At 55.3% G+C, this 55672-nt stretch carries 62 protein-coding genes and 1 tRNA gene (2 of these 63 running past the window's edge); 32 read left to right on the plus strand and 31 right to left on the minus strand.

Annotation, left to right across the window (positions count from 1 at the left end; genetic code table 11):
- The 14 genes from OCA8868_RS09025 to OCA8868_RS09090 all read left to right on the plus strand — a co-directional run.
- Positions 1 to 456: the end of a hypothetical protein gene (locus tag OCA8868_RS09025; RefSeq protein ID WP_093996267.1), read on the plus strand. 603 nt of this gene lie to the left of the window's left edge; 456 of the gene's 1059 nt are visible here — the last part of the coding sequence; its start codon lies beyond the left edge, outside the window; its stop codon occupies positions 454 to 456.
- 67 nt (positions 457 to 523) lie between these two features.
- Positions 524 to 979: a universal stress protein gene (locus OCA8868_RS09030; RefSeq protein ID WP_093996268.1), complete on the plus strand. Its 456-nt coding sequence runs from the start codon at positions 524 to 526 to the stop codon at positions 977 to 979.
- Positions 980 to 1457: 478 nt separating this feature from the next.
- A complete protein-coding gene (locus tag OCA8868_RS09035) occupies positions 1458 to 1799 on the plus strand; it encodes a hypothetical protein (protein WP_093996269.1) in 342 nt (113 codons plus the stop codon).
- Positions 1800 to 1942: 143 nt separating this feature from the next.
- Entirely contained in the window at positions 1943 to 2503 is a 561-nt protein-coding gene (locus OCA8868_RS09040; protein WP_093996270.1) for a NifU family protein, read from the plus strand.
- Positions 2504 to 2509: 6 nt separating this feature from the next.
- The gene (tsaB, locus tag OCA8868_RS09045; protein ID WP_093996271.1) at positions 2510 to 3091 is read left to right on the plus strand and encodes a tRNA (adenosine(37)-N6)-threonylcarbamoyltransferase complex dimerization subunit type 1 TsaB; all 582 of its coding nucleotides are present in this window, start codon (positions 2510 to 2512) and stop codon (positions 3089 to 3091) included.
- Complete coding sequence (locus tag OCA8868_RS09050) at positions 3088 to 3513, plus strand: GNAT family N-acetyltransferase (RefSeq protein WP_093996272.1); 426 nt, start codon at positions 3088 to 3090, stop codon at positions 3511 to 3513. The genes tsaB and OCA8868_RS09050 overlap by 4 nt, the downstream gene beginning before the upstream one ends.
- Before the next feature lie 151 nt (positions 3514 to 3664).
- On the plus strand, positions 3665 to 4663 hold the full coding sequence (locus OCA8868_RS09055; RefSeq protein ID WP_093996273.1) for a BMP family lipoprotein: 999 nt from the start codon (positions 3665 to 3667) through the stop codon (positions 4661 to 4663).
- 88 nt (positions 4664 to 4751) lie between these two features.
- Complete coding sequence (locus tag OCA8868_RS09060; RefSeq protein ID WP_093996274.1) at positions 4752 to 5126, plus strand: nuclear transport factor 2 family protein; 375 nt, start codon at positions 4752 to 4754, stop codon at positions 5124 to 5126.
- Positions 5119 to 6660, plus strand: coding sequence for an ABC transporter ATP-binding protein (locus tag OCA8868_RS09065; protein WP_093996275.1), 1542 nt, complete (start codon positions 5119 to 5121; stop codon positions 6658 to 6660). The genes OCA8868_RS09060 and OCA8868_RS09065 overlap by 8 nt, the downstream gene beginning before the upstream one ends.
- On the plus strand, positions 6660 to 7766 hold the full coding sequence (locus tag OCA8868_RS09070) for an ABC transporter permease (RefSeq protein WP_093996276.1): 1107 nt from the start codon (positions 6660 to 6662) through the stop codon (positions 7764 to 7766). The genes OCA8868_RS09065 and OCA8868_RS09070 overlap by 1 nt, the downstream gene beginning before the upstream one ends.
- A gap of 3 nt (positions 7767 to 7769) precedes the next feature.
- Positions 7770 to 8933, plus strand: coding sequence for an ABC transporter permease (locus OCA8868_RS09075; protein ID WP_093996277.1), 1164 nt, complete (start codon positions 7770 to 7772; stop codon positions 8931 to 8933).
- On the plus strand, positions 8917 to 9720 hold the full coding sequence (locus OCA8868_RS09080) for a purine-nucleoside phosphorylase (protein WP_093996278.1): 804 nt from the start codon (positions 8917 to 8919) through the stop codon (positions 9718 to 9720). The genes OCA8868_RS09075 and OCA8868_RS09080 overlap by 17 nt, the downstream gene beginning before the upstream one ends.
- A gap of 94 nt (positions 9721 to 9814) precedes the next feature.
- The gene (locus OCA8868_RS09085; protein WP_093996279.1) at positions 9815 to 10732 is read left to right on the plus strand and encodes a sulfite exporter TauE/SafE family protein; all 918 of its coding nucleotides are present in this window, start codon (positions 9815 to 9817) and stop codon (positions 10730 to 10732) included.
- Positions 10732 to 11487, plus strand: coding sequence for a TIGR02186 family protein (locus OCA8868_RS09090; RefSeq protein ID WP_093996280.1), 756 nt, complete (start codon positions 10732 to 10734; stop codon positions 11485 to 11487). The genes OCA8868_RS09085 and OCA8868_RS09090 overlap by 1 nt, the downstream gene beginning before the upstream one ends.
- A 46-nt stretch (positions 11488 to 11533) precedes the next feature.
- On the opposite strand, the gene OCA8868_RS09095 is transcribed toward OCA8868_RS09090, so the two are convergent.
- From OCA8868_RS09095 to OCA8868_RS09120, 6 genes are all read right to left on the minus strand, one after another.
- Positions 11534 to 12244: an SDR family oxidoreductase gene (locus OCA8868_RS09095; RefSeq protein ID WP_093996281.1), complete on the minus strand. Its 711-nt coding sequence runs from the start codon at positions 12242 to 12244 to the stop codon at positions 11534 to 11536.
- Positions 12241 to 13785 carry an ATP-dependent DNA helicase gene (locus OCA8868_RS09100; RefSeq protein ID WP_093996282.1) on the minus strand — a complete coding sequence of 515 codons (1545 nt, stop codon included), beginning with the start codon at positions 13783 to 13785 and terminating at the stop codon, positions 12241 to 12243. The genes OCA8868_RS09095 and OCA8868_RS09100 overlap by 4 nt, the downstream gene beginning before the upstream one ends.
- Before the next feature lie 74 nt (positions 13786 to 13859).
- Positions 13860 to 14060: a hypothetical protein gene (locus tag OCA8868_RS09105; RefSeq protein WP_093996283.1), complete on the minus strand. Its 201-nt coding sequence runs from the start codon at positions 14058 to 14060 to the stop codon at positions 13860 to 13862.
- Positions 14061 to 14254: 194 nt separating this feature from the next.
- The gene (ccrA, locus tag OCA8868_RS09110) at positions 14255 to 15538 is read right to left on the minus strand and encodes a crotonyl-CoA carboxylase/reductase (RefSeq protein ID WP_093996760.1); all 1284 of its coding nucleotides are present in this window, start codon (positions 15536 to 15538) and stop codon (positions 14255 to 14257) included.
- 158 nt (positions 15539 to 15696) lie between these two features.
- A complete protein-coding gene (locus tag OCA8868_RS09115) occupies positions 15697 to 16032 on the minus strand; it encodes a hypothetical protein (RefSeq protein WP_093996284.1) in 336 nt (111 codons plus the stop codon).
- A 63-nt stretch (positions 16033 to 16095) separates the two neighbouring features.
- The gene (locus OCA8868_RS09120; protein ID WP_093996285.1) at positions 16096 to 17475 is read right to left on the minus strand and encodes a 1-acyl-sn-glycerol-3-phosphate acyltransferase; all 1380 of its coding nucleotides are present in this window, start codon (positions 17473 to 17475) and stop codon (positions 16096 to 16098) included.
- A gap of 150 nt (positions 17476 to 17625) precedes the next feature.
- Between OCA8868_RS09120 and OCA8868_RS09125 the strand changes: the two genes are divergently transcribed.
- Positions 17626 to 19593: an ethylmalonyl-CoA mutase gene (locus OCA8868_RS09125; protein ID WP_093996286.1), complete on the plus strand. Its 1968-nt coding sequence runs from the start codon at positions 17626 to 17628 to the stop codon at positions 19591 to 19593.
- 15 nt (positions 19594 to 19608) lie between these two features.
- Here OCA8868_RS09125 and OCA8868_RS09130 read toward each other — a convergent pair whose 3' ends face one another.
- Complete coding sequence (locus OCA8868_RS09130) at positions 19609 to 20139, minus strand: DUF4329 domain-containing protein (RefSeq protein WP_093996287.1); 531 nt, start codon at positions 20137 to 20139, stop codon at positions 19609 to 19611.
- Between the two features lie 78 nt (positions 20140 to 20217).
- Positions 20218 to 20574 (minus strand): hypothetical protein, encoded by a 357-nt coding sequence (locus OCA8868_RS09135; protein ID WP_093996288.1) that lies wholly within the window; start codon positions 20572 to 20574, stop codon positions 20218 to 20220.
- Between the two features lie 149 nt (positions 20575 to 20723).
- Between OCA8868_RS09135 and deoD the strand changes: the two genes are divergently transcribed.
- On the plus strand, positions 20724 to 21428 hold the full coding sequence (deoD, locus tag OCA8868_RS09140) for a purine-nucleoside phosphorylase (protein ID WP_093996289.1): 705 nt from the start codon (positions 20724 to 20726) through the stop codon (positions 21426 to 21428).
- On the opposite strand, the gene OCA8868_RS09145 is transcribed toward deoD, so the two are convergent.
- From OCA8868_RS09145 to OCA8868_RS09200, 12 genes are all read right to left on the minus strand, one after another.
- Positions 21425 to 22267, minus strand: a complete 843-nt coding sequence (locus OCA8868_RS09145; RefSeq protein ID WP_093996290.1) for an urea carboxylase-associated family protein — start codon at positions 22265 to 22267, stop codon at positions 21425 to 21427. The two genes, deoD and OCA8868_RS09145, sit on opposite strands and share 4 nt — an antisense overlap.
- Before the next feature lie 137 nt (positions 22268 to 22404).
- Positions 22405 to 23184 carry a succinate dehydrogenase iron-sulfur subunit gene (locus OCA8868_RS09150; RefSeq protein ID WP_093996291.1) on the minus strand — a complete coding sequence of 260 codons (780 nt, stop codon included), beginning with the start codon at positions 23182 to 23184 and terminating at the stop codon, positions 22405 to 22407.
- Between the two features lie 18 nt (positions 23185 to 23202).
- Complete coding sequence (locus OCA8868_RS09155) at positions 23203 to 23502, minus strand: hypothetical protein (RefSeq protein WP_093996292.1); 300 nt, start codon at positions 23500 to 23502, stop codon at positions 23203 to 23205.
- A 19-nt stretch (positions 23503 to 23521) separates the two neighbouring features.
- On the minus strand, positions 23522 to 23800 hold the full coding sequence (locus OCA8868_RS09160) for a hypothetical protein (protein ID WP_093996293.1): 279 nt from the start codon (positions 23798 to 23800) through the stop codon (positions 23522 to 23524).
- Positions 23800 to 25605 (minus strand): succinate dehydrogenase flavoprotein subunit, encoded by a 1806-nt coding sequence (gene sdhA / locus OCA8868_RS09165; RefSeq protein ID WP_093996294.1) that lies wholly within the window; start codon positions 25603 to 25605, stop codon positions 23800 to 23802. Before sdhA ends, OCA8868_RS09160 begins: the two co-directional genes overlap by 1 nt.
- 17 nt (positions 25606 to 25622) lie before the next feature.
- Positions 25623 to 25994, minus strand: coding sequence for a succinate dehydrogenase, hydrophobic membrane anchor protein (gene sdhD, locus OCA8868_RS09170; protein WP_093996295.1), 372 nt, complete (start codon positions 25992 to 25994; stop codon positions 25623 to 25625).
- Positions 25995 to 26006: 12 nt separating this feature from the next.
- Entirely contained in the window at positions 26007 to 26390 is a 384-nt protein-coding gene (sdhC, locus tag OCA8868_RS09175) for a succinate dehydrogenase, cytochrome b556 subunit (RefSeq protein ID WP_093996296.1), read from the minus strand.
- Positions 26391 to 26570: 180 nt separating this feature from the next.
- Positions 26571 to 27206, minus strand: a complete 636-nt coding sequence (locus tag OCA8868_RS09180) for a DUF1194 domain-containing protein (protein WP_245848155.1) — start codon at positions 27204 to 27206, stop codon at positions 26571 to 26573.
- A gap of 62 nt (positions 27207 to 27268) precedes the next feature.
- A complete protein-coding gene (locus OCA8868_RS09185; protein ID WP_093996298.1) occupies positions 27269 to 28300 on the minus strand; it encodes a MaoC family dehydratase in 1032 nt (343 codons plus the stop codon).
- A complete protein-coding gene (locus OCA8868_RS09190) occupies positions 28297 to 28503 on the minus strand; it encodes a DUF1737 domain-containing protein (RefSeq protein ID WP_093996299.1) in 207 nt (68 codons plus the stop codon). Before OCA8868_RS09190 ends, OCA8868_RS09185 begins: the two co-directional genes overlap by 4 nt.
- A 3-nt stretch (positions 28504 to 28506) precedes the next feature.
- Positions 28507 to 29052: an NnrU family protein gene (locus tag OCA8868_RS09195; RefSeq protein WP_093996300.1), complete on the minus strand. Its 546-nt coding sequence runs from the start codon at positions 29050 to 29052 to the stop codon at positions 28507 to 28509.
- Positions 29049 to 29885, minus strand: coding sequence for an HpcH/HpaI aldolase/citrate lyase family protein (locus OCA8868_RS09200; protein WP_093996301.1), 837 nt, complete (start codon positions 29883 to 29885; stop codon positions 29049 to 29051). The genes OCA8868_RS09195 and OCA8868_RS09200 overlap by 4 nt, the downstream gene beginning before the upstream one ends.
- A 206-nt stretch (positions 29886 to 30091) precedes the next feature.
- On the opposite strand from OCA8868_RS09200, the gene OCA8868_RS09205 reads away from it, so the two are divergent.
- Positions 30092 to 30388: a hypothetical protein gene (locus OCA8868_RS09205; RefSeq protein WP_093996302.1), complete on the plus strand. Its 297-nt coding sequence runs from the start codon at positions 30092 to 30094 to the stop codon at positions 30386 to 30388.
- Here OCA8868_RS09205 and OCA8868_RS09210 read toward each other — a convergent pair.
- Positions 30385 to 31128, minus strand: a complete 744-nt coding sequence (locus OCA8868_RS09210; protein WP_093996761.1) for a sulfite exporter TauE/SafE family protein — start codon at positions 31126 to 31128, stop codon at positions 30385 to 30387. The genes OCA8868_RS09205 and OCA8868_RS09210 overlap by 4 nt on opposite strands.
- A 210-nt stretch (positions 31129 to 31338) precedes the next feature.
- Between OCA8868_RS09210 and mdh the strand changes: the two genes are divergently transcribed.
- From mdh to OCA8868_RS09280, 13 genes are all read left to right on the plus strand, one after another.
- The gene (mdh, locus tag OCA8868_RS09215) at positions 31339 to 32301 is read left to right on the plus strand and encodes a malate dehydrogenase (RefSeq protein WP_093996303.1); all 963 of its coding nucleotides are present in this window, start codon (positions 31339 to 31341) and stop codon (positions 32299 to 32301) included.
- Complete coding sequence (locus OCA8868_RS09220) at positions 32302 to 32928, plus strand: hypothetical protein (protein ID WP_143849595.1); 627 nt, start codon at positions 32302 to 32304, stop codon at positions 32926 to 32928.
- Between the two features lie 70 nt (positions 32929 to 32998).
- A complete protein-coding gene (locus tag OCA8868_RS09225; RefSeq protein ID WP_093996305.1) occupies positions 32999 to 34198 on the plus strand; it encodes a hypothetical protein in 1200 nt (399 codons plus the stop codon).
- A 266-nt stretch (positions 34199 to 34464) separates the two neighbouring features.
- On the plus strand, positions 34465 to 35658 hold the full coding sequence (gene sucC / locus OCA8868_RS09230; RefSeq protein ID WP_093996306.1) for an ADP-forming succinate--CoA ligase subunit beta: 1194 nt from the start codon (positions 34465 to 34467) through the stop codon (positions 35656 to 35658).
- A 527-nt stretch (positions 35659 to 36185) separates the two neighbouring features.
- Positions 36186 to 37067 (plus strand): succinate--CoA ligase subunit alpha, encoded by an 882-nt coding sequence (gene sucD, locus OCA8868_RS09240; RefSeq protein ID WP_093996308.1) that lies wholly within the window; start codon positions 36186 to 36188, stop codon positions 37065 to 37067.
- A gap of 47 nt (positions 37068 to 37114) precedes the next feature.
- The gene (locus tag OCA8868_RS09245; RefSeq protein ID WP_093996309.1) at positions 37115 to 37603 is read left to right on the plus strand and encodes a DUF805 domain-containing protein; all 489 of its coding nucleotides are present in this window, start codon (positions 37115 to 37117) and stop codon (positions 37601 to 37603) included.
- Positions 37600 to 40557, plus strand: a complete 2958-nt coding sequence (locus OCA8868_RS09250; RefSeq protein WP_093996310.1) for a 2-oxoglutarate dehydrogenase E1 component — start codon at positions 37600 to 37602, stop codon at positions 40555 to 40557. Before OCA8868_RS09245 ends, OCA8868_RS09250 begins: the two co-directional genes overlap by 4 nt.
- The gene (gene odhB, locus OCA8868_RS09255; RefSeq protein ID WP_093996311.1) at positions 40554 to 42041 is read left to right on the plus strand and encodes a 2-oxoglutarate dehydrogenase complex dihydrolipoyllysine-residue succinyltransferase; all 1488 of its coding nucleotides are present in this window, start codon (positions 40554 to 40556) and stop codon (positions 42039 to 42041) included. The genes OCA8868_RS09250 and odhB overlap by 4 nt, the downstream gene beginning before the upstream one ends.
- 46 nt (positions 42042 to 42087) lie before the next feature.
- Complete coding sequence (locus OCA8868_RS09260; RefSeq protein WP_093996312.1) at positions 42088 to 42639, plus strand: L,D-transpeptidase family protein; 552 nt, start codon at positions 42088 to 42090, stop codon at positions 42637 to 42639.
- Complete coding sequence (locus OCA8868_RS09265; protein WP_093996313.1) at positions 42636 to 43025, plus strand: MAPEG family protein; 390 nt, start codon at positions 42636 to 42638, stop codon at positions 43023 to 43025. Before OCA8868_RS09260 ends, OCA8868_RS09265 begins: the two co-directional genes overlap by 4 nt.
- Positions 43022 to 43999: a glycosyltransferase family 2 protein gene (locus OCA8868_RS09270; protein WP_093996314.1), complete on the plus strand. Its 978-nt coding sequence runs from the start codon at positions 43022 to 43024 to the stop codon at positions 43997 to 43999. Before OCA8868_RS09265 ends, OCA8868_RS09270 begins: the two co-directional genes overlap by 4 nt.
- A gap of 10 nt (positions 44000 to 44009) precedes the next feature.
- Entirely contained in the window at positions 44010 to 45398 is a 1389-nt protein-coding gene (gene lpdA / locus OCA8868_RS09275; protein WP_093996315.1) for a dihydrolipoyl dehydrogenase, read from the plus strand.
- Between the two features lie 133 nt (positions 45399 to 45531).
- Positions 45532 to 46359 carry a tellurite resistance TerB family protein gene (locus OCA8868_RS09280; RefSeq protein WP_093996762.1) on the plus strand — a complete coding sequence of 276 codons (828 nt, stop codon included), beginning with the start codon at positions 45532 to 45534 and terminating at the stop codon, positions 46357 to 46359.
- Here OCA8868_RS09280 and OCA8868_RS09285 read toward each other — a convergent pair.
- Together OCA8868_RS09285 and OCA8868_RS09290 are read right to left on the minus strand one after the other, a co-directional pair.
- The gene (locus tag OCA8868_RS09285; RefSeq protein ID WP_093996316.1) at positions 46356 to 47006 is read right to left on the minus strand and encodes a GntR family transcriptional regulator; all 651 of its coding nucleotides are present in this window, start codon (positions 47004 to 47006) and stop codon (positions 46356 to 46358) included. The two genes, OCA8868_RS09280 and OCA8868_RS09285, sit on opposite strands and share 4 nt — an antisense overlap.
- A gap of 31 nt (positions 47007 to 47037) precedes the next feature.
- On the minus strand, positions 47038 to 47727 hold the full coding sequence (locus tag OCA8868_RS09290) for a M48 family metallopeptidase (protein WP_093996317.1): 690 nt from the start codon (positions 47725 to 47727) through the stop codon (positions 47038 to 47040).
- Positions 47728 to 47834: 107 nt separating this feature from the next.
- Here OCA8868_RS09290 and OCA8868_RS09295 point away from each other — a divergent pair, with 107 nt between their 5' ends.
- Positions 47835 to 48158 (plus strand): TIGR02300 family protein, encoded by a 324-nt coding sequence (locus OCA8868_RS09295; RefSeq protein WP_093996763.1) that lies wholly within the window; start codon positions 47835 to 47837, stop codon positions 48156 to 48158.
- 103 nt (positions 48159 to 48261) lie between these two features.
- Positions 48262 to 48337 (plus strand) — tRNA-Ala (locus OCA8868_RS09300).
- Between the two features lie 102 nt (positions 48338 to 48439).
- Here the strand turns inward: OCA8868_RS09300 and yghU are convergent.
- From yghU to OCA8868_RS09340, 8 genes are all read right to left on the minus strand, one after another.
- Positions 48440 to 49276: a glutathione-dependent disulfide-bond oxidoreductase gene (yghU, locus tag OCA8868_RS09305; RefSeq protein ID WP_093996318.1), complete on the minus strand. Its 837-nt coding sequence runs from the start codon at positions 49274 to 49276 to the stop codon at positions 48440 to 48442.
- A 70-nt stretch (positions 49277 to 49346) separates the two neighbouring features.
- Positions 49347 to 49733, minus strand: coding sequence for a Na+/H+ antiporter subunit G (locus OCA8868_RS09310; RefSeq protein ID WP_093996319.1), 387 nt, complete (start codon positions 49731 to 49733; stop codon positions 49347 to 49349).
- A complete protein-coding gene (locus OCA8868_RS09315) occupies positions 49730 to 50017 on the minus strand; it encodes a K+/H+ antiporter subunit F (RefSeq protein WP_093996320.1) in 288 nt (95 codons plus the stop codon). The genes OCA8868_RS09310 and OCA8868_RS09315 overlap by 4 nt, the downstream gene beginning before the upstream one ends.
- On the minus strand, positions 50014 to 50514 hold the full coding sequence (locus OCA8868_RS09320) for a Na+/H+ antiporter subunit E (RefSeq protein WP_093996321.1): 501 nt from the start codon (positions 50512 to 50514) through the stop codon (positions 50014 to 50016). Before OCA8868_RS09320 ends, OCA8868_RS09315 begins: the two co-directional genes overlap by 4 nt.
- Before the next feature lies 1 nt (position 50515).
- The gene (locus tag OCA8868_RS09325) at positions 50516 to 52063 is read right to left on the minus strand and encodes a monovalent cation/H+ antiporter subunit D (protein WP_093996322.1); all 1548 of its coding nucleotides are present in this window, start codon (positions 52061 to 52063) and stop codon (positions 50516 to 50518) included.
- Positions 52060 to 52407, minus strand: coding sequence for a Na+/H+ antiporter subunit C (locus OCA8868_RS09330; protein WP_093996323.1), 348 nt, complete (start codon positions 52405 to 52407; stop codon positions 52060 to 52062). Before OCA8868_RS09330 ends, OCA8868_RS09325 begins: the two co-directional genes overlap by 4 nt.
- Before the next feature lies 1 nt (position 52408).
- Complete coding sequence (locus OCA8868_RS09335) at positions 52409 to 55282, minus strand: monovalent cation/H+ antiporter subunit A (RefSeq protein ID WP_093996324.1); 2874 nt, start codon at positions 55280 to 55282, stop codon at positions 52409 to 52411.
- A 141-nt stretch (positions 55283 to 55423) separates the two neighbouring features.
- A protein-coding gene (locus OCA8868_RS09340) for a DUF1330 domain-containing protein (RefSeq protein WP_093996325.1) crosses the window boundary here: on the minus strand, positions 55424 to 55672 show its 3' portion. It continues 36 nt past the right edge of the window; the window shows 249 of its 285 coding nt (coding positions 37–285); its start codon lies off the right edge, out of view; its stop codon occupies positions 55424 to 55426.

Raw genomic sequence — 55672 nt, forward strand, 5'->3', positions numbered from 1 at the left:
CTGGGAACGTTGACGCCTGAACTGACAGCGCGGTTGACCCGTTTGATGAGCGATGCCGTGCGCTGGGACAGGTTTGGCGACCTTGCGCGGTTCCGTATTGGCCCGGCTGAAATGGTCGACAGCGCCAAATTGGGTGAACTCAGCGATCTGGGCGGATCATTAAGCCGGGTGGCGGATAATACATCTGTCGCAGAGGCCATTTCGTTGCTGCGTTATGTGGACAACACGCAAGACGCGGCACGCATGGCACGGGTTAGCGATATATTTGGACACAAAACACGCGGTATATTTGAAGTCTTGGGCAAATCACGTGTCTTTCGTGCGATGGTTCGCATAAGCGACTTAGCGCTTGGCGCGGCTCTGGGGCTATATGCCTTGGGATTGAACATATTGGTGTTTATCGCGCAGCAATGCGGCAATGGCGCCCTTCGCGGAACGCGGCGCCTGTTGCGATAACCTCGTAAATATCGATTGCGCGATTGATCGCTCTCCGGCAAAGTCTACATGTTGAATGGAGACAATAATGCGCAAGTTCCTCGTTATTCTTGATGATAGCCGTGAATGCCTGAACGCGATGCGGTTTGCTGCGATGCGTGCTGCCAAAACAGGTGGCGGCGTTGAAGTGCTTTCCATTATTCCACCTGATGAGTTCAACCACTGGATCGGCGTGGCGGACGTTATGCGCGCCGAAGCCCGTGAACGTATCGAGGTCCATTACGAAGTTTACGCCAAATGGATGCGTGACAAGCAGAACGTTGACCCAGAATTGGTGATCCGCGAAGGCGTTCCAGTGACGGAGATCCTTGCGCAAATCGACGAAGACCCTGAAGTTGGTGTTTTGGTCTTGGGCGCGGCGACGGACAAAAAGGGGCCCGGCCCGCTCATTACCGCGATGACAAAACAAGCAGGGTCATTGCCCATCCCGATGACAATTGTTCCCGGTGATATGTCAAAGGAACGGCTTGAAGCGATCAGCTAAGCCCGGACGACGGTCTAAACAGTACCAACCATCAGAAAAACGTTCGGATTTCCGCGCGGCCTTCGGGTTCTAGCTCGCCGACATGACCATGGTTGCGACGAAAAATCCCGATATTTCATCAGCTTCCCATCACAGAACTGAGAAATCCTGAAATAATTTAAAAAAATTTTCGATGCTGTTGTGAGCGTTTGAAACAATGATTTGTGCGCGGATGCACACATCGTTTCGAACCATGGTGCGCCCAGTCATGTGATCCGCTTCCATGCCCGTAGATTCACATTTCAAGACCTAAATATCGTCAAAGGCCGATCAGTTTTTCGTGTTCCCTCAGGGGGTTTCAGAACAGCTGTTGAGGGTCCAATTCAGTCTCATCGAAACGCAGAACAACACTGCATCGACAAAAATTAAACCGCCCCTCGTATGAAGAATACGACCGGCAAAACAAACCGCCCCAGATGGGCGCAAGAAAGGAAATACCATGTTCAAGACAGTATCCCTCGCACTCGCAGCAATCGCAGCTTCCGCAACAATCGCTTCCGCTAGCCCAGATAGCTATTTTTCAAACTTCGCAGCGTCCACAGAGCGGACAACAGAAGTTGAACTGGGCCTCGTCGTTGCAGAAGGTGCTGGCGTCGTTGAGATCTACACATACACAAACGGCCAAGCAGGTAAGTTGCTCGGCTCAGAGAACGTGCACGCTGGCGGCAACCCGTCCGTAGACGTTGAAATTGCACCAGCATACGGTGACGCAATCGCGCTGCTGAAAGTTGGTGGTCAGGTTGTAGACTCAGAAGTTCTGCGCTTCGACACTAACAACTAAAACTGCCCCCCTGTCTCTCCCCGCTGCGGACCGTCCAAACATTGGGCGGTCCGTATGCGTTTATACTTTAGAACCATTCCAAACCTTGACTTCACGCTCTGGCGAGCGCATATCTAAATCCTGACAAAAAAGGTTTGCTGCCCATGTTTATCCAGACTGAATCAACACCGAACCCGGCAACGCTGAAGTTCCTACCAGGCCAGACCGTGCTAGAAGCCGGAACGGCCGATTTTGCGAGCGTCGAGGCCGCTGGGAATAGCCCCTTGGCAACACGCGTTTTCGCGGTTGAGGGTGTCACGGGCGTGTTTTTTGGCGCCGATTTCGTGACTGTCACCAAGGCGGACGGCGTTGAATGGGACCACATCAAACCCGCGATTTTGGGCGCCATCATGGAGCACTACCAGTCTGGTGCGGCGGTAATGACCGGTGCGCAGGCAGATTCTGGACATGCTGAACACACCGGCGAAGACGGTGATATCGTCAACCAGATCAAAGAACTGCTTGATACACGCGTACGCCCAGCCGTTGCACAAGATGGCGGCGACATCACATTCCACGGCTTTGAGCGCGGCGTTGTTTACTTGCAGATGCAAGGCGCCTGTGCGGGTTGCCCGAGTTCGACCATGACATTGAAAATGGGCATCGAAAACCTGTTGCGCCACTACATCCCTGAGGTTCTAGAGGTGCGCCCCGTTGCCGCATAGGATTTTATGAAGATGGGGCCAACCATCTTAGCATTTGATACATCGGCGGCACATTGTGCCGCCGCTTTGCTATCTGACGGAAAGATCGTCAGCTGCGTTGAGGAAATGTCACGCGGTCAAGGCGAACGTCTCATGGTGTTGTTAGAGGAGGTCTTGGCCGAGAACGAGACGACATGGGCTGATCTTGACGCGATTGCTGTTGGGACCGGGCCAGGGAACTTCACCGGGATCCGCATTTCTGTTTCCGCTGCGCGGGGCCTCGCGCTTGGGCTTGGCAAACCTGCGATTGGTGTGAACGGCTTTGAAGCCGTCGCGTTTGAAAAACCGCGCCCGTTCACTGCCTATCTACCCGCGCCAAGGGAACAGCGTTATGCGCTTGAGCTGAGCGACACGGGCACGAACGCTCCCCGTCAGGAAGATGGGGCAGCACCCGCACCAGATGCGAAAGAAATGATCGAAGCGGTCGCAAAAATCGCCGCCGCACGGGTGGCTCAGGAAACTGAGCCGTTCGCGCGGCCTGCGCCGGTTTACGTTCGCGCGCCCGACGCGGCGCCTCCACGTGAAAAACCACCCGTTATTTTGCCATGACGCCTGAAGGCCTAGCACGCACGCACGCCACCGCGTTTGGCGGGAACGGCTGGCCCGAAGAAGACTTTGCACAGTATCTTGATGATCCGAATGTGTTTCTTCACGGCTCTGATGCCAGTTTCGTCGTCCTGCGTCTTGCAGGGCCTGAAGCGGAAATTCTTACCCTCGCGTCAGACCCTGAATGCCAAGGTCGCGGCCTCGCCACGCGAAACTTGGAACGGGCCCTGCGCATCCTTGGTCACCAAGGCGTCCAAGAAATCTTTCTGGACGTGGCAGAGGACAACACCCCTGCCCTCGCGCTGTATGCCCGCTGCGGGTTCACCGAGTTTTCACGCAGACCCAACTACTACGCAAACGGCGCCACCGCGATTTGCATGAAATCCGTGCTTTCCGTAGCGTCGCCTACCGACGAGACCACCTGAAGCCGCCTAAGTGCTAAGAATCGGTTGATCTTTTCCGCGTCGCATTGCCTAATTTGCCCATGATCGAAAAAATCGGCCCATCGCATCGGTGCGCCATAGATCCGGGATCGCTGCTACATGCGGCCCTCCAACAAAAACTTGGGAGAGTTTTATGACCCTTATGACCAAAATCCTTAGCGCAACCACTGCGCTGGCTCTGACAGCTGGTGCTGCTTGGGCTGACGGCCCTGCAATCATTTATGACCTCGGCGGTAAGTTCGATAAGTCATTCAACGAATCTGCTTTCGGTGGCGCACAGCGTTGGGCTGAAGAAACTGGCGAAGAATTCGCTGAATTCGAAATCACATCTGACGCGCAGCGCGAACAGGCGATCCGTCGTTTTGCCGAAGCTGGCAACAACCCGATCGTTATGGCTGGTTTCTCATGGGCGACACCGCTTTCCGAAGCGGCTGGCGACTACCCTGACACCAAGTTCGTTCTGATCGACATGGTTGTTGATGCGCCAAACGTGCGTTCTGTTGTCTTCAACGAGCACGAAGGGTCTTATCTTGTTGGTATGATGGCTGCTGAAGCATCCGAGACTGACATCGTTTCCTTCGTTGGCGGTATGGACATCCCACTGATCCGCAAATTCGCTTGTGGCTACGCCCAAGGTGTAATGGCTGCGAACCCTGACGCGACAGTGATCGCCAACATGACAGGCACAACGCCGTCCGCTTGGAATGACCCCGTAAAAGGTTCCGAACTGACACTCAGCCAGATCTCTCAGGGTTCTGACGTTGTGTTTGCTGCGGCTGGCGGCACCGGTATCGGTGTGCTTCAGACAGCTGCTGACGAAGGCATCCTGTCCATTGGTGTTGATGCGAACCAGAACTACCTTCACCCGGGTCAGGTTCTGACATCCATGCTCAAGCGCGTCGACAATGCTGTCTACGAAAGCTTTGTTGCTGGTGAAGGTGTTGAAGTTGGCTTTAACGTCATGGGCGTTTCCAATGACGGCGTCGGTTACGCACTGGACGAGCACAACGCTGACCTCGTGTCCGCCGAGATGCAGGCAATGGTTGATGAAGCCGCTGCTGCAATGGCCTCAGGTGAGCTGATGGTTCACGACTACATGTCTGACGAAACGTGCCCGGCTCTTGAATTCTAAGAGCGGTTAACAGACGGTAACAGAAGGGCCGCGCTGATCAGATCGGCGCGGCCCTTTGCTTAAACGATTTACGACAGGGGGAGCGACAATGAGCGATGCATTATCCACATTTTTTGACGCATGGAGCGAAACAGACGCGACGAAGCGCGCGGCTATGATTGCAGCATCGACAACCCCCGCGGCCATCTACTCCGACCCGCGAACAGGCGCTCGACTGACAGGGCACAATGATATCTCAGATTATGTTGGCATGTTTGTTGCTAATGCGGCGGGCTGGACAGCGCGTGTGATGACCACTGACACCGTAAACGGCTACGCGCGTTCGGCTGTCGACTTTAGCGGAATGGGGCCGGACGGCAACGAGATGACCCAGCACGGCACCTATTTCTCAGAGGCCGATGAAGACGGGAAGCTAACGATGATCGCTGGTTTTGTTGGGTTGGGGTATAATCCTGATGTCTGAAATCGCTCCAGCTATTGAACTTGTCGGTATTTCCAAGGCTTTCGGGCCGGTCCAAGCCAACAAAGACATTTCCATCCGCGTTATGCCAGGAACGATCCACGGGATCATCGGCGAGAACGGCGCGGGGAAATCCACGCTTATGTCGATCCTTTACGGGTTCTATAAGGCCGATGCGGGGGAGATTTTCATCTCTGGTCAAAAGACCGTCATCCCTGATTCACAGGCCGCGATTGCCGCGGGTATTGGCATGGTGTTCCAGCACTTCAAACTGGTGCAGAACTTTAGCGTTCTTGAGAACGTGGTCCTTGGGGCCGAAGATGGCGCGTTGCTGCGTCCATCTCTTGCCAAGGCGCGTAAGCAATTGAAATCCCTAGCGGAAGAGTACGAACTTAATGTCGACCCAGATGCCATCATTCAAGACATCGGCGTTGGCATGCAGCAGCGTGTTGAGATTTTGAAAGCGCTCTATCGTCAGGCCGATATCCTTATTCTGGACGAACCGACGGGCGTTTTGACCCCTGCTGAGGCCGACCAGTTGTTCCGTATTTTGGGACGCCTGAAAGAAGAAGGCAAAACCATCATCTTGATCACGCACAAACTGCGCGAGATCATGGATATTACGGACACCGTTAGCGTGATGCGCCGTGGTGAAATGACTTCGACCGTCAAAACGTCAGAGACCAACCCAGCCGACTTAGCCGAGCGTATGGTCGGCCGAAAGGTGTTGTTGCGCGTGGATAAAGTTCCCGCGCAGCCAAAAGACGTTATTCTAGAGGTCAAAGACCTCAACATCACCGATGAGAAAGGTGTTCATCGTCTTAAAGGCGTGTCGTTCAACGTGCGTGCGGGTGAAATCCTTGGCATCGCGGGGGTTTCTGGCAACGGACAATCCGAACTGCTGGAAGTTCTAGGGGGCTACGAAAAGGCCACTGGTGAAATTCTATTGAATGGTGAGGCGATTGATCTGACGGGCGCGTTTTCAGACGGCCAGTCGCGTCGTGCACGCGGTATTGCCCATGTCCCTGAAGACCGTCAGCACGAAGGTCTGATTATGGATTTCACCGCGGCGGAAAACACCGCCTTTGGCTATCACCATGACCCGAAATACCAGCGCAACCGTCTGTTGATGGACAACGCGGCAATCATGAAAGACGCGCAGGAAAAGATGGACCGCTTTGATGTGCGCCCACCGAACCCGATGCTGGCCGCCAAGAACTTTTCGGGCGGGAACCAGCAAAAGGTCGTTGTTGCCCGCGAGATTGAGCGTGACCCTGACCTATTGCTTGTTGGGCAACCGACTCGCGGTGTCGACATTGGCGCGATTGAATTTATCCACCAACAGATTGTCGCCCTGCGCGATGCGGGCAAAGCAATTTTGCTCGTGTCAGTGGAGTTAGACGAAATCATGGGGCTGTCTGATCGGATCGCCGTGATGTTTGACGGACAAATTATGGGCGAACGTTTGCCCGCCGAAACAGATGAAAAAGAGCTCGGCCTGATGATGGCCGGTGTGACAGACGGGGAGACCGCGTAATGGATAAGATGCCAAAATGGGCTGACGTTGTATTGGTCCCTGTCGTGTCGTTGCTGTTGGCCGCCATTATTTCCGCCATCGTGTTTCTGGCCATCGGCCAAAACCCGTGGGAGGCGCTTAAGCTGATGGCATATGGCGCCGTGGGAACGTCTGATTTCCTTGGATACACCTTGTTTTATGCCACGAACTTTATCTTTACCGGCCTTGCCGTAGCGGTCGCGTTCCATGCGTCATTGTTCAACATCGGTGGCGAAGGGCAGGTTCTATTGGGCGGCTTGGGTGCGGCAATTGTCGTGCTGCTCGTGCCGTGGCCCCATTGGACGTTGGCGTTGATTGCTGGTGGTACGGCGGCGGCGCTGTTCGGTGCGCTCTGGGTTGTTATTCCGGCTTATCTGCAAGCACGGCGCGGCAGCCACATCGTTATCACAACGATTATGTTCAATTTCATGGCGTCCGGTTTGCTGGTTTATATGCTCGCAGGTCCGCTCAAGCCAGAGGGCCAACAGCAGGTCGCATCCGGCCTGTTCCCTGAGGCAAGCAAGCTGCCTTCCCTCAACGATATTGCGGAAATGTTCGGCTCGGATATGTTTGGGCGCTCACCTGTGAATATTTCCATTTTCATCGCGATCTTGGCCTGTGTCGCCGTTTGGGCGCTGATCTGGCACACACGGCTTGGCTATCAAATTCGCGCCCTCGGCAAATCCGAGAGCGCCGCCAAATACGCAGGTATTTCCGCCGTCAACATCACCATGATTACGCTGCTGATTTCCGGCGCTTTGGCTGGGATGATGGCGATCAACAACACCATGGGCATTAACTCTCCGCAGTTGGTGGACAACGCGGCAGGTGGCGCTGGCTTTATCGGCATCGCCGTGGCGCTGATGGGGCGCAACCACCCGGTTGGTATTGTGATCGCGGCGCTGCTGTTTGGCGCGCTGTACCAAGGTGGTGCGGAACTCGCGGCAGCGACAGATGTTCAGGTGCAGATCGTGATCGTCATTCAGGCGCTGGTTATTATGTTTACTGGTGCGCTGGACGAAATGGTGCGCAGCCCAATTGAGAAACTGTTCTTGCGGTTTGGCCGTGGCACAGCGGTGGAGGAGTAAGACATGGATTTCTTCACAATCGTTCAACTTGGTGACGCATCCGTTCGCATGGCGATCCCGCTTTTACTGGCTTGTCTTGCGGGATTGTTTTCAGAACGCGCTGGTATTTTCGATATCGGGCTTGAGGGCAAAATGCTCGCCGCGGCGTTCCTCTCAGCGGCAGTGTCATTGGCATCGGGTAACGTCTGGGTCGGGCTTTTGGCTGGCATCGGGATTTCTATCACTTTGTCGATCATTCACGGCCTCGCCTCGATCACGTTCCGTGGCAATCAGCTGATTTCCGGTGTTGCGATTAACTTCTTTGCAGCCGGTCTTACGGTCGTGATTGCGCAAGGTTGGTTCGCCCAAGGCGGACGCACACCGTCCCTGCCCAAAGACGCGCGCTTTAACGGTCTCGACTTCCCCGGTGCGCTGACCCGTGTGCGCGACAAGATGCAGGCAAGCCCTGGGATGCAGTTCTATTCCGAGTTCGTGTCTGGACACTCAATCCTCGTTTACCTTGGTCTGCTGACCGTTCCGCTAAGCTGGTGGATCCTGTATCGCACCCGCTTTGGCCTGCGTCTTCGGGCTGTGGGTGAAGCGCCAGAGGCTGTGGATACCGCTGGTATTTCCGTTGTCCGGCTGCGCTATAGCGCCGTTATTATTGCCGGTATCCTTTGCGGTATCGCTGGGGCGTATCTGTCTACAGCTGTGCAAGCGGGCTTCACCAAAGACATGACCGCCAACCGTGGCTTCATCGCGCTTGCCGCGTTGATCTTTGCGAAATGGCGTCCGTGGTATGCCCTTGGCGCCTGCCTGTTGTTCGGCCTGTTCTTCGCGATTGATAACCGTTTTCAGAACATCCAACTGCAAGTGATCTGGATTATGGTTCTCCTCGTCGGAAGCGCTGCGGTGATGACAGTCTATGCCCTGCGCCGCGAAAAGATTGACGTGCTTGTTCTGGGTGGTCTTTCCGTCGTGTTGGCGGCCATTGCGCTTGTCACATGGTTTGGCACGGCGTCGGGTGAAGGCATCGGCATGATTGCGGCGCTTTGGGAAACGGTGAAAGTGCCAAGTCAGCTGATCCAGTCCCTGCCCTATCTGTTCGTTGTGATTGTGCTCGCGGGCTTTGTCGGCAAAGCCATCCCGCCGCGTGCCGGAGGACAGCCATATGTCAAGGAACGCTGAGGAACTCGCGGATAAGATCCGCGCGATAGCTGGTGATGCTCCTGTCTCAATCGGCCTGATCCTTGGGTCTGGTCTGGGGCATTTGGCGGGCGCTGTTGAAGGCGTGGCCATCCCCTATGATGAACTCGAAGGCTTTCCCCATGCAGGTGTCTCGGGACACAATCCAAACCTCGTGATCGGCGATCTTGAGGGCGTTCGGGTCGCTGTTTTCGGCGGGCGGGCGCACTATTATGAAAGTGGGCGCGGCGATGCGATGCGCCTTCCGCTTGAGGTTCTCAAGGCGCTTGGCGCAGACAAGATGATTGCGACGAATGCTGCGGGATCCATGGTGCCCGACATGGCGACCGGGTCCATCATGTGCCTGTCAGACCACATCAACTTTAGCGGATTGAACCCCCTCATTGGCGAGCAATCCGATGCACGGTTCGTCCCGATGCGCGACTGCTATGATCCGGCGATGCGAGAGGCCCTTACCCGCGCCGCGCTGAACGCCAAGGTCGAGATGCACAGCGGCGTATATGCGTGGTATTCTGGTCCATCGTTTGAAACCGTTGCCGAAATCAACGCGATCAAAACACTGGGCGCAGATGCGGTCGGAATGTCGACCGTACCCGAAGTGATCTTAGGTCGTTTCCTTGGCTTGCGGTGCGCCGCGATTTCAACAATTACCAACATGGCCGCTGGGATGTCTGACGAATCCATCAGCCATGAACACACCAAAGCAATGGCCCCATTAGGGGCTGCTAAACTCGAAATAGTTCTCCGAGCGGCCTTACCCCACCTCTGAGACCGGCAATTCTCACTGACTGAGACGTCTGGTCTTATTGGCGCAATACAATTGGCCGTTGAATTGTGTACCGTTGCAGGCGTAAGGAAAGCCTATGCAAATTTACCTGCCCATCGCCGAAGTCTCGGTAAACGCCTTTTTGCTGCTCGGTTTGGGTGGTCTTGTTGGAATCTTGTCCGGCATGTTCGGCGTTGGCGGCGGGTTTTTGATGACGCCTTTGCTGTTTTTCATCGGCATTCCACCACCAGTTGCCGTAGCAACCGAAGCTGTGCAAATCGTCGCCTCTTCGTTTTCGGGCGTACTCGCACATTTGAGGCGCAAAAGCGTTGATCTGAAAATGGGAACGGTGCTGCTGATAGGCGGCCTTATCGGGGCCGCGGTCGGCGTCGTGCTGTTCAACTATCTCAAATCACTCGGTCAGGTCGATCTGCTCGTAAAGCTTTGTTATGTTGTCTTCCTTGGCATCATCGGCGGGCTGATGTTTGTTGAAAGCTTGCGCGCAATTCGACGCTCTAAGGTTGTTGGTGCTCCGCCGGTACGGCGCAAACACGGGCTGGTCCATGCACTGCCTTTGAAAGTGAAATTCCGCGTTTCCGGCCTATACATTTCCGTTATTCCGCCGCTGGTCGTTGGTCTTCTGGTGGGTATCCTTGCGGCGATCATGGGTGTTGGCGGCGGTTTCATCATGGTGCCGGCGATGATCTACCTGCTGGGCATGCCGACTAAAGTCGTGATCGGGACATCGCTGTTCCAGATCATCTTTGTGACAGCGTTCACAACCATGCTGCACGCTACAACGAACTACACTGTTGATATCGTGCTTGCAGTTTTGCTTTTAGTTGGCGGCGTTGTAGGCGCGCAAATCGGGACACGCATTGGCGTAAAAATGAAGGCCGAACAGCTGCGTATTCTGTTGGCGATTATGGTGCTTCTGGTGTGCGGCAAGCTCGCGCTGGACCTTCTGCTGGTGCCGTCTGAATTGTACTCCTTGGGCGCGGGAGGTGGTCACTAATGCTCCGTTTTATCGTTGCCCTGTTTTTACTGGTTACACCACTTTCCGCAGAGGAAATTGTTCTCGGGTTAAGCCGTGATGAGGTTGCGATCACCGCAACGTTCAACGGGTCCGACGTGATGATCTTCGGTGCGGTCAAACGTGATGCTCCGGTTCCAGACGGCGGCCCGCTTGAAGTTATCATCACGCTTTCCGGCCCACTGGAACCAGTTTTGGTGCGCCGCAAAGAGCGTGTGCTTGGCATCTGGGCGAACACCGATGCCGTTGAAGTTGACGAAGCCCCCTCCTTTTATGCCGTTGCAACATCTGGGCCAATGCGCGACGTGCTGACGTCGGTCGAGGACCTACGCTACGGTATCTCAATCCCTCGCGTGATCCGCTCTGTTGGCGCACCGAGTGAAGTCGAGAATGCTGAGACGTTCACAGATGCCCTGATCCGTATCCGCGCCGCTTCAGGCCTGTATCAGGTCTTGGACAGCCAGGTAGACATGGAAGAAGAAACACTTTTCCGCGGCCAGATCACGCTTCCCGCCGCCTTGACCGAAGGAAACTATTCCGCGCGTATTTACCTTACCCGTGACGGGATGGTTGTTGATGAATACGAGACCGATATCGCTGTGTTCAAGGCAGGTTTGGAACGCTGGCTTTTTGAAATGTCACGCAATCAACCGTTCTGGTACGGTATCATGTCCTTGGCAATTGCGATTTCTGCAGGTTGGCTGGCGTCCGCCGTGTTCCGGATATTCCAACGGTAGCCAGAGTTTCATTGAAACTCTGTTCACAAATTCTATTAGAATTTGTTTATCCGCGACCGATATGGGGCATAGTGCTCGCCATGATCATCATGCTTTGAACATTGGCCTCGGCGGGCAGGCTCGCCATGTGGAATACGGCGCGTGCGACGTCTTGCACGGCCATTGTCGGCAGCGGTTCTAACCCTTGTTCAGCGCGGGTAACCTCTAAGTTCTTCACGAGATCAGTCCGTGCATTGCCGATATCGATTTGCCCGCACGCGATGCCATAGACACGCCCATCAAGTGAGATCGTTTTCGTCAGACCGGAAACGCCATGTTTTGTCGTTGTGTAACAGGTCGACCCGTCACGCGGCGTATGGGCGGAAATAGACCCGTTGTTGATGATCCGCCCACCTTGCGGCGTTTGGTGACGCATCTGCTTAAACGCGGCACGCGCGCACAGAAACATGCCCGTCAAGTTTACATCCACAACCTGTTTCCAATCGTCTAATGCAATCTCGTCGATCGTCGTTTGCGGCCCAAACATGCCTGCATTGTTGAACAACACATCCAAGGTGCCGAAGGCATCAAATGCTGCCTGAACCTGCGCCTCATCGGTGACATCACAGGGCAAGGCGAACGCGTTTTCGTGCGTAATCTCTGCAAGTGCATCAGCACCGCGCGCAATCAGCCCGACACGCCAGCCGTTTTCCAGAAAATGCTCTGCCGTGGTGCGGCCAATGCCACTGCTCGCGCCTGTAATCATGATGCTCTTCATGGCTCAACTCCGTCGTCTTGCATGGTAAGTTCAAGCGGCGCAGGCGCGACGGTCAGATCATCGACGCGCAGCAAACCTGACGGTCGCGCAAGGCGGTTGCGTACAACCCAACACAACCGGTTTTCGGCGCGCGTGATAGCAACATAGGCAAGACGTTTCCACAGTGGCTGGCCCGCTTCAACACGTCCCATGCGGCTCGCGATTTCGATGTCAGGCGCAAAAACCTGAACCGTTTCCCATTGCGAACCCTGCGCCTTGTGGATGGTTACCGCCGCGCCGTGCAAGAACGTGGCACCCATTTTGGCGGCGAATGGAATGAACGGTTCTTCATCGCCTTCAAGTTCAATCTTAACGATGCTCGCCGCACTGACCTGCGGGTCTTCTGCCCCCATGACATGAAGACGTGAAAATCCGGGCTTACGCCCTGGTCCAAGGTAAATGACCTGCGCGCCCTTGATCAGACCGCGCGCCTCAAGGTCTAAACGTTTCTTACGGTGCTTCATCGGCAACTCGATGCCATCACAAATCAGCGGCTCACCTTCCAGAAGTTCATCCGGCGGCGCACCAAACGCGTTACGGAATGCGTGGATAAGTTTGATGCGCGTTGCGTTGCGCCAGACAAGACAGGGAGATCGCGCCATTAAATCGCTTTCCACCCGCTGCGCCAGAACCACGCGATCATCCTTTGCGGCAGCTTCTGCCACGAGCTTTTCAAAGGCGTAGAAATCAACCTGCGGATCGGCCAGCGCATGAGCCAGATCGAGGATCGGGTTGTCTGCGGTTTGGCGGTGCACGCGCGACAGAACCAACTGTTTGGATTCTGGCAAGCGTTCAAAAACCATCTTGCCGCCTTCCGCTTTCACGGGTGGCAATTGCGCAGGATCGCCAAACAACACAAGCGTCGGGAAAATGTCTTGCAGGTCTTCGAACTGCTTCGCGTCGAGCATCGAGCTTTCGTCCACGAAGCCGATGTCGAGCGGATCTTCACGACGCTTCCATCCGGTGATGAAATCCGACCCACGCAGGCCCGCCGCTGCCAGTGCCGCCGGCACAGAGGAATTCAGTTGATAGGACGCAAACGCGCGATCGAGTGCGGTTTCAGTCAGCCCTTCAATCTCAGGCTTCTCGCCCTGCCCCGCCAGCCATTCCGCGATCTTTTCGTATTCGGGGTCATACATCGGCGTGTATAGAATGCGGTGGATTGTCGTGGCCGGAACACCGCGATTACGAAGCACCGACGCGGCCTTGTTGGTGGGCGCAAGAATTGCCAGCGTACGGCGATCACGGCGCTTTTTGCCTTCATAATCACCCGACACAATATCCACGCCCGCTTCGCGCAGCGACTTAAACAGCTCGGCTAACAGCAGCGTTTTACCACTACCGGCCTTACCCAAAACCGCCAGCACAGCACCCTTTGGGTCCTCATGGGGCGGCAGTGTTGAACCACCCAACATATCAACGCCAGCTTCACCCAAAAGGTCAGACACGGAATCCCATGCTTCGGCCTGATCATCTGAGAGAGTGAGGGACGTTTTTACCATAGCCGGACACTAGCTGGACTACGCTAGAGGGACCAGACATTAGGGCGTTCTCACACACCAATAATAGTGGAAAATTATCCGATGTCTTCCAGTGGGGGCACGTGTTGGCTTTTGGCCAAACTCGCGACGGGCCCGACGCCATTCAAATGGGTTTCGATTTCGGTTCTCGCAACTGATGCCGTGACCTCCAGTTGATTGGCCAGCAGCGGCAGCCCATTGCGTTCAGCGAAGTCACGCAAATCTGCGATGACATCGATAATCCATTTTTGCCCCATGAAAGTCCCCTTACGATCAGAGTAAATGATTGGTTAACGCCGAGTATACTGGTTGAAAGATTAACAATTTACTCCCGAGGATCAGGTCCCTGAAAAGTTTCGATCCGCCCACACAATCGGGGTTTTCAAAGACAACGGGCCGCGCAGCGATGTGCTGGCGGCCCGTTTCATAATTTTCACGATGTGAGCTGTATTTAGCTTCCAGCTTCGATCACATCTTCCAGTGTGCGCAGGCCCGTTTTCGGTGCCTGAACCAGCACGGACATGTTGCCCGGCTTGTGCTCGTTGCGCAGCATTTTGGTGTGTGCGTCTGGAAGTTGATCCCATGGGAAAACTTCGGACATACACGGGTCAAGGCGACGCTCAACCATCAGGTTGTTGGCGGACGACGCTTGCTTGAGGTGCGCAAAGTGGCTGCCCTGAACGCGCTTTTGGTGCATCCAGAGATAACGCACGTCAAACGTACAGTTGAAGCCCGTGGTTCCTGCACAAATCACGACCATGCCGCCCTTTTTGCAGACCAGTGTGGATACCGGGAACGTTGCTTCGCCTGGGTGTTCGAACACCATGTCGACGTTGTTGCCCTTGCCCGTAATCGCCCAGATCGCCGCGCCAAACTTGCGCGCTTCTTTGAACCATGTGGCGTATTCAGGTGTGTTGACCTTTGGCAATTGGCCCCAGCAATCAAAATCCTTACGGTTGATGACGCCCTTGGCCCCAAGGCCCATCACGAAATCACGCTTATCTTCTTCGGAAATTACGCCAATCGCGTTGGCACCTGCCGTGTTGATCAGCTGGATCGCGTAGGAACCCAGACCACCGGACGCGCCCCAAACCAGAACGTTCTGACCTGGTTTCAGGTCATGTGGTTCATGGCCGAACAGCATGCGGTAGGCAGTCGCCAGTGTCAGCGTGTAGCAAGCTGACTCTTCCCATGTGAGGTGCTGTGGGCGTGGCATCAATTGCTGCGCTTGCACATTGGTGAACTGCGCGAAGGAGCCATCAGGTGTTTCATAACCCCAGATACGCTGGGAGGTTGAGAACATCGGGTCGCCGCCGTTACATTCTTCGTCATCACCATCGTCTTGGTTGCAATGGATCACAACTTCATCGCCGACTTTCCAACGCTTGACCTTGTCGCCCACCGCCCAAACGATGCCGGACGCATCAGAACCGGCAATGTGGTAAGGTGCGCCGTGGCCGTCAAACGGGCTGATTGGCTGGCCGAGGCCCGCCCAAACGCCGTTGTAGTTAACGCCTGCGGCCATAACGAGGACGAGAACCTCGTGGCTATCGAGAACAGGTGTATCAACAACTTCGACTTGGAATGCCTTGTCTGGTTCACCGTGACGTTCACGGCGGATTGCCCATGCATACATTTGTGCAGGAACATGGCCCATGGGTGGGATTTCACCCATTTCGTAAAGGTCTTTTTTCTCGGCCTCGTAGGTGAAGGCTGCGTTTTGGTCGAGCGCCATGTCGGTCTCCATCAGATTTATCCGTTATTCATGCCGCGCCGCAGAATCGGGCGCGTTGAAAGCAGAAATAGAGACGTGAAAGTAAGATTGCAACTCTGCGGCGGACATTTTTGTAATTTTATGTCCGCCGCACCGCAGCGACGCTCAAAACATGTGCGTTACGGGAAAGACACTGCAGAAACGCGGCAAACGTTGATGTTATTCTTCACAATCGACGAGCCATCTTGGAATTCGGCGCGCATATCGTAGTTACAATCCCGACGGCCATCCGCGAAATCGATGTTGATAGAGCGCCCCGCAGAAAGGACGTCGGCACCCAGAATGTCTTCTTCCCAGCTGCTCACGCTCACAGGGGAGCCATAGAACCGCCAGATCGTGCGGCCTGTGTTATTGCGGATCACAACGTTCTTGTTTGCCGCGATAACGGCCGTTGTTGTCGTAGTAGGCGTAGGCTGACACGCGGCCAAAGCAAGCGATTTGAATTGAAAAGACATTAGATTCCCCAAGTTTAAAAAAATCGTGGATTGAGCCTAATGTTGCGGCAACCACCCTGCAAGTCAGGCGGAGCTTACATTTACATCCGTATAATGGTGCGAAATTGAATTGGCGTAATACGCAAGAACCGCCTTTTGGCTATCCGCGAAGGTTACGGTTTCGCCAGCTGCAATCAGCCCACGACGACGTAGGTTTGCCAATCCATCTGCTGTCATTTGCTCTGGCGTTCGCCGTGGCTTGGCCACCGTGGACGGCATCGCTGCGATCGTTTCTGCGATATGGGATGTGATCGCCTCTTGCGTTGTTGCGCCAGCCAACACGGCGCGGCTCACTAATGGTACGGGCAGTAAAGGAATGACGCTCGCGATGCGGCTCATCAGTTCTTGCCCTACGGCCTCAGTCGAACCTGCATGTGATTGGGCAAACTCGCGCAATGATAGCGGCTGCCCGAAGCTGACATTTGCGGTCCCGAATGTTGTCATCTTCCGGCGAACCCGCGCCCAAAGGTAACCTGCAACGCCACCAAGAACGGTGAAAAGCGGCGGGCGAAATCGGCGTTTTCCTGTTTGATCGGCCTTAATCAGGAATTTGTCTTCCAGCACGCGGTCGTAGTTTAGGGCCACTGGAACAAACACCACATCGCGCTGTTCGGGGTCAAAGCCCTCAACAATATAGCTGAGAATGCCAAGTCGAGGATCGGCCATCTTACCGGTCAAGGATAGCCCGCCTTCCGGAAAGACAGCCTGCGTCACCCCGCCCTCGGTTGCCATCTGCACATAGCGCGCCAAGACTTTGCGATACAGCTCACGCGCGGTGGGCTTACTGCGTGACTTCCGGCGGATAAAGTAACCGCCCATCATCTTAATCATCGCCGACAGCGGCCAAACCCGCGCCCATTCGCCCACCGCGTATGACAACGCGCCAGCACGAGACACCAGATAGGTCACCAACACATAATCCATGTTGGAGCGATGGTTCATCACAAAGATCACGGTCGCGTCTGGGTCAATCGCCTCGTATTCCGCGCGGTCAAATTGGCCGACGCGCAATTTATATAGGAAACGGGACAACCATTTCGCCAACCGCATCCCGAACGAAAAGTAGGCAGTCGCAGAAAACGACGGCACGATCTCTCGGGCGTAGTGTCGGGCTTTTTCAAAGGCCACGTCTTCGCGCACGTCTTCGGCCTTGGCGTATTCGTTCACGGCCCTGATGACCTCAGGATCAAATACCAGCCGCTCGATGGTGTCATAGCGCCGCGCGAGCTTGAATGGTTCGATGGGCTTGGCAAGCCGTTGGTTAACCCGCGCGACAACCCGTTCCGCGCGACGTCGGAAAAACCAACGCACGGACGGAAACAAAAAGTGCGATGCAAACGTAACGGCTGCAAAAAGCAGCACCAAAACCAATAGCCAAAGCGGGATCATTACAGGCGTCGTCATATAGGGAACGTGTCAGGGAATGGGCTCTTCGGCAATGGGGGTCGATTACCGACAAATGCCGCAGTGCAGCGCGTTGACAAGGGTATTATCTTTCCGATAACTACCCATCTAAGCAATAAAATTGCGCAACCTGATTCACGAGGCCGAACCATGTCGCAAACGCAAAAAGACCGCCCCTGGCTATTCAGAACCTACGCTGGCCACTCAACGGCCAAAGCGTCCAATGAGCTGTATCGCGGCAACCTTGCCAAGGGTCAGACAGGCCTTTCTGTTGCCTTCGATCTGCCAACGCAAACGGGCTATGACAGCGATCATGTGCTCGCCAAAGGCGAAGTCGGCAAAGTCGGCGTTCCGGTGAACCACTTGGGCGACATGCGTGCGTTGTTTGACGATATCCCGCTGGAAAAGATGAACACCTCGATGACGATCAACGCGACGGCACCTTGGTTGCTGGCGTTGTATATCGCAGTGGCTGAAGAACAAGGCGCTGACGTTTCTGCGCTACAAGGCACCGTTCAAAACGACATCATCAAAGAATACCTCAGCCGCGGCACTTATATTTGCCCGCCTGCCCCGTCTTTGCGCATGATCACGGATGTCGCCGCCTATACCCGCGAGCATCTTCCAAAATGGAACCCGATGAACGTGTGTTCCTACCACCTGCAAGAAGCCGGTGCGACGCCAGAAGAAGAATTGGCCTTCGCGCTAGCCACCGCAATCGCCGTGCTTGACGACCTAAAGGGCAAAGTTCCCGCGGACGCCTTCCCCGCGATGGTCGGGCGTATTTCGTTCTTTGTGAACGCAGGCATCCGTTTCGTCACCGAGATGTGCAAAATGCGCGCCTTTGTTGAGCTGTGGGACGAGATTTGCACCGAACGCTACGGTGTCGAGAACCCGAAATTCCGCCGCTTCCGCTATGGCGTTCAGGTGAACTCGCTTGGGCTGACGGAACAGCAACCGGAAAACAACGTCTACCGCATTTTGATCGAAATGCTGGCGGTCACATTGTCCAAAGACGCCCGCGCCCGCGCTGTGCAATTGCCCGCGTGGAACGAAGCATTGGGCCTGCCGCGCCCGTGGGATCAGCAATGGTCACTACGGATGCAACAGATCCTCGCGTTCGAAACAGACCTGTTGGAATACGACGACCTGTTTGAGGGCAATCCAGCCGTTGAACGCAAAGTTGCCGCGCTGAAAGACGGCGCGATGGCGGAATTGTCCCAGATCAACGCCATGGGCGATGCGCAAGAAAAGATCGAATACATGAAAGCGCGTCTGGTTGAATCCAACGCCGCGCGTATCGCTGGCATTGAAAGCGGCGATACAACGGTCATCGGTGTGAACAAATTCCAGAACGGCGAACCTTCCCCGCTGACGTCTGGCGAAGATGCAATCATGGTGTCGGACCCTGAGGCCGAGGCCGACCAACTAGCGCGCCTTGACGCATGGAAAACGGACCGTGACAGCGATGCCGTTGCTAAGGCGCTTGCCGATCTGCGCACCGCCGCCCTTGATGGCACCAACATAATGATCCCGTCCATTGCAGCTGCGAAAGCGGGCGTGACCACAGGTGAATGGGCCGAAGTCATCCGTCAGGCATTCGGCCAATACCGTGGCCCGACTGGCGTGTCCCATAACCCATCCAACCGCACCGAAGGGCTCGACGACATTCGCGACCGCGTCTCTACGGTCAGCACAAAACTGGGCCGCAAGTTGAAGTTCCTGATGGGAAAACCGGGCCTTGATGGGCATTCCAACGGCGCCGAGCAAATCGCCGCCCGTGCGCGCGATTGCGGCATGGATATTACCTACGAGGGCATCCGCCTAACGCCGGATGAAATCATCGAAGCCGCGATCCGTGATGATGTTCACGTTGTCGGCTTGTCCATTCTCTCCGGCTCCCACATTCCGCTGATCTCGGAACTGATGGACAAGATGAAGGACCAAGGCCTGTCCCATATCCCAGTCGTCGCCGGCGGCATTATCCCTGATGAAGACGCTGACCGCCTGTCAAACATGGGCGTTGCACGGGTCTACACGCCGAAAGACTTTGAGCTAAACCGCATCATGGATGATATCGTTGATCTGGCTGACCCGTCGGATGTGGCGGCGGAATAAGCCGGAAAGCTCCCGCTATTCTTCAAGCTTGATGACCAATTCATCGTAGCTATAGCTCTGCTCGATGATGCCGTTGTCACCAGCAACAAAATTGGGATCGGATGGCACACAACCGATCCCGCAAATCTGCCGCGTTGTCATGTCTTCCGTATCGATATACCAAAGCCGCCCACCCGGCGTGGCGACCCAACCATCGGTGCCTTCTTCCTCATCACCTTCCATATCCGCACCACTCGGCAACTCGCTGGAGTAATCTGGCGAGAATGCAGCGTGCGTATGATAAGACGTGGTGATAACTTGGATATTAACCGGATCATCTGCGAGGCAGCTGTCGCTATCACCCGGCGTTGGCTCTGAAAACGCTAGATTGCCATCGTCATCCAGCCCGATATAGCCGCAATACTCTTTGTTTTCGGCAATGGATTGCGGGTTCAGTTCGGCGAATATCTCTTTCACCAACGCCAATTCCTCAGCGCTCTGGGCGGTTACCGTTACGGGAACAAACAAAGGCGTCAGTGTGACGGCCATCTTCGCAAATTTCAACATACACGATCCAATCTGTTTCAGTGCCAGATTGCTGCGAAGTGCGGCGGCATTCAAGTAACGAATGCCACCGCGATTTCCTTATAGGCCGAGCGAGCGACGCCCAAATATGAACTGCCACTGCGTGCCGTCCTGCATGGTGATTTGCCCACCCCCCTCAAGCGCAGTTTGATAGGTCGCTGTACCAATTCCGGTAAGCCCATTCGTACAGGACACGGGGAAAGTCGTGGTGGTCCCCATCGTGCCCGGGCTATAGCGTCCCTGGCAGGTGTTGGGCCCATTGCTGACCTGAAGCCAACCGCCTTCAAACAAGGTTGCGGTGGCCGTGCCGCGGTAAACCGTGTTGCTCGGGCCAACAACTGCAACCGGATGCGTGACAACATCACAGGCAGCCAACCCACCGCACAACGCAAGAATGCCAATAGATCTATAGAACATAGGAGGTCCTTTCATGTGTAACTCGCGCCTAGCAATGAACATCGTTCACGTCGGCCACCAGTCAGGATTTCCCGACCCACACCCGCCCCTTGAACCCACCTGCGCACAGGCCTAGCATTGGGCGAACCCCACTCAGAAAGGCGAAAGACATGACCATCCACATTGGAGCCGACAAAGGCGATATCGCAGACGTCGTGTTGATGCCCGGCGATCCGTACCGCGCGAAATGGGCGGCGGAAACCTTTCTGACGGGGGCAAAATGCGTCAACGAAGTACGCGGCATGCTCGGCTTTACCGGCGACTGGAACGGCAACCGCGTCACGATCCAAGGCTCAGGCATGGGCATGCCGTCCATGTCGATCTACGCCAACGAACTAATCCGCGATTTTGATGTTCAGACGCTTATCCGCATCGGATCCTGTGGCGGAATGCAGGACGACGTCAAAGTACGCGATGTCATTTTGGCCATGACAGCCTGCGCTGTCGCCACCCCAAGCTCCACAATCTTTAAAGAACTGAACTACGCCCCTGTCGCTGATTTTGACCTGCTACACAAAGCCTATCATGCGGCCGAAGGCATGGATGTCGACGTGCATGTGGGCAGCATCTATTCGTCAGACACATTCTATGACGAACGTCCTGACCTAAACAAAGAAATGCAACGCCACGGCATCTTGGGCGTCGAAATGGAAGCAGCAGAGCTGTACACCCTCGCCGCCCGCTATGGCCGCCGTGCACTCGGTGTGATGACCGTCTCCGACCATTTGCTTACCGGCGAAGCACTGCCCTCAGATCAGCGCGAACGCAGCTTCGGTGACATGATCGAAATCGCCCTAAAAGCCGCCTTCGCCTAACGGCCATGGGTTCCGTCATAGGCATTTCGCACCGGCGGAACCCATCCCGTCAACGCCCCCTCAACAGGCGTACGCACGGACATATGCAGCGGATAGCACGGTGCCACATCACTCGTGTGCTCGGCTCCGCAATCCCCACCAGGGCAAGCACTGAGCACCGCAAGCAGGTCAATTTCCGCAAAGAACTCAATGTAATCACCAGGCCGAACGTGTGACGCCTTCATAAAATACTGGCCCGTGTCGCGGGTAAATCCGGTACACATAAAGACATTTAACACATCATGAATATGCGGCTCTGCCTCTTGCACCGAAATACCTAAATGATCGGCCAACGCCCGTGTCAGGTTTGAATGACAGCAATGGTGGTAATCACTCCCCTGCAACAACCGCCCCGTATAAGGATCACACCGCGTCCCGATCACGTCATGCACAGACCCGCCATACTGATCGATGCCATACCAATCCAACGTGTCCTTCACGATCGTCGCCATAGGCCGCAGATACGGGAAATTTGACCACAACCGCTCTCCCGTGCTGACATGTGTTCCATGTAGCGCACGGGTTTTTCCCGAATAGAACCGTTCCCCCAAATCACGCGCATTAAACAGGTTCAAATCCCCAACCTGCGCCCCATCAACCGAAGTGATGCGCAAAAATGACCCTGCCGGAACCTCAAGATATGCCGCCTCACGTGGCTGCGCAGTCGCCTCGCCTGTAACAACAGCACCCTCTGCCGCGCGTTGATACAGCGCCAAATCAGGCTGCGGTAAATCCGTCACCGGATAACAAATCACGGGCTCCACTGCCCGCCGTTCGCCCGCATCTTTCGGCTCTGCCATAACGCCCCCTTTTGTCTCTGTTTTCTAAATATCCCCGCCGGAGGCATCCAACACAAACAAAAAGCGGCCCCCATAGGGAAGCGTCGCCTTTCAACTTACAGAGTCAAGAACGCGCGGAAGCCCACATTTTCTTCAGATCAAACAGTCCGCTCGATCATCATCTTTTTAACATGGGCAATCGCCGCCGCTGGGTTCAGACCCTTCGGGCACGTCTTGGCGCAGTTCATAATGGTGTGGCAGCGGTACAATTTGAACGGATCTTCAAGATCGTCCAAACGCTCACCCGTTGCTTCATCACGTGAATCGATGATCCAGCGATAGGCGTGCAACAATGCTGCTGGCCCAAGATAGCGATCGCCATTCCACCAGTAAGATGGGCAAGACGTAGAACAACAGGCACACATGACGCATTCATAAAGCCCATCAAGCTTTTTACGGTCATCAACGGACTGCTTCCACTCTTTCGCAGGGCGGTTCGTTTTTGTTTCAAGCCACGGCATGACGGACGCGTGTTGTGCATAGAAATGCGTCAGGTCTGGGATCAAATCCTTGACCACCGGCATGTGCGGCAGCGGGTAGATTTTGATGTCGCCCTTGATCTCGTCCATGCCGTAGATACAGGCCAGCGTGTTGATACCGTCGATGTTCATCGCGCAAGATCCACAAATGCCTTCGCGACAGGACCGGCGGAACGTCAGCGTCGGGTCAATCTCGCTTTTGATCTTGATCAGAACGTCCAGAACCATCGGTCCACAGCTGTCCAAGTCCACGAAATACGTGTCCAAGCTCGGGTTTTTCCCATCATCTGGGTTCCAACGATAAATCTGCACTTTGCGCAGGTTCGTCGCGCCCTCAGGCTTGGGCCATGTTTTGCCCGTCGTCATGCGGGAATTCTTGGGCAGGGTCAGCTGAACCATGTTTGTAGGCTCCTGTTGTTAAGTCAGCGCAGAGGTTGCGCAGGTCACGGTTTCTGGCCGTGAGAGGATATTGGAAACGAGTGTAATGTTCTCAGGCGTGGCACCCTGAACACCCAGTGCAAACAGCTCTTCGCCAGATGCGTTGTCGATTACGCAATTTGTAATGGCGACACCGGCCGGGCCTGGAATTGTGTCGGCAACAATCGGGCCAACGACAGCTTTGGCGGCTTCGCGGCCAGTATCGACAGCAGCCGTTTCAACGACAGCACATGCGGGCAATGTCAGGGTGGCGGCGGTTAGTGTGGCGATCAGTTTCATGTTTTTCTCCAAACTCAAATTAGCGCAATACAGGTGGGCGAATGGGGGACGCACCGGTCCGATCAAAGATACATTCGTTATAGACTTCAAGCGGGTCACGCCCTGCAAGGAAGTCCGAAGAAACGCCAATCTCGACGCCACCAAAACCACCCGTGTTGCTATTGGTACCAACGGTAACAGATCCCGTCGGCCCTTGCGCGGCCCTTGCTTTCTCTTCGCAAATTTCCGCCGCCCGCTCCGGTGTAACCGGAACAGGTGCACAGGCAGCAAGTGCGAAAAGAAGGGCCGCAGCGCGCATTAGAATGTCCGCTCTTTAGGAGCGATCGTCTTGAGGCTGATACCGCCGTCTTTCTCTTTGCTAAGCGGCTCGGTGATAACCGGACGGTGGCTGAGTTTGACCTTCGCGTCATCCACGTGGCTGATTGTGTGAACGCGCCAGTTTTCATCGTCACGTGTCGCGTAATCTTCGTGCGCATGTGCGCCACGGCTTTCTTTACGCGCCTCGGCCCCAACGATTGTCGCCAATGCGTTTGGCATCAGGTTCGCCAGTTCCAGCGTTTCCATCAGATCAGAGTTCCAAACGAGCGAGCGGTCCGTGACGTGTAGATCACCCATCTTGCCCGCAATCGCGGTCATCTTCTCAACGCCTTCTTTCAGCGTCTTGTCAGTGCGGAACACGGCCGCATCAGCTTGCATCGCTTTTTGCATCTCAAGACGCAGATCAGCGGTTGGAGTACCGCCATTTGCGTTGCGCAGCCCGTCGAAGCGATCGAACGCCTTATCGACAGAGGCGGTGTTCGTGGATGGAACAGCGCTTTCGCGATCAACGACCTTACCAGCACGGATCGCAGCCGCGCGGCCAAAGACAACCAAGTCGATCAGGCTGTTTGAGCCCAGTCGGTTCGCGCCATGCACAGATGCACAGCCCGCTTCGCCAACGGCCATCAGGCCCGGCACAACCGCGTTCGGGTCTTTCTTGGTCGGGTTCAGAACCTCACCAAAGTAGTTCGTTGGAATGCCGCCCATGTTGTAGTGCACAGTTGGCAATACCGGGATCGGCTCCTTGGTGACGTCAACACCAGCGAAAATCTTTGCGGATTCGGAAATACCCGGCAGGCGTTCTGCCAAGGCTTCGGCTGGCAAGTGGTTAAGGTTCAGGTGGATGTGATCCCCGCCTGCGCCAACACCGCGGCCTTCGCGGATTTCCATCGTCATACAGCGGGACACGTAGTCACGCGGCGCGAGGTCTTTGTAGTTTGGGGCGTAGCGTTCCATGAAACGTTCGCCTTCGGAATTGGTCAGATACCCGCCTTCGCCGCGCGCACCCTCGGTGATCAGACAGCCGGAACCGTAGATACCTGTCGGGTGGAACTGAACGAATTCCATATCCTGCAATGGCAGCCCAGCGCGGGCCACCATGCCGCCGCCGTCACCTGTGCAGGTGTGGGCAGACGTAGCTGAGAAGTAAGCGCGGCCGTAGCCACCAGTCGCCAAAACAACCATCTTGGCGTTGAAGACATGCATCGTACCATCGTCGAGTTTCCAACAAACAACGCCTGTGCAGACGCCATCGTCGGACATGATCAGGTCGATCGCGAAGTATTCGATGTAGAATTCAGCCTGTTGTTTCAACGACTGACCATACAGCGTGTGAAGGATCGCGTGACCAGTCCGGTCAGCCGCAGCACATGTGCGCTGTACCGGTGGGCCGTCACCGAATTCTGTCGTGTGACCACCAAATGGACGCTGGTAAATCTTACCTTCTTCGGTGCGTGAGAACGGCACGCCGTAGTGCTCAAGCTCATAAACCGCTTTCGGAGCTTCACGGGCGAGGTATTCCATCGCGTCCGTGTCACCCAACCAGTCAGACCCTTTTACGGTGTCATACATGTGCCACTGCCAGCTATCCGGCCCCATGTTACCAAGGGACGCCGCGATGCCGCCTTGGGCCGCAACAGTATGTGAACGTGTCGGGAAAACCTTAGAGATACAGGCCGTGCGCAGGCCTTGCTCGGCCATACCAAGCGTCGCGCGCAGACCAGCGCCACCGGCGCCAACCACAACTACATCATATTCGTGGGTTTCGTATTCGTATTCAGCCATTTTTCAGCGCCTTAAAATTAGAGTGCAATCCGCACGATTGCGAAAACGCCAGCAGCCGCAGCCGCGTAGCTTAAACAGATGGACCCGATGATCAGTGCCTTGCGGGCAAACCCGTGCACGTAATCTTCGATCAGCGTTTGCACGCCACCTTTGAAATGCAGGAAGCCCACAAGCAATGTCAGGATGCCGACAATCGCGGGGAATGGGCGGGCATAATAGGCCGCCGCCTCTTCATAAGACATGCCCAGCGCGTAGCCGTATGTGAACACGAACAGCGGGATCAAACCACACAGTGCCACAGAAGACACCATCATGTGCCAGTGATGTTCAGTCCCTGTTTTGGCAGAACCCATTCCAGCAGCGCGTTTACGATCAGTCAAAAATGCCATGGATCAGACCCCTTACAATACGATGACGGTGAAAATGGTCAGCAGAACCGACACAAGAATAATCAGCTGGCCCATACGCTCGGACGACTCGATGTCGAGGAAATGGCCGCTGTCCCAGATCAGGTGCCGGATACCAGCAAGCGAGTGGTACCAAAGGCAGGCAACAGACCCGAACATGACAAGATCACCAAACCAGCTGGTGATAAAACCATTTGCGCGAGCGTAGGCCTCAGGTCCGGATGCAAGGGCGGCGAACCACCAAACTGTCAACAACGCCGCGACGATCAGTGCATTGCCTGTCAGCCGTGTAAAGATCGACGTCATCGACGTGAGCTGTGGTCGATAAATCGACAAGTGGGGGGAAAGTGGGCGGTTGCCCCGGTTCACGTCGGCCATATCGCATCCTTACGCTTGTTCATGTCGCCTGTATGCAACGACAAATGTTGCCATCCTTTTAAAGGATTATACGGCGGTGTCACGGTACGTGGGCGCTAACAGAGGTTGAATCTTGCCACTGAATGGCGCTTTTTTCGTCTTTGTGATCACAGCTTTACGGCTAGTGATCACAAAATAGCCTCACTCATGCAAAACAGAAATAGGAGTCGTTAGCTCGCGATAGAGCTTGCGAATAATCTGTTCGGGGTACTCCTCAAACGAGTTCGCAGTGACCGCAAAGGCCCCCGGACCGGTAATAACGTCCGATTCAAACCATCCTGTCAGATCGAACCCCCTGTCCTGAATAACCAGTGCATTCACGGTCACACCTGCTTCGGCCAAGGCGGGCCAGACGTCGCGCGGGGCTTGGCCTTCGTTGCTGATACCGTCACCGGAAATGTCGATCACATAGCGTTCGCAGTCCTCAACCATCGTGAAATACGGCAAGGCCAGCGCCATGGCCTCGCCAATGGCAGTCGAAAAATCACGCCAAAGACGCGGCACCGTCGCGACTTCGAATGCGAAAGCATAGACATCATCGGGGGATGTAATCGGCGTCCAGTTGATAACAACCGATTGGCGCCCCGTTCCAGTCCATTGCATCAGGGCGATCTGCGCCTCGGACGCCACAAGCGCGGCCAGCACGTTCCGATCCGTCAGCGCTGCGGCAAGACCATCCATCTGGATACGGTATTCCTGCGCGTCCACGGATCCCGACACATCCACCGCCAACATCAACGCAATGTCACAGGCAGACGCAGCGGGGGCTGTCAGCATCAAACTGGCCAGAACCGCACCTTTCATAGGCGCAGTCTAGCCGTGATCAGGCAATTCGCCAATCACACTGGCATGAGCGCCCAATAATCGAGGTCGAGCAGCACGTGTGGCAGGTATTTGCCATCGTCGCCTTTCAGCGTGCCGACTTCTCCGCCCTTCGTCGCAACCAATCGCAACCGGATCGCCCCAACGCCCGGCGCATCGGTTTCGGCAACGTCCAGAACCTCGGACCACGCACGCACCGTATCGCCTGCGAAACAAGGGTTAGCGTGGGCACCACCATTGATCGCGACCATCATCTGCGCATTGGCCAGCCCGTTGAACGTCAACGCGCGCGCCATAGAAATAACGTGCCCGCCATACATCAAGCGCTTGCCATCGGGCCGCGATGTCACGTCAAAATGCACCTTGGCCGTGTTCTGCCACAGGCGCGTCGCCATCATGTGTTCGGCTTCTTCAATGGTCACGCCATCAACATGGTCGATGATTTCGCCGACCTTATAGTCGGCAAGGCAATGTTGCTCTCCAGCCAAGGTGAAATCGTAGTTCTCGAAATTCAGACCTTCGGGGATCGTTAGATCGGCAACATCAACAACTTTGGCAAGTTCGGGGATCACCGTTTCCGGCGCAGGCGCATCCAAATCGCCCTTACGCACCATCACCCAACGCACAAATTGCATAACGGTTTCACCGCGCTGGTTTGTTCCTTTGGTGCGCACATAGACAACGCCGGACCTTCCATTCGAGTTCTGCTTAAGCCCAATCACTTCTGACGTGGACCGAATGGTATCGCCTTCCCGAACAGGGGTAATCCAGCGACATTCCGCATACCCAAGGTTCGCAACCGCGTTCAGGGAAATATCAGGAACCGATTTGCCAAACACAATGTGAAACGCAATCAGGTCGTCCATCGGGCTGTTCGCCAACCCGCAACCTTGGGCAAATGCATCCGATGAATGCAGCGCGTGACGCGCCGGATAAAGCATATGATACAAAGCGCGCTCGCCACCGGACACAGTGCGCGGCACGGCGTGGTCGATGACTTGCCCAACAGAATAGTCTTCAAAGAAATTACCGGAGTTCGTCTTACTCATTGTTCGCCCAACTTCATATCGCGTGAATATTCCGCATCCGTTTCCTTGATGACCGCCTGACCACAACGCAAAACGCCGTTGGCCTGATCAAACGTGTATTGCGGGTCGCCGTGCAGCGACCAGCCTTTGGACAGTGCCTCGGACACGCGGTGGCAGAACTCCGACGTGTCGTCGTTGGTGATAAAGCGGTAAACAGTGGTCATATCTTATCCAAACGGGTTGTAGCCGAGCCATATGTGAATGGCCGCGACGATGCTGAAAACAACGAGGGTCGCGACAACAGCGATCCCTTCGGATTTAATCGGTGGCGCGTGATAGGAACCACGCGGCCCTTGCACACGGTTGAGGACGATCATTTCGGCCACAGCCCAAATGCCAAGTCCGCCGAACAGAACAAACGACGGCGTATCGCCATTCACCAACAGGTGCGCCACTGCCCAAACAACCGTGGCCGTGAGCTGCGGATGGCGCACCCAGCGCGTGATGCGGGTGCCCTTTCCTGATGCAGCAAACAGGTAAAATGCAAATAACATCAACAGGTTGTTAATCCCTGCACCCATTGCGTTGCGGCCCCAAAAGGTCATGCCCTCTGCGCCGCGATAGCCAATCACCATCAGCACAATCGCCACGACGCAGGCAATGGCAACAAGACCCTTACCCTTTTCACCGAATTTCGCACGGTGATCCGGCGCGATCCGTTTCCAAAAATGTGCGAGGGACCAAACGATAAGGCCGAGGAGTATAAGTGTCATTCAGTTTCCAACTTTGCGATTGCTTCTGCTTTCGCCAAAGTCGCCCGCGCTGTTACGATATGCAAGTTCTCGACGATCTTGCCATCGACAACAGCAACCCCCTGCCCGCCCGCTTCGGCCTCTGCAAAGGCTGCAATCTGGCGCGTGGCGAGGTCGATCTCTGCCTCGGTCGGCGCAAAGGCAGCGTTTGCAACGGCGACCTGCGCTGGGTGGATCAGCGTCTTGCCATCAAACCCGAAATCACGGCCCTGTTCACATTCCACTTTAAGCCCGTCTTCGTCCTTAAACGCGTTGAACACGCCGTCGATCGCTACGACGCCATGAGCACGAGCTGCCAGCAGGCACATCTGTAAGGACGTTACCATTGCGTCCCGCGTGCGCGTGTTCAGGTCTTTCGCAAGGTCGTTGGTGCCCATAACAAAGCCTTCGATCTTTGGGTGCGCCGCGATTTCCAGCGCATTCAAAATCCCCAATGGCGTTTCCATCATCGCCCAGACAGGCTTGCCCGTCAGCGCAGCCAATGCGTCCACGTCTGCAGCCGAGTTCACCTTGGGCAGCAAAACCGCGTCGCAATCCATTGCGTCAGCGGCCTTTGCATCGTCTTCGCCCCATTCTGTATCCAGCCCGTTAATACGCACGACCTTTAGTCGGGCACCGTAGCCACCTTTGCCCAACTCCTCTGCCAAAGTCGCCCGCGCGGTGATTTTCTCATCCGGCGTAACAGCGTCCTCAAGGTCAAACAGGATCACATCAACAGGCAGTCCCCTTGCCTTGTCCAACGCACGTGGGCGTGAGCCGGGAATATAAAGGGCGGAACGATATGGGCGTGTCATGGCGGTATCCTTGAAAGCTTGCGTAATATTGTTGCGCCAAAGGGGTCAGATTCCTCGCGATGTTGCAAGTCTAAAAATGCCGCAGCGCAGCGCAACAAGCACCGTTCGGTACTGTTAACCAATTCTCAAAGGTTAACAGCACAGACTTATTAGCAGAAATTCACCCCTCTGTTGCGTGCCACGGCGCGCCACCGTCAGGAGACCAGATGATGAAGTTCCTTGCAGCCGCCCTTGTGATTCTAGCAACAGCAGCCTCCGCCCAGTCCAACAATTGCGCGGATCATGCGATGGTCGTGGAACGGCTTGCCAGCGGTTATGGTGAATCTCGCCAATCCATCGGGCTCGGCGCGGACAACACGGTGGTTGAGGTCTTTGCCTCCCTCGAAACCGGCACTTGGACGATCACTGTCACCACCCCCGGCGGCCCGACATGTATGGTCGCCAGCGGCGCGGCGTTTCAGGTTCTTGCGGAAGCCCTGCCAAACACCGACAGCGGCGCTTAACCGAAAGTCCCGTCCCAGATCAGCTTCACGGATACGAGCAGTAGCGTCCACGCGACGATGTTAAAAAACACGCGATCCGGCATGATCTTCACCAGCCGATAGCCAACAAACACCGCCACCACAGCCGGTAAAAAAAGTAACGCCGCGACGCGCAGGTTTTGTGGCGCCAACTGGCCAAGGAAGTAATAGGGCACGATCTTTGACGCGTTCATGATCGCAAAAACAATCGTCGTCGTGCCTGCAAACACCATCTTGGAAAGGCCCTGTGGCAGCACCCATATCTGCCAAGGCGGCGCACCCGCGTGGCTAACAAAACTGGTAAATCCCGCGACACTTGTCCAAAACAAACCCTGCCCCCAAGTCGCAGGCCTCGGTGGCCCATCAACCGCGCGTCGCATCAGCAAAGACAAAGCAAAGACCGCGCCGATAAAGCCTATCAGCAAACGCACGAACTGTTCCGAAACGATCGACGCCGTTACCCAGCCAATCAAACCGCCGAACAAAATACCCGGAACAGCAATACGCACGACATCGCGGCTGAATTCCTTACGGTAGGCCCAGACGCCAAAAACGTCGGAAAACACGAAGACCGGCAACAGTAGGCCCGCCGCTGCAACTGGTGAAATTACCAGCGAAAGCAAAGGAACACCGAGCATTCCGAACGCTGGCACCCCCCCTTTTGACAGCCCAACACAAAACGCTGCGGCAATGCCGGCCATCCAAAAAATTGTTCCGTCCACAAGGTGGCCTTTCCGATCAGGAATCACATCCGGTTGCGCAAATCAGCGAACACAGGCCGAATAGTTTTTCAAACTCTAAAGCAAACTTTCCCCTGCAAACAATGACCTATGCCGCAGTGCAGCGCATCACACTTGCGCGAGGCGAGCCAAAGGACTAGGCAAGCTGCGACTAAAACGACCAACATCGAAGCACACAAGGATCCATTCACAATGGCTAGACCTAAGATCGCCCTGATCGGCGCCGGAAACATTGGCGGCACACTTGCCCACCTCGCAGCTGTAAAAGAACTTGGCGACGTCGTCCTGTTCGACATCGCTGACGGCCTGCCACAAGGTAAAGCCCTCGACATCGCAGAATCCGGCCCTTCCGAGGGTTTTGACGCCGCAATGTCCGGCACATCCGACTACGCAGACATCGCAGGCGCAGACGTTTGCATCGTCACGGCTGGCGTTGCGCGCAAGCCAGGCATGTCCCGCGATGACCTGCTGGGCATCAACCTCAAAGTTATGAAATCTGTTGGCGAAGGTATCGCCAAGCACGCACCAAACGCGTTCGTTATCTGTATCACAAACCCGCTGGATGCGATGGTTTGGGCACTACGCGAATTCTCTGGCCTGCCGCACAACATGGTTTGCGGCATGGCGGGTGTTCTTGATTCCGCGCGTTTCCGTCACTTCCTCGCTGAGGAGTTTGACGTGTCCATGCGTGACGTAACTGCGTTCGTTCTGGGCGGCCACGGCGACACGATGGTTCCATCTGTTCGTTATTCCACTGTTGCAGGCATCCCATTGCCTGACCTGATCGAGATGGGTTGGACAACACAGGAAAAAATGGACGCAATCGTTCAGCGCACTCGCGACGGCGGTGCCGAAATCGTTGGCCTGCTGAAAACAGGCTCCGCGTTCTACGCACCAGCAACATCCGCGATTGAGATGGCTGAAGCCTTTCTTAAAGACCAAAAACGCGTTCTGCCGTGTGCAGCATACGTTGACGGCGCGCTTGGCCTGAACGGCATGTATGTTGGTGTTCCAACAGTGATCGGCGCCGGCGGTGTTGAGCGTGTTGTTAACATCAAGCTGAACAAAGAAGAGCAAGCGATGTTCGACACATCTGTTGCTGCGGTTCAGGGCCTTGTTGATGCCTGCATCGGTATCGACGGCTCTCTTGCTTAATTGAGCAGGCTCAAAAATCTATTGCTGGTGGCGGGGCTGACCCTCGCCACCAGCGCACAGTCCCAACCGATCATCGACTTTGATGCGATGCCGGAACCGTACCAAACCGTCGAAATCGACCTCGACGGTGACGGCACATCCGAGGTTGCCAGCGCCTTCACTCTCAACGACAGATTTGGAATCGTGACAATTCGCCCGCCGGAAACCGGCGGCAACTGGAACATCGACGCCGCGTTCGTCGTCCCAATCAACTTGTCCGATTTCGACACCCTTGAAGCGCTGCCCAACGGCAATCTGCGTATCCATTGGGGCTGTTTTGCTTGCGGGCGCACACATAATCATCGATCCGTCACCGTTGATTGGCGCGACGACATTGCGCAGGTCATTGGTTACGATGATACCTACGCAGACCGTCTGTTTGCCGCCGTTTTCAGTTGTTCGGTCAATTTCCTCACGGGTGACGCCATTGTTGTTGCCGACGATATTGATGAAACGCGCGAACTGGCGACCGACACAAGAAGCTATCCGCTCAGCGACCTAGGGGACGGGCATTTGCCGCAGGTCTGCAGCACGGCTTATGAGCGTTACAACGACGACTTCATGCACGAACACTTCTCTGATCAATAATCTAAATCGCATCGCCCCCCTTGACTGAACGTCGTTCATGAACTATGTTCAGAAATGTAAGGAGACTCACATGCGTTATATTATTCCTGCCGCCATCGTCGGCATCACAGTTGCTGCTGCTGCCCGTGCCGATACCGAATACTCTGCCATGATCCGCGATCTGGGGCTTTCCCAGACCAAAGACGCGCTTATGGAGGTTTCAAACCCCACCCCGTCTGATCGCTTCGCCTTGGGGGGCGTCCATTTCCTCAGTGTCGTGGAAGAAGCGCTGCAAACGCAGTACCGCGTAGGCGTAAACCAACAGATGGCCGAGATGTCCGGCTTGCCGTTCCTGCGCTTACCTGTTGCACAGAACCCCTCCCCCGAAGGCTTCTACCCCGAGGTTATTGAGGATATCTTCACCGCCGCGCTTACTGACCTCGATGGAGCGCTCGCGCAGCTCGATGAGATTTCAGATGGTGACGACATCGGGGTTGTTATCAACACCGCCGACATTTGGTTCGATATCAACATGAACGGCACCTATGACACGGGCGAAAACCTGTTTGAAGTTGCCGGTGGTGACCTCAACCGTGGTTTGGAGACTGATTTCACTCCGCCAGTCGTGCGCTTTGACACCTCTGATGCGGCGTGGCTGTCTGCCTACGCCCACCTCCTGAGCGGGGTGAGCGAGGCAATCCTCGCCGTTGGCCCCACGGAAGCAATTGAACGCGTCACCACCAGCGCCGCAGAATTCAACGCGATGGGCCGCGACGGACGGGACTACATGATGTTTTATGACGAAGACCGTTGGCTCGATATGGCAGCGATGTTCATCCATGCCATCGAAGGCCCCGTCGACGTTGATCGCTCCCGCGCAGCGCATGCCCACCTTCTTGGCATGATCCAAGACAACAAGGTGTTCTGGGACCGCGTCAGCCGTGAAACCGACAACGACCGCGAATGGATCCCCAACAAGAACCAGCAAAGCGCGCTGCCAATTCCATTTCCGACAAACCTCGGCGATCAGTGGCGCAATGTGCTGACCGAAGCCGAAATGATGTTAAACGGCGAATTGCTGATCCCCCACTGGCGCCTGCCAGGCGGCATGGGCATCGACCTCGAGGCGTTCATGCAAAACCCGCCTGAGCTGGACATCTTCGCGCTGATCCAAGGGGAGTCCATCCTGCCCTACGTGGAACGCGGCCCGGAAATGAGCGGGCAAGCATGGCGTTCGTTTGAGCGCATGGTCGGCGGAGACGCAGCCTTCTACGCCATTATCTTGAACTGATCTGGTGCAAAATCAGGCCTGCGTCACGCACGCGGGCCAATCCACTGGCGCTCCGGCGCTGCGAGGGTAGACTATTTCCCAACTGATTCCGCTTTAAGCGCATATTTACCGTGTTGGCGCTAACCACTTATTAATTTGTGATCACACTTTTTAAAGCTGTGATCACAAATGTCGCTTTTTCGGCGAATCCGCCAAGAAACGCTTTTTTTAAGCTCGTTTAACGGGTCTATATCGTTTCAACGCAGATCAGACCGAAGGACGACTTCATGAACATTCACGAATATCAGGCAAAAGCACTGCTCGCTTCTTATGGGGCACCCGTCAGTGATGGCCGCGCAGTCCTCAAAGCTGAGGACGCTAAGACCGCCGCTGGCGAAATGGACGGCCCACTTTGGGTTGTTAAGGCGCAGATCCACGCAGGTGGCCGCGGCAAAGGTAAATTCAAAGAAGCAGACGCTGGCGATGCCGGCGGTGTTCGCCTGACAAAATCCGCTGTTGAAGCGGCTGAAGAAGCTAAAAAGATGCTGGGCCGCACATTGGTCACGCACCAGACTGGCCCAGCCGGTAAGCAAGTGAACCGCATCTACATCGAAGACGGTTCCGGCATTGAAACAGAAATGTACCTCGCCCTGCTGGTTGATCGTCAGACATCCCGCATCGGTTTCGTTGTCTCTACTGAGGGCGGCATGGACATCGAAGAAGTGGCCGAGAAGACCCCTGAAAAAATCCTGAACTTCACAGTGGACCCAGCGACAGGCTACCAAGCCTACCACGGCCGCCGCGTTGCATTCGCCCTCGGTCTTGAAGGCCAGCAGGTTAAGCAGTGCGTGAAACTGATGGGCCAGCTTTACAAAGCCTTCACTGAAAAAGACATGGAAATGCTTGAGATCAACCCGTTGATCATCACAGACGAAGGCAGCCTCAAGGTTCTCGACGCGAAGGTCGCATTCGACGGCAACGCGGTTTACCGCCACGCTGACATCGCCGCCCTACGCGATGAAACAGAAGAAGACCCGAAAGAACTGGCAGCGTCCAAGTTTGACCTCAACTACATCGCGCTCGACGGTGAAATTGGCTGCATGGTCAACGGTGCTGGCCTCGCGATGGCGACAATGGACATCATCAAACTTTACGGTGCTGAGCCTGCAAACTTCCTCGACGTTGGTGGCGGCGCTACCAAAGAGAAAGTGACAGAAGCGTTCAAAATCATCACGTCCGACCCACAGGTCAAAGGCATCTTGGTGAACATCTTCGGCGGCATCATGCGCTGTGATGTGATCGCAGAAGGTGTTGTTGCTGCGGTGAAGGACGTTGGTCTTCAGGTTCCACTGGTTGTGCGTCTCGAAGGGACAAACGTTGAAGAAGGCAAAGCCATCATCAACAACTCCGACGTAGACGTCATCGCGGCTGACGACCTTAAGGACGGCGCTGAAAAGATCGTGAAAGCGGTAAAGGGTTGAATTAGTGCGCGCTGTTCGAAATATATTTGCCGCTGCGACCGTCTTGTGCGGTTCAGCGGCTGCTGCTGATATCTCAGCAGATATGCAGAGCATCACCCAGTTTTGCTCCCACTATGTGCAAACCAGTCAAATGACGAACCTTTTGATGCAAAACGGCTTTGAACACCGCCGTGGCGAGTTTCGGAAATCCTACAATTCCTCCGTAATTGGAGGAACCCAACCGGTCATTAACGTCGAAGCACGCGAGTCCCGCTCTGGGCTTGGATGCTCTGCGACCTTTGGAATCGTGGGTAGAAACGATGGTTCACGTTTGATCTCAATTGCACAACAGACATTGCGTCAACTCGGCTACTCCGAAACGCCTGTTACAGGGCGCAACGGTCGGCGCGAAACAGCGTTTGTCTTAAATGGAATCGCAGTCAAACTAGGTGGAAGAACTGATTCATCGCACAGCTCATATTCCTCGTTCATTTTTTTCCAGCGACTGAACTAACGTTCGCTGAAGCAATTCAATAGGAGCCAACAACATGGCCATTCTCATCGACGAAAACACCAAAGTCATCTGTCAGGGCCTTACAGGTTCGCAGGGTACATTCCACTCTGAACAGGCAATCGCATACGGCACCAACATGGTTGGCGGCGTGACACCGGGTAAGGGCGGCCAAACGCACCTCGACCTGCCAATCTTCAACTCCGTCCACGAAGCAATGCACGTCACCGAGGCGAATGCCTCCGTGATCTACGTGCCTCCGCCCTTCGCAGCGGACTCTATCCTTGAAGCGATTGACGCCGAGATGGAATTGATCATCTGTATCACTGAAGGCATCCCAGTTCTGGACATGATGAAAGTGAAGCGCGCGTTGGAAGGCTCCAAATCCCGCCTCGTTGGTCCAAACTGCCCGGGTGTTATCACACCTGACGCTTGCAAAATCGGCATCATGCCGGGCCACATCCACAAGCGTGGTTCCGTTGGTGTTGTGTCCCGCTCCGGTACGCTGACCTATGAAGCTGTAAAGCAAACATCTGATAGCGGCCTTGGCCAGTCCACTGCTGTGGGCATCGGCGGCGACCCGATTAAGGGCACTGAGCACATCGACATCCTCGACATGTTCCTTGATGACGACGAAACACAGTCCATGATCATGATCGGTGAAATCGGTGGTTCCGCAGAAGAAGAAGCCGCTGAATTCCTGACCGAACAGAAGAAAAAAGGCCGCTGGAAGCCAGTCGCTGGTTTCATCGCTGGCCGCACAGCACCTCCAGGCCGTCGCATGGGCCACGCTGGCGCGATTGTTGCAGGCGGCAAAGGCGACGCTGAAAGCAAGATCGAAGCGATGAAGTCCGCTGGTATCGTTGTGGCTGATAGCCCTGCGACACTGGGCGAAGCTGTGTTGAAGGCGATTGGGTAAGTAATGTGAGGTGGGGTTCGCCCCACCTCGAGACTGACGGAGTTAAGATGAAACCTATCCTAGCCATTCGCTCAGCGATGTCGCATGCATTTGACTTTACTGGCCGCGCTACTCGATCAGAGTTTTGGTGGTTTTTCTTGTTTATTGCAATTTTGCATTCTGTGTTGGCAAACTACTTTGCTGCGCCAAATCCAAACGGTTTCTCGTTCCACTTCGGCATCTATCTATCGCTCGACATAAATGAACCTTGGTGGAGCAATGTTTACGCGATCGTCTTTGTTCTACCATTTGCGTCGGCTCTCGTACGACGGGGCCACGATATTAACGTACATGGAAGCAAGTTCTTTATCGTTCCATTCATCGTCTTTGCAGCATTCGTTGTTATCGTGAAAGCACTACCTACCCAAGAAATTTTCAACACATTTATGTTTGTTTCCTTACTATTTCTGTTTGTAGGCTTTTTGATTGTGACTCTCAAACGATCCGACCCCGACACCAACCGTTTTGGCCCTAACCCCAATGAGGTCCCCTCATGACTGACCAATCTTCCAACGACCAATTCCACGCATCCTCCTTCATGCAAGGGCACAATGCGGAATATATCGAGCAGCTTTATGCGCGCTATGCGGAAAACCCGAACGCGGTCGACGAAAGTTGGCAGGCGTTTTTCGCCTCGTTGGGCGATGCCCCTGCGGATGCTCAGGCCGAGGCCGCTGGCGCATCTTGGGGCCGTGCTGATTGGCCACCGATCCCGAACGACGATCTAACAGCCGCACTGGATGGTCAGTGGGCTGCGGAACCCGAAGCCGCCAGCAAGAAGATCAAAGCAAAGGCCGCAGCTGCGGGCGTTGCCGTGTCCGAAGACCAAGTGCGCAACGCGGTGCTGGATTCCATCCGCGCCCTGATGATCATCCGCGCCTACCGTATTCGCGGGCACCTGGTGGCTGACCTTGACCCACTCGGTATGCGGGATCAGACCCCGCATCCCGAATTGGACCCAGCGTCCTACGGCTTCACCGCCGCCGACATGGACCGCAAGATTTTCATCGACAACGTGCTGGGCCTTGAGCACGCGACCATGAACGAAATCCTCGCCATCGTGCGCCGCACCTACTGCGGCACCTTTGCGTTGCAGTACATGCACATTTCCAACCCCGAAGAAGCGGGTTGGCTGAAAGAACGCATCGAAGGCTACGGCAAAGAGATCGCGTTCACCAAAGAGGGCCGCAAGGCGATCCTGAACAGCCTTGTTCAGGCCGAGGGCTTTGAGAAATACCTGCACGTCAAATACATGGGCACCAAGCGTTTCGGCCTTGATGGTGGCGAAAGCCTAATCCCCGCGATGGAGCAGATCATCAAACGTGGCGGGCAATTGGGCCTGCGCGATATCGTGATCGGCATGCCCCACCGTGGCCGCCTGTCCGTCCTCGCCAATGTTATGGAAAAGCCCTACCGCGCGATCTTCAACGAATTTCAGGGCGGCAGCTTTAAGCCCGAAGACGTGGACGGCTCTGGCGATGTGAAATATCACCTCGGCGCGTCGTCTGATCGTGAATTTGACGGCAATTCGGTTCACCTGTCGCTAACTGCGAACCCGTCCCACCTTGAGGCCGTGAACCCCGTTGTTCTGGGTAAAGTCCGCGCCAAGCAAGACCAGACAAACGACGTTGACCGCACTAAATCTATGGCGATCCTGCTGCACGGCGATGCGGCCTTCGCGGGCCAAGGCGTTGTTGCAGAAGGCTTCGCGCTGTCAGGTCTGCGTGGCCACCGCACAGGCGGCACCATGCATATCGTTGTGAACAACCAGATCGGGTTCACCACGGCGCCGCACTTCAGCCGCTCATCGCCTTACCCAACGGACAATGCGCTGGTGGTCGAAGCACCGATTTTCCACGTGAATGGCGATGATCCCGAGGCTGTGGTTCACGCCGCCCGCGTCGCCACTGAATTCCGCCAAAAGTTCCACAAAGACGTGGTTCTCGACATCATTTGCTACCGCCGCTTTGGTCACAATGAGGGCGACGAGCCGATGTTCACCAACCCGGTGATGTACAAGAAGATCAAACAGCAAAAGACCACGCTGACGCTGTATACAGATCGCCTCGTGCAAGACGGCCTCATGCCTGAGGGCGAGATCGAGGATATGAAGCAAGCGTTTCAGGATTATCTGGCCGCTGAATTCGAGGCCGGAACAGATTACAAGCCAAACAAAGCTGATTGGCTGGACGGCAAGTGGTCCCATCTGGACAGCCAGAAAGACCTGTACCAGCGTGGCCAAACGGCGATCAAAAAAGAGACCTTTGATCAAATCGGTAAGGCGCTGACATCCGCACCCGAAGGCTTCCCGCTGCACAAAACCGTGGGCCGTATTCTGACTGCGAAAGCCAAGATGTTTGAAACCGGCGAAGGGTTTGACTGGGCAACCGGCGAGGCACTGGCATTCGGGTCCCTACTAACCGAAGGCTACCCTGTGCGCTTGGCCGGCCAGGATTCCACACGCGGCACGTTCTCACAGCGTCATTCCGGCCTCGTGAACCAAGACACCGAAGAACGTTACTACCCGCTGAACCACATCCGCGACGGCCAAGGTAACTACGAAGTCATCGACTCCATGTTGTCCGAATACGCGGTTCTTGGATTTGAATACGGTTACTCGCTGGCAGAACCAAACGCGCTGACCCTCTGGGAAGCCCAGTTTGGTGACTTTGCAAATGGTGCGCAGATCATGTTTGACCAGTTCATTAGTTCCGGTGAATCCAAATGGCTGCGTATGTCCGGCCTCGTCTGCCTGCTGCCACACGGCTATGAAGGCCAAGGCCCAGAGCACTCCTCCGCACGTCTTGAGCGTTTCTTGACCATGTGTGGCGGTGACAACTGGATCGTGGCGAACTGTACGACACCTGCGAACTACTTCCACATCCTGCGCCGTCAGTTGCATCGCAGCTACCGCAAGCCGCTTATCATGATGACGCCAAAGTCGCTGTTGCGTCACAAACTGGCCGTGTCCAAAGCGGAGGAATTCCAAGACGGTTCCTCGTTCCACCGCATCATGTGGGACGACGCCCAGCACGGGAATTCCGTCGCCAAATTGGTCGCTGACGACAAGATCAAGCGCGTCGTCATGTGCTCTGGCAAAGTCTACTTCGACCTTCTTGAGGAACGCGACGCACGCGGCATCAATGACGTCTACCTGATGCGTTACGAGCAGTTCTATCCATTCCCTGCGCAATCCGCAGTGAAGGAATTGGAACGCTTTACAAACGCCGAAATGGTCTGGTGTCAGGAAGAACCAAAGAACCAAGGCGCTTGGTCGTTCATGGAGCCCAACATCGAATGGGTCCTGACACGCATCAAAGCCAAGCACACACGCCCCGTCTACGCGGGCCGCGCCGCTGCCGCCTCGCCCGCCACGGGCCTCGCGTCGCGCCACAAAGCAGAACAAGCCGCTCTCGTTGACGAAGCGCTCACCGTTAAAGGATCAAAATAATGACCGAAGTCCGCGTCCCCACCCTTGGCGAATCCGTCACCGAAGCAACTGTTGCCACATGGTTCAAAAAGCCCGGCGATACCGTCGCACAAGACGAAATGCTGTGTGAGCTTGAAACAGACAAAGTAACTGTTGAGGTGCCCGCACCCGCCGCTGGTACCCTGTCCGAAATCGTTGCCAATGAAGGCGATACAGTTGGCGTTGATGCGCTCTTGGCACAAATCTCAGCTGGTGGCGAAGCCGCCCCAACGAAGGCCGCTCCCGCCCCACAGGCACAAGAAGCCGCACCTGTATCCGGAGGAAATGAAATGGATATTATGGTTCCAACGCTCGGTGAATCCGTAACCGAAGCGACAGTATCCACATGGTTCAAGAAACCGGGCGAAGCATTCGTCGCTGACGAAATGCTGTGCGAGCTTGAGACTGACAAAGTTTCCGTCGAAGTGCCTGCACCCGCTGCTGGTGTATTGACCACGGTCCTCGCAGAAGAAGGCGCCACCGTTGAAGCGGGCGGCAAACTCGCCGTGATGTCTACAGACGCAAGTGCAGCCCCTGCACCCGCTCCAGCCGCTGCTGCTGCGGCCCCAGTAGCAGCTTCTGGAAAGGACGTCGAAGACGCACCTTCCGCCAAGAAACTGATGGCCGAAAACAACCTCACAGACGTGCAAGGCACCGGCAAAGACGGCCGCGTGATGAAAGAGGACGTGCTAAAAGCAATGGCCGCCCCTGCGCCAGCCACTGTTGCCGCCGCCCCACCACGCGCACCTGTTGCAGCTGACCAAGCCGCCCGCGAAGAACGCGTGAAAATGACACGCCTGCGCCAGACCATCGCGCGCCGCCTGAAAGAATCTCAGAACACAGCCGCCATGCTGACAACCTACAACGAGGTCGACATGACCGAGGTGATGGCCCTACGTAATGAGTACAAAGACCTGTTCCTCAAGAAGCACGGCGTAAAGCTCGGCTTCATGTCCTTCTTCACCAAGGCCTGTGTGCACGCGCTGAAAGAAGTGCCCGAAGTGAATGCCGAAATCGACGGCACCGATGTGGTTTACAAAAACTACGTCAACATGGGCATCGCGGCGGGTACGCCAACAGGTCTGGTTGTTCCGGTTCTTAACGACACCGACCAGATGTCCTTTGCCGAGATCGAAAAAGCCATCGCTGAAAAAGGCGCAAAGGCGCGTGACGGAAAACTCAGCATGGAAGAAATGCAGGGCGGCACATTCACCATCTCAAACGGTGGTGTCTATGGTTCCTTGATGTCGTCCCCGATCCTGAACCCACCACAGTCCGGTATCTTGGGAATGCACAAAATCCAAGACCGCCCGATGGCGATCAAAGGCGAAGTCGTCATCCGCCCAATGATGTATCTGGCCCTGTCCTACGATCACCGCATCGTCGACGGCAAAGGCGCTGTGACGTTCTTGGTCCGCGTCAAAGAAGCCCTTGAAGATCCACGTCGTCTGTTGATGGACCTATGATAAGCGTCAGGCACGGCATTGGTCGTGCCTGAACGTTGTTGGTGTTATGAGACGCTTTATCCGCATATCATTCCTAGTACTCGCCTTAGGCGTTGGCCTGTTTGGCTATACTCAGGTCATGGCACGAGTCGCATCAGGAACACCGCCACCGATAGCGGCCGAGCACGAACAAGCACACGAAGTTTTGGTCATTAAATCCACGCGTGAACTTCACCTCCTGAGAAATGGTGCAACCTTTCGTCGGTATGCGGTCTCATTGGGTGGTTCCCCAACAGGCCATAAGTCACATGAAGGTGACGAACGAACACCCGAAGGCACTTACACAATCGACTGGCGCAACGAGAATTCTGTTGCACACCTCAGTCTCCATATCTCTTATCCCAACACCGAAGACACCGCCGCTGCCGTCGCCCAAGGCGATGACCCTGGTGGCAATATTATGATCCACGGCCTTCCAAACGGTTGGGGATTTTTGGGTCGGCTTCACCTTTCATGGGATTGGACCAATGGCTGCATCGCAGTCACAAACACCGAAATGAGAGAGATTTGGTCGATGGTGCCAAATGGAACGCCAATCACGATTGTTGACACAATATGACCCCAGAACTCACCACCCTCGCCCTCGCAGGCCTTTTGCAAGCGTTGCAGTTCTTCCTCTACTCGACGCTGGCAAACATGCAGGTGCCGACAAAAGTCGCGCTCGGCCCGCGTGACACCCCTGTCGAACTTCAGGGCTACGCTGGCCGTGCCCGCCGTGCGCTAAACAACCATTTCGAAGGGCTGATCCTATTCACCCTCGCCGTGGTCGTCGTGACCCTATCTGACCAATCAACCCCTCTCACCCAAACCGCCGCGTGGACCTACCTTATCGCCCGCGTCCTTTATGTACCTGCCTATCTCATCGGCAAAGGTCCGTGGCGTTCTCTCATTTGGTTCGTCGGATTTATGGCGACCATCACAATTCTGATTGCGGCACTCCTATGACCCAAACAAAACCCCGAATCTGTGTGGTTACATGCATGCGTAACGAGGGGCAGTTCCTTCTGGAGTGGGTCGCCTACTATCGGGCGCTTGGTTTTGACGAGATTATCGTAATGACCAACGATTGCGATGACGGAACAGATTTGATTTTGGACCGCCTAGAAGAGCTAGGACACGTCACTCACGTTCAAAATCTGGCCATGGACGACCTTGCCCCCCTTGAGCGAGGCATTAAACGCGCGTTTGCGCACCCGAAAGTTCAATCCTGTGATTGGCTCATGCTTTGCGACGCAGATGAATTCCCCTACATCGATCACGGTGACGGCAACATCCATGACCTTATCTCTGCGATGCCCGGGCACACTGACTGCATCGCCTTGGCTTGGAAGGCGTTTGGGACATCTGGTTTAGAAGTATTTCCTCAGGGCGCAAATGTGCTTGAGGTAAACACCATGGCCCAAGACGAACCCGACCCCGCGGGCTTTCACAAATCAATCTTTCGCCCAAATAAATTCTCCGAAGCCATCGATCACATGCCGAAATCACCCCACGGCCCGGTGATTGTCCGCAATTCAAACGGGCAGGAAATGAACCCGGTCGCTTTTAACAAGCCTTGGTCGAAATACCGTGGAACCGCTGCAAATCTCGTAACGTTCGAAGGTGCTTGCATGCATCACTACGCGACCCGCGCGGACGATATTTTCGTTATGAAAAATGACCGAGGCGATGGGCGGTTCGCGAGCCACACAAAATACTACAAGAATTCAGGATTCTACACGCGGTTTAACCGGAACGACGTCAGTGACAGGCAAATCGAAAAACTGTTGCCCGCGGTAAAAAGGATCAAGGATTCCTTCATGAAAGACCCCATTCTTTCTGACCTGCACCGAAAAGCAATTGAGCATTTCAAGTCGCATAAAGAGCGCGTTCTGACACCTGAACAGCTCGCAGCTTGGACAAAGAAGACTAAATCTTAGGAGAAATCACATGGCTAATTACGACGTCATCATCATCGGCTCCGGTCCCGGCGGCTATGTCTGCGCGATCCGCTGCGCACAGCTGGGCCTGAAAACGGCCATCGTCGAGGGGCGTGAAACGCTGGGGGGGACATGCCTGAATGTTGGTTGTATCCCGTCAAAGGCGTTGCTGCACGCATCGCACATGCTGCACGAAGCACAGCACAACTTCGCGGCTATGGGCCTGAAGGGTAAAACCCAGTCCGTCGATTGGAAGCAAATGCAGGCCTATAAGGATGATGTCATTGGACAGAACACCAAAGGTGTTGAATTCCTTATGAAAAAGAACAACGTTGATTGGCTTAAGGGATGGGGATCCATCCCTGCGGCGGGCCAAGTCAAGGTCGGCGATGAGGTCCACGAGGCCAAGAACATCATCATCGCGTCCGGTTCTGAAGTGTCTTCGCTTCCCGGTGTCGAGATTGATGAAAAGACGGTTGTGTCCTCCACAGGTGCGTTGGAATTGAAGAAGATTCCAAACAAGCTGGTTGTGATTGGCGCTGGCGTCATCGGGCTTGAGCTTGGCTCTGTTTATAGCCGCCTAGGTTCCGAAGTGACCGTCGTTGAATTCCTCGACGCAGTGACCCCCGGCATGGATGGTGAAATTCAGCGGGTGTTCCAGAGAACTCTTAAGAAACAAGGTATTAACTTCGTCATGGGTGCTGCCGTACAGGGCGTAAAAACCAAGGGCGGTAAGGCGACAGTTACCTACAAACTGCGCAAGGATGACAGTGAAGCGACGGTTGATGCGGATACCGTTTTGGTCGCGACAGGTCGGCGTCCCTACGTTGACGGGCTTGGCCTCGATGCGCTGGGTGTTGAGCGTTCCGAGCGCGGTCAGATCAAGACAGACGGCAACTACGCCACGAACGTTGCGGGTATTTACGCGATTGGCGATTGCATCGATGGCCCAATGCTAGCCCATAAAGCCGAAGACGAAGGCATGGCCTGTGCAGAAGGCCTTGCCGGGCAAAAACCGCACGTTAACTACGGTGTGATCCCTGGGGTCATCTACACGCACCCTGAAGTCGCGAATGTAGGCAAGACCGAGGAACAGCTGAACGAAGAAGGCATCGATTATAAGGTCGGCAAGTTCTCCTTCATGGGCAACGGCCGCGCTAAGGCGAACTTTGCGAGCGACGGTTTTGTAAAACTCCTCGCGGATAAGGCGACAGACCGCATCTTGGGCGCGCATATCATCGGCCCGATGGCTGGGGACCTTATCCATGAGGTATGCGTTGCGATGGAATTTGGCGCTGCAGCTGAAGATCTCGCACGCACATGCCACGCCCACCCAACCTACTCCGAGGCCGTGCGCGAAGCTGCATTGGCCTGTGGTGATGGTGCGATCCACGCGTAATTTTCATTAACAGATTGTTAACCGAGATGACGGGCGGAGCCAGAAATGGCCCGCCCGTTGTCAAATCCTTGCCTTATCCTTGCCGCACAGCCCGCGCATACCTGACCTTCTAGCACAACCAGAAGGTATCAAAATGCGTAAGCTTCTATCGACCCTCGCCCTCGTTTTCGGGCTTTCAACAACCGCATCAACAGCAGATGCCTATGTCGTATCGGGCGAAGATTTACGTTTTGTAGCCGAGACAACCCTCTCTGGTTCCGACGGCACCCCTATGGCTTTGTGTCACCTTGTCGACTTCACGAATGCGCTGTTTGTTCCCGTCTATACAGCGGTACAGTCTTATGCACTGTCTCCGGATGGATGCACGGGCGATGCGTACCGCTCACTTTCCGCGGCACAGTTTACTGCCATGCAAGCGTCTGGACTTCTTCCTGCTGGGCTCCCTGAAACGCCGGCGGCGAACATCAAAGACCTTTTGTGGGGCCATGCCTGGTTGGTCCTCGCCGTCATCGGCATCGTGTTTCGCGCGCTTATGGCATTTCGCGATCGTGGCCCACGAAAATCCAAATCACCAGACGCCCTCGCAATCCACTCCCTTGTCGCGATGAGCCAAGTTGCTATCGCAGATGGGCGGATCGATGACGCAGAGGTACAACAAATTTCAAGCATCCTGACCAGACTGACGGGAACGTCTTATGCTCCCCAACAGGTCATGGAGCTCTTGAGCCGGTTGAATCCGTCCCCTTCTGATATTGATCAGATCGGCGATGGCCTGTCTGAACAAGACCGCCAGATCGTCCTAGAGGCCGCGTTGAACATTGCTGTTGCTGACGGTGAAATTCATCCAAGCGAATACGCCGTAGTTTCAGATTTGGCCCAACGCATGCGTATCGGCGCGGATCAATTCCGCAGCGCAATGGCACGCATCTCAGCGCATTTGCAGACGATTCCGCAGGTTTAGACCTTCAACATCCGCAGGCCTTGGGTCGCGTCTGAACGCACAGCGAGCTTTAGGCTTGCCTCGTCGCCTGCCTTAAGCGCTGCAAGTATCAGCAGGTGGTTTCGCGGCGGTTCCGTGCGCCGCAAACGCCCGTAAAGTTTTGACATCGTCGGGCCAAGTTGCAGCCAAATGGTTTCCGCCATAGCCAACATTGCTGGGGCCTGTGCACGTAAGTAAAGGGTTCGGTGAAATTCAAGGTTCAGCTTGATGTATCCTGGCGCATCCTGTCGCGCGATGACCCGCGCCACGCGCCCGTTGATTTCTTCCAAGCGTTCGATCAACGCCATATGTGCCCTCGGTAATGCGCGCGCGGCAAGCTCTGGCTCTAGCAGTGCCCGCAGAGTCGCTAGTTCCTCGATCCGTTCGTTGGAAAGTTCCGGCGTCGATACACGCCCGGATGAGGATAGGAATAATGCCCCTTCCGCCACCAGACGTCGTGCCGCTTCACGTGCGGGCGTCATCGATACCTCAAACTCTTTGCCGATCCCACGCAGCGTTAGCGCCTGCCCGGGGTCAATTTCACCGTGCATGATACGGGCGCGCAACGTGCGGTACACACGATCATGGGCGGCACCGGTGGGTTCGTTTGCTTTGGACTGGATCAACATGCGGCATTTGTGATCACATCACGAGGTAACGTCAATCAAAACGCACACGATGTAACGCGCCGCCGTTTTCGCGCAGCCATTTGCGGCATGCCTTATGTGCGGGAAACAGACGCTCGACAGCAGCCCAGAAACGTGGCGAATGATCCATGTGCTGTAGGTGCGCGACTTCATGGGCCGCGACGTACTCAAGCACCTCCGTGGGGGCCATAATCAGACGCCACGAATACATCAGGTCCCCTGCAGAAGAGCACGACCCCCAGCGTGACCGTGTGTCACGCAGTGAAATACGGCCGTAAGGTTTGCCCAAAGCTGTCGAATAGCGATCAGAGGCATCAGCCAAGGCATCGCGGGCCTGTAATTTCATAAACGCTGCGACACGTTTGCCCACTTTGTCAGGCTCATCCGGCAATGCCAGTGCACCGTCGATAATACGTGCCCGCTTCACGTCGCCTGCGACCAACGGTAGCGCTGCGCCGCGAAACATCACAGTACCGCCCAACACAACGGGTACTTCAGGCTCGATTCCATTCAAGTGACCGCGCAGCCATGCTTCGCGTTCGCGCAAGAACGCCATTCCTTCACGTTCAGGCACCCGATTGGGCAAAGTCAGCGTCGCACGCCCGTCTAAGCGTGAAATACGCAAGCTAAGACGCCTTGCACGCGCAGAACGCCGCAACAGAACCTCCACAGGGGGGTTGCCTTCAAGGATCAAACGTCCCATATCCGCCTTTCACATTTAATCGCGCCAAATGCCTTTGACTTAGACCAGTCCTTATGGCAGTTGGCGACGATCCGGCCAAGTGGCCGAGCCGCCAAAAGGAAGATCACATGCCAAAGGAAGAGTGGGGCACAAAGCGCCTCTGCCCGGAAACTGGAAAACGGTTCTACGACCTGAACGCCGATCCAATTGTCAGCCCTTACACTGGTGAGGTTGTTGTTATTGAAACAGGCAAGACCCGCACGATGGTTGCTGATGCTGCTGATGCCCAGTCCAAGAAGGATGAAGTGAACGCAGAAGACGATGATCTCGTTCTCGATGATGACGACGAGGATGATGCGGATCTGGGTGACGACGTTCTGGATGACGATGACGATGACACGGTTCCTCTCGAGGAAATCGCTGACGTTGCTGCGCCAGACGACGATTCCTAAGACCTGATTAGATTTTGGGGCTTTAGGGCGGGATTTTCTCTTGATCTCGCCCGCCCCGCTGTTTAGGCAGCACCTTGTCGCAATAGCGACACCCTATGGTTTAGGGGCATTAGCTCAGCTGGGAGAGCGCCTGCATGGCATGCAGGAGGTCAGCGGTTCGATCCCGCTATGCTCCACCAAACCACCTATTCTTTTCCAGCAATTTTCGGCGCACATGTGTTGAGCTGTTTTTAGGTCACGAACTTGAAACTGGCGCGGCCTAAGCCACGCCAAGTTAAGTCTTACGCCTTCGGCACCGCATCAAAGTCGCTCGCGTCGTGGCGTTCGCGCAGTTGTTCGTGCGCTTCACCCCATCCGCGGTTTACCATGCGACCCTTTTTAAAGGCTGGTCGCGACATGACATCATCTGCCCAACGGTTGACGTTTTCATAACTGGCGGTGTCGAGGAATTCGGCTGCGTCATAGACTGCGCCTTTAACCAACGAGCCATACCAAGGGGCCGCGGCCATATCCGCAATCGTGTACTCGGCACCCGCAATATAGCGGTTCTCTTCGAGTTGCTGGTTCAAGACGTCCAGCTGTCGCTTGGCCTCCATTGTAAAACGATTGATCGGGTATTCGAATTTCTCTGGGGCGTAGGCATAGAAATGGCCAAAGCCTCCGCCTAAATAGGGTGCGGACCCTTGCAGCCAGAACAACCAGTTGAGGGTCTCTGTGCGCCCTTCGATGTCTCGCGGTAAGAACGCACGGAATTTCTCGGCGAGATACAGCAGGATCGCACCGGATTCGAATACGCGTACTCCAGTGGACTTATCAAACAGCGCAGGGATTTTTGAATTCGGGTTCACGTCAACGAAACCACTGGAAAACTGGTCACCTTCGTTGATGTCGATATACCACGCGTCGTAATCCGCAGCGTAGCCCTTGGCCAAAAGCTCTTCCAGCATCACCGTGACCTTCACCCCATTTGGCGTCGCCAAAGAGTGGAGCTGCAACGGGTGTTTCCCGACCGGCAGGTCTTTGTCGTGGGTTGGCCCGGCAATGGGGCGGTTTGTGCTGGCGAACTTGCCACCGTTTTCGGAATCCCATGTCCAGACTTTGGGGGGCGTATAGGTCATTATTGTATCCTTGATGCTGTTGCGCTCAAGCTAAGCACGCCACCGACGGGTGCAATGGGCGCTATAGGAATTAAACTGTCTCGCTTTCAGGCCCTTCGTCGCCTTCGCGTTCAACTAGGGTTGACCACGTCTGCCCGTTTGGCGCGGTAGGTGGTTCGATCGACGATTTCTTGTGAATGTTCACTTTACTCAAGAAGTTTGCGGAAATCGGCGCGGTCACAAACAAAAACGCCATTATCAGCAGTTCATGGAACGAGCCATCACCCGCCACAAACCCGCTTGTCATGGACGCAAGCAAAAGCGCGCCAATGCCCATCGTTCCGACCTTTGTAGGCGCATGAATACGCGTCATCGCGTCACTTAGGCGGAACAAGCCAATTGCACCGACCAACGTAAAGAACGCCCCGATTAGTAGGAAAACGGCGACAGCGTAGGTTCCGATCTCAGCCCAGGTCATTCGATGATGTCCCCCCGCAATACAAATCGCGCATAGGCCACTGTGGACACAAAACCGAGCATGGCGATGATCAAAGCGGCCTCAAAATACATACGTGTCCCTTGGGATATGCCCAAAAGCACGATCAACGCGATTGCGTTCAGAACCATTGTATCAAGCGCCAAAATGCGATCGCCGGAGCCCGGCCCAATGACAAGACGAACCATTGCAAGCAGTTGCGAAATCGCCACCGCTGCGATTGAGATAATAAGCGCGAGGCTCAGGAACTCATCAGCAGGTATCATACGAAAATCTCCTTCAAGCGGGTTTCGTAACGTTGTTTAATGTCGTCGCGGATCGCGTCAGGGTCCGGCGCATCGAGGGCATGAACCAGCAGGCAACTGCCAGAGCTAGACATATCCGCCGATACCGTTCCTGGCGTCAGCGTTATGGTTCCAGCAAGGATCGAAATGGCCTCAGGTTCTCGCAGATCAAGCGGGATGATAATCCATGCAGGGCGTAGTTTTGAATTGGGGCGCGTCAGGACGATCCAAGCCACTTGGATATTTGCAATTAAGATGTCCCACAAAACCAAGATCACATAAGCGATCACTTTACCGATGCGAAAGCCCTGCGGTCTATCGGGCCACCAAACTGCAGTCGCACGTGGAATGATGATCCCAAGGATCAGCCCGAACACCGCCATCCCGTAGGACAGATCCTTTTGTAGAATGATCCAAACAATCGCCAGCAGAAGGGTCATTGCAGGGTGCGGAAATAGCCAATTGAAAAAGCGTTTCATGTCAGTGATTCCCCTCTTCGGTCGCGCCGCTTAGCTTGCCTTCGGTTTCCACAACAATCGCAATGTATGGCTCAGGTGCAAAGAGCTGCGCAGAGGTTGCTGTCATGTACCCCTGCGCATAACCGCCAAAGACAGTGAACGCCGCCATCAATGTGACCAGCCCGCCTGCAGCAGTATAGGATAGGAAATGCGGTGGGGCCTGCGGTTCTGTCTCCTCAGTCGGCTCAACGCTATTGGCTTTCCAGAAAACAACGCTACCCGCGCGGGCAAATCCAACGACAGATATCAAGCTTGCAACAAGGACGACCACCCAGATCCAAACCCCAAACGCCGTTTCAAATGATGCGTCAAGAATGAGGAGCTTTCCGATAAACCCGGACAGCGGTGGAAGGCCCGCCATCGCGATTGCGGCCGCGAAAAACAGCCCTGCCGTCAGTGCCGCGCCAGCAATTGGCGGCATTGCGCTGAGCGTGAGTGACGAGCGGCTGGATTTGACGAGATCAACAATCAGGAACAACGCGGCTCCTGCCAGCGTTGAATGGACGATGTAGTAAAGCGCAGCTGCAATGCCCTCCGGCGTCATAAGCGCAATCGCGACCATCACCATGCCCATCGATCCGATGACAGCAAACGCCACGAGGCGATCTAGTGACTTGGCGGCCAGGACGCCGATCATTCCCAACGCCAGTGAAATCAATGCCGCGGGCATCAACCAAACATCGTGTAGGCCAGCGGTTACATCGAGGTCAGGTGGGAAAATCAAAGTGTAAACGCGGATGATAGCATAGGCGCCCACTTTGGTCATGATGGCGAACAACGCAGCGACTGGACCGGGGGCCTCGGCGTAGCTGGATGGCAGCCAGAAATGCAGCGGGACCATTGCCGCTTTGATGGCAAAAACCAAAAGCAGCAGAACCGACGCCACGCGAATGCCGACGGTCGCATCACCGCTGATCATCTGCGCACGCAGCGCGAGGTCCGCCATGTTGAGCGTTCCTGTTTCCGCATAAATCGAGCCAAGCGCGAACAGAAACAAGGTTGATCCCAGTAGGTTGAACAGCACGTATTGAACACCCGCCCGCAGCCGCACATTGCCGCCTGCGTGGATCATCAAACCGTAGGACGCGATAAGAAGGACTTCAAAGAAAACGAACAGATTGAACAAGTCACCCGTCAGGAAGGCACCCATGATGCCCATAAGCTGGAACTGGAAAAGCGCATGGAAATGTCTGCCACGGTCATCCCAACCAGACCCGATCACATAGAGCAAAACAAACAGCGCCAATACGGAGGTCAACACTATCATCATTGTTGAAAGCATGTCCCCGACAAGGACAATCCCGAATGGTGCTGCCCAATCACCGAGTTGATAGAGGATGATTGTGCCGTCAGAAGCCGTCCATGACAGGCCCGCTGAGATCGCGATGAGTGCAAGCACACCGACGAGCGAGAATATCCGCTGAATGCCAATGTGATACCGTGCAGCCAGAACGATAAACGGAGCGAGCATTGCTGGCAGGACGATGGGAGCGATAATCCAATGGCTCATCCCGCGTCCTCCTCTTCCGCATCTATCGGATCGTCGACCAGATCGTCATTGGTGCCAAGATACGCGCCAAGCGCGATCATCACGACGACAGCCGTCATGCCGAATGAAATCACAATTGCGGTAAGGACCAATGCCTGTGGAAGCGGGTCTGTGTAGGTTGTCACCCCGTCCGTTAAAATTGGTGGTGCGCCGATGGTCAGACGTCCCGAGGCGAACAGGAAGACGTTGACCGCATAGGTCAACAAAGACATTCCCAAGATCACCGGGAAGGTGCGCAACCGTAGGACCAGATACAGGCCTGTTGCCGTCAAGATGCCGACGGCTGATGCAACGAGAACTTCCATGTTACACGCCCCCCTTTGGTGAATTCGCTTCATCTAGGAGCGACGGGTCAACATCCATAGGGTTATCTGAATCCTTTACATGGGCGCGACGCGCCAAACGGGAGAAACTTTCAAGCGACAGCATTACGGCACCAACCACCGCAAGGAAAACGCCAAGGTCGAACAAAGCAGCGGTTGCCAGTTCGAATTTTTCGAACGGCGGAATACGCACGTATGTGAAGTCAGACGTTAGGAACGGCTTGGCAAAAAACCATGACCCGATACCGGTCAATCCTGCCACCAAAACACCTGTTCCAATTACGCCATGATATGGGAAACGGATACGATCAGACGCCCAATTAAACCCACTGGCCATATATTGCATCACCACGGCAATCGACACGATCAACCCAGCGATAAACCCGCCGCCCGGTTCGTTGTGGCCACGTAGGAAAATGTAGAAACCAACCATCAAAACGACAGGCATGATCACACGAGTGAGGACCACCATCATCATTGGGTGCTGGGTGCCGGAAAGCTGTTTATCCGGAACGCGGTTCAAAAGGCGTGCCCGCACCGGACCGTTCAACAAGGTTTCCGTCAGCGCGTAGATCAGCAACGCGGCGATGCCCAAAACGATGATTTCTCCAAAGGTATCAAAGCCACGGAAATCGACGAGGATAACATTGACCACATTGGTACCGCCGCCCCCTTTGTAGGAATTGGCGAGGTGGAATTCCGAAATCGGCGTCGCGATCGCATCGCGCAACAAGTAGTGATAGCTGAGCGCCATTGTCGCCAACCCAGCTGCGCCTGCAACGACGACGTCACGCGTGCGCCGCCATATCGAACTTTCGATCGGCGTGTGATTTGGCAGGAAATTCAACGCCAGAAGCAGCAGAATGATTGTCACAACCTCAACAGTGATCTGCGTCATCGCGAGGTCGGGTGCACTTAGGTAAACGAAGGCGACCGAAACCATAAGGCCAACGATACCAATCAGGATGAGCGCAAGCAGACGATTGTGGTGCAATGACGCAAGACCAAGGGATGCTGCGACCAGCATGATCCATCCGCCAACTTCGGCCCAACCAACGGGCTGAACCTCGCGCGTCATCGGTCCAATCAACCCTGTCGCCCACGCATGATAGCCAGCGGCGACAACAGTTGTCGCCATGATCAACCCATAGCGTGTAAACGCGCCGTTGTGCAGCGGAAGGATCAAAGCGCGGGCGTACATAACGAATGCCGCGATGATATCGTCGAAAATGGTTTTGGCTTCGGGCCGCGGCGTTGCTTCCCACAGGCGCGACAAAGGCTTGAACATCGACAACACGATGAGGCCGCCAACGACCGCTGCAATGGACATGTAAAGCGGGGTCACGAACCCGTGCCAGATTTTGATGTGCGCATCAGGAACTTCAGCGGCAGAACCGAGAACCGCCGCCGTGACGATTTTGACGAAATTCTCAACCAAGAACGGGGCGACACCGATCACAACAACGAGTGTCGCAAGGATCGCGGGCGGCAACCACAGCCCCGCACCGGGGTCGTGTGGTTTTGCGGGATAGCTTTCGGCGTCACGCTTTGGCCCAAGGAAGGTGTGCCCAATCAGGCGGAAACAATAAGCGGCGGAAAACAGCGAACCAAATGTCGCAAGTGCAGGCACCAACCATTCAGGACCAAACAGATACGTGTGCTCCATCTCTTCGAGCATCATTTCCTTGCTGAGGAACCCGTTAAGAAACGGAATACCCGCCATGGAAAGCGCAGCAATTGTCGCGATGATGAAGGTGATCGGCATAAGATGACGCAACCCACCAAGCAGACGGATGTCGCGGGTGTTGGTTTCATGATCAATGATGCCTGCGGACATAAACAAGGCCGCTTTGAATGTCGCATGGTTGAGGATATGGAACATCGCCGCGAACGCGCCGAAGGCCGTGCCAGTGCCAAGCAACATGGTGATAAGCCCAAGGTGCGAGACAGTCGAAAACGCGAGCAGCGCCTTAAGGTCGTGCTTAAACAGCGCAATCACAGCGCCGAGGATCATCGTGATCAGGCCTGCCGTAGTAACGATATAGAACCATTCCGGCGTGCCAGACAGCACTGGCCACATCCGTGCCATCAAGAAAATACCAGCCTTAACCATCGTCGCAGAGTGCAAATAAGCAGACACAGGCGTCGGCGCGGCCATCGCGTGGGGCAGCCAGAAGTGGAATGGGAACTGCGCGGATTTGGTGAAAGCACCCAGCAGAATCAGGATCAGTGCGGGGACATAAAGCGGGTCGGCTTGGATAAGATCGCGGTTCTGCAAGATCACCGAAAGGTCATAGGACCCAACAATCTGCCCGATAATCAGCATACCACCGATCATTGCAAGGCCACCCATACCTGTGACGGTCAGCGCCATGCGTGCGCCTTGGCGACCTGCTTCCAGGTGTTTCCAGTAGCCAATCAAGAGGAAGGAAGACAGGGACGTCAGCTCCCAGAAGATCAACAAAAGCAGTACGTTGTCGGACAGAACGATACCCACCATCGCGCCTTGGAACAGCAGCAGGTAGGTGAAAAATTCGCCCATGTTGTCATCACGCGCAAGATAGAAACGCGCGTAAGCGATGATTAATAGGCCAATGCCTAAGATGAGTGTCGCAAAAAAGAACCCGAGCCCGTCCAGCATGAGCGTTACGTTCAGCCCAAGTTGCGGAAACCAGTTAAAACCGGATTGTACCAAATCACCGTTCAGCACCGCGGGAAGGTTCGTCATCAAGCCGACAAACGCCGCTAATGTCACCGTAAACGTAACGCCCCCCACGGCTTGCCGTCCGGCTGAATTCATCACGCCGGGGAGGAGCGCGCCAAAAAATGGCAGTGCAACGATGAGGAAAAGTGACACGCGGCCTCCTGAAGTTCGGGCTTGGAAACAGTCAAACCTTTTTGGGTTAGTTTTACCTAACCCTCAAGGGCCGTAGAACAAAATCATCTTGGTTTAAGCGGCATTTGTTGGTCAGCGAGAACAAATATCCGTCATGTCGGATCAAACACCTTCAACAAATTTGTAATCACGTTCTGACACTGGCAGGGCAAAACGCAAAGCTTCTTGGTATTCTGGGCCGTTGTAGAATGATTTGGCTGTGTCCATATCAGCGAACCGGATTATCACGCAGCGCGCCCGTGTGGTCCCTTCCATGACCTCAACCTCACCGCCGCGTGCAAGAAACTCACCGCCGTACTTTGCGACAGCGGGCCCAGCTAAGACCGCGTACTTCGCGTATTCGTCGTCGTC

The organism is Octadecabacter ascidiaceicola (genome assembly GCF_900185015.1).
Lineage (GTDB): Bacteria > Pseudomonadota > Alphaproteobacteria > Rhodobacterales > Rhodobacteraceae > Octadecabacter > Octadecabacter ascidiaceicola.

Bases quoted from the DNA above. Each gene is read 5' to 3' on its own strand.
- OCA8868_RS09125 (WP_093996286.1), top strand. From the start codon at position 17,626: ATGTCGCAAACGCAAAAAGACCGCCCCTGGCTATTCAGAACCTACGCT.
- OCA8868_RS09185 (WP_093996298.1), bottom strand. From the start codon at position 28,300: ATGAGTAAGACGAACTCCGGTAATTTCTTTGAAGACTATTCTGTTGGG.
- OCA8868_RS09030 (WP_093996268.1), top strand. From the start codon at position 524: ATGCGCAAGTTCCTCGTTATTCTTGATGATAGCCGTGAATGCCTGAAC.
- lpdA (WP_093996315.1), top strand. From the start codon at position 44,010: ATGGCTAATTACGACGTCATCATCATCGGCTCCGGTCCCGGCGGCTAT.
- sdhA (WP_093996294.1), bottom strand. From the start codon at position 25,605: ATGGCTGAATACGAATACGAAACCCACGAATATGATGTAGTTGTGGTT.
- OCA8868_RS09285 (WP_093996316.1), bottom strand. From the start codon at position 47,006: ATGTTGATCCAGTCCAAAGCAAACGAACCCACCGGTGCCGCCCATGAT.
- OCA8868_RS09130 (WP_093996287.1), bottom strand. From the start codon at position 20,139: ATGTTGAAATTTGCGAAGATGGCCGTCACACTGACGCCTTTGTTTGTT.
- OCA8868_RS09155 (WP_093996292.1), bottom strand. From the start codon at position 23,502: ATGAAACTGATCGCCACACTAACCGCCGCCACCCTGACATTGCCCGCA.
- OCA8868_RS09200 (WP_093996301.1), bottom strand. From the start codon at position 29,885: ATGACACGCCCATATCGTTCCGCCCTTTATATTCCCGGCTCACGCCCA.
- OCA8868_RS09035 (WP_093996269.1), top strand. From the start codon at position 1,458: ATGTTCAAGACAGTATCCCTCGCACTCGCAGCAATCGCAGCTTCCGCA.
- OCA8868_RS09150 (WP_093996291.1), bottom strand. From the start codon at position 23,184: ATGGTTCAGCTGACCCTGCCCAAGAATTCCCGCATGACGACGGGCAAA.
- sdhD (WP_093996295.1), bottom strand. From the start codon at position 25,994: ATGGCATTTTTGACTGATCGTAAACGCGCTGCTGGAATGGGTTCTGCC.
- OCA8868_RS09325 (WP_093996322.1), bottom strand. From the start codon at position 52,063: ATGAGCCATTGGATTATCGCTCCCATCGTCCTGCCAGCAATGCTCGCT.
- tsaB (WP_093996271.1), top strand. From the start codon at position 2,510: ATGAAGATGGGGCCAACCATCTTAGCATTTGATACATCGGCGGCACAT.
- OCA8868_RS09250 (WP_093996310.1), top strand. From the start codon at position 37,600: ATGACTGACCAATCTTCCAACGACCAATTCCACGCATCCTCCTTCATG.
- OCA8868_RS09330 (WP_093996323.1), bottom strand. From the start codon at position 52,407: ATGGAAGTTCTCGTTGCATCAGCCGTCGGCATCTTGACGGCAACAGGC.
- OCA8868_RS09270 (WP_093996314.1), top strand. From the start codon at position 43,022: ATGACCCAAACAAAACCCCGAATCTGTGTGGTTACATGCATGCGTAAC.
- mdh (WP_093996303.1), top strand. From the start codon at position 31,339: ATGGCTAGACCTAAGATCGCCCTGATCGGCGCCGGAAACATTGGCGGC.
- yghU (WP_093996318.1), bottom strand. From the start codon at position 49,276: ATGACCTATACGCCCCCCAAAGTCTGGACATGGGATTCCGAAAACGGT.
- OCA8868_RS09145 (WP_093996290.1), bottom strand. From the start codon at position 22,267: ATGGCAGAGCCGAAAGATGCGGGCGAACGGCGGGCAGTGGAGCCCGTG.
- OCA8868_RS09265 (WP_093996313.1), top strand. From the start codon at position 42,636: ATGACCCCAGAACTCACCACCCTCGCCCTCGCAGGCCTTTTGCAAGCG.
- OCA8868_RS09065 (WP_093996275.1), top strand. From the start codon at position 5,119: ATGTCTGAAATCGCTCCAGCTATTGAACTTGTCGGTATTTCCAAGGCT.
- OCA8868_RS09320 (WP_093996321.1), bottom strand. From the start codon at position 50,514: ATGAAACGCTTTTTCAATTGGCTATTTCCGCACCCTGCAATGACCCTT.
- OCA8868_RS09260 (WP_093996312.1), top strand. From the start codon at position 42,088: ATGAGACGCTTTATCCGCATATCATTCCTAGTACTCGCCTTAGGCGTT.
- sucD (WP_093996308.1), top strand. From the start codon at position 36,186: ATGGCCATTCTCATCGACGAAAACACCAAAGTCATCTGTCAGGGCCTT.
- OCA8868_RS09135 (WP_093996288.1), bottom strand. From the start codon at position 20,574: ATGTTCTATAGATCTATTGGCATTCTTGCGTTGTGCGGTGGGTTGGCT.
- OCA8868_RS09055 (WP_093996273.1), top strand. From the start codon at position 3,665: ATGACCCTTATGACCAAAATCCTTAGCGCAACCACTGCGCTGGCTCTG.
- OCA8868_RS09290 (WP_093996317.1), bottom strand. From the start codon at position 47,727: ATGGGACGTTTGATCCTTGAAGGCAACCCCCCTGTGGAGGTTCTGTTG.
- OCA8868_RS09245 (WP_093996309.1), top strand. From the start codon at position 37,115: ATGAAACCTATCCTAGCCATTCGCTCAGCGATGTCGCATGCATTTGAC.
- OCA8868_RS09310 (WP_093996319.1), bottom strand. From the start codon at position 49,733: ATGACCTGGGCTGAGATCGGAACCTACGCTGTCGCCGTTTTCCTACTA.
- OCA8868_RS09090 (WP_093996280.1), top strand. From the start codon at position 10,732: ATGCTCCGTTTTATCGTTGCCCTGTTTTTACTGGTTACACCACTTTCC.
- sdhC (WP_093996296.1), bottom strand. From the start codon at position 26,390: ATGGCCGACGTGAACCGGGGCAACCGCCCACTTTCCCCCCACTTGTCG.
- ccrA (WP_093996760.1), bottom strand. From the start codon at position 15,538: ATGGCGCTCGACCAAAACGCAGCCTTCACCTACGAGGCCGAGAAAAAA.
- OCA8868_RS09190 (WP_093996299.1), bottom strand. From the start codon at position 28,503: ATGACCACTGTTTACCGCTTTATCACCAACGACGACACGTCGGAGTTC.
- OCA8868_RS09115 (WP_093996284.1), bottom strand. From the start codon at position 16,032: ATGTCTTTTCAATTCAAATCGCTTGCTTTGGCCGCGTGTCAGCCTACG.
- OCA8868_RS09070 (WP_093996276.1), top strand. From the start codon at position 6,660: ATGGATAAGATGCCAAAATGGGCTGACGTTGTATTGGTCCCTGTCGTG.
- OCA8868_RS09280 (WP_093996762.1), top strand. From the start codon at position 45,532: ATGCGTAAGCTTCTATCGACCCTCGCCCTCGTTTTCGGGCTTTCAACA.
- sucC (WP_093996306.1), top strand. From the start codon at position 34,465: ATGAACATTCACGAATATCAGGCAAAAGCACTGCTCGCTTCTTATGGG.
- OCA8868_RS09080 (WP_093996278.1), top strand. From the start codon at position 8,917: ATGTCAAGGAACGCTGAGGAACTCGCGGATAAGATCCGCGCGATAGCT.
- OCA8868_RS09295 (WP_093996763.1), top strand. From the start codon at position 47,835: ATGCCAAAGGAAGAGTGGGGCACAAAGCGCCTCTGCCCGGAAACTGGA.
- OCA8868_RS09095 (WP_093996281.1), bottom strand. From the start codon at position 12,244: ATGAAGAGCATCATGATTACAGGCGCGAGCAGTGGCATTGGCCGCACC.
- OCA8868_RS09195 (WP_093996300.1), bottom strand. From the start codon at position 29,052: ATGACACTTATACTCCTCGGCCTTATCGTTTGGTCCCTCGCACATTTT.
- OCA8868_RS09105 (WP_093996283.1), bottom strand. From the start codon at position 14,060: ATGGGGCAAAAATGGATTATCGATGTCATCGCAGATTTGCGTGACTTC.
- OCA8868_RS09315 (WP_093996320.1), bottom strand. From the start codon at position 50,017: ATGATACCTGCTGATGAGTTCCTGAGCCTCGCGCTTATTATCTCAATC.
- OCA8868_RS09060 (WP_093996274.1), top strand. From the start codon at position 4,752: ATGAGCGATGCATTATCCACATTTTTTGACGCATGGAGCGAAACAGAC.
- OCA8868_RS09040 (WP_093996270.1), top strand. From the start codon at position 1,943: ATGTTTATCCAGACTGAATCAACACCGAACCCGGCAACGCTGAAGTTC.
- OCA8868_RS09225 (WP_093996305.1), top strand. From the start codon at position 32,999: ATGCGTTATATTATTCCTGCCGCCATCGTCGGCATCACAGTTGCTGCT.
- OCA8868_RS09100 (WP_093996282.1), bottom strand. From the start codon at position 13,785: ATGGTAAAAACGTCCCTCACTCTCTCAGATGATCAGGCCGAAGCATGG.
- OCA8868_RS09120 (WP_093996285.1), bottom strand. From the start codon at position 17,475: ATGACGACGCCTGTAATGATCCCGCTTTGGCTATTGGTTTTGGTGCTG.
- OCA8868_RS09085 (WP_093996279.1), top strand. From the start codon at position 9,815: ATGCAAATTTACCTGCCCATCGCCGAAGTCTCGGTAAACGCCTTTTTG.
- OCA8868_RS09180 (WP_245848155.1), bottom strand. From the start codon at position 27,206: ATGCTGACAGCCCCCGCTGCGTCTGCCTGTGACATTGCGTTGATGTTG.
- OCA8868_RS09160 (WP_093996293.1), bottom strand. From the start codon at position 23,800: ATGCGCGCTGCGGCCCTTCTTTTCGCACTTGCTGCCTGTGCACCTGTT.
- OCA8868_RS09050 (WP_093996272.1), top strand. From the start codon at position 3,088: ATGACGCCTGAAGGCCTAGCACGCACGCACGCCACCGCGTTTGGCGGG.
- OCA8868_RS09075 (WP_093996277.1), top strand. From the start codon at position 7,770: ATGGATTTCTTCACAATCGTTCAACTTGGTGACGCATCCGTTCGCATG.
- OCA8868_RS09205 (WP_093996302.1), top strand. From the start codon at position 30,092: ATGATGAAGTTCCTTGCAGCCGCCCTTGTGATTCTAGCAACAGCAGCC.
- deoD (WP_093996289.1), top strand. From the start codon at position 20,724: ATGACCATCCACATTGGAGCCGACAAAGGCGATATCGCAGACGTCGTG.